Source organism: Tsukamurella soli (assembly GCF_039541155.1).
GTDB lineage: Bacteria > Actinomycetota > Actinomycetes > Mycobacteriales > Mycobacteriaceae > Tsukamurella > Tsukamurella soli.
On record NZ_BAABFR010000003.1, the window covers coordinates 1 to 54,697 of the forward strand.

Consider the following 54,697-nt stretch of genomic DNA (forward strand, 5'->3'; position numbering starts at 1 on the left):
CAGCGCCTTGCCGACCCCGGTCGCGTGCGCGGGCAGGCGGCCGCCGACGCCCGACGGCAGCCACGGACCGTCCCGCCCACGCAGGATCTCGACGTAGACGACTTCGGCGCCGTCGAGCACCGCGAGGTGCACCGTCTGGCCCGTCGCCGCCCGCAGATCCGCGAGGAACGGCAACGCCACCTCCCGCATCGAGCGTCGCCGCGACGCGCGCTCCCCCAGCTCGAACAGCCTCAGCCCCAACCCGACCCGGCCGCCGCTGCGCTCCAACAGCCCCTCCTCCACGAGTTCCGCCACCAGCCGCGACACCGACGCCTTGGGGATGCCGGTGCGCCGCGCCAGCTCGTTGACGCCCACCGCCACCTCGTCGGGCCGGAACGCGGCGAGTAGTGCCGAGACGCGGCGCACCACGGACGGGCCGTTGTTCCGCTCAGCGGGACACATGCGTTGAGTATCACCCCGAACAGGGGCACCGTTCAATTCCATGACCAGCTTCGACCCCGACACCGCAGCGAAGGCGCTCCTGCAGGCCTACCGGGATCGCGCGCCGATCGCCCCGCTCACCGCCGCGAATCCGGACATGACCGCGGTGGACGCCTACACCACCCAGCTCGCCCAGGTGCGCGTGTGGCGGGACGAGGGCCGGACGGTGCGCGGGCACAAGGTGGGTCTGACGTCGGCGGTGATGCAGCGCCAGATGGGCGTCGACCAGCCCGATTACGGACACCTGATGGACGACATGTTCCACATGGAGAACCTGCCGATCCCCGCCGACCGGTACATCAGCCCCAGGGTCGAGCCGGAGATCGCGTTCGTGCTGAAGCGCTCGCTGACCGGCCCGCGTGTGACGGTGGCGGACGCGATCTCGGCGATCGACTACGTGCTGCCGTCGCTCGAGGTGATCGACTCCCGGATCGCGGACTGGAAGATCACGCTGCCCGACACCATCGCGGACAACGCCTCCTCGGGCGGCGTGGTCCTGGGATCCACGCCGGTCACCGTCGACCAGCTGACCGCCGCCGGGCTGTCACTGCGCACGCTGGGCTGCGTGCTGTATGTCGACGGCCAGGTGGTGGGCACCGGCGCCGGCGGCGCCGCGCTGGGCTCGCCGGTCAACGCGCTGGTCTGGCTCGCCAACACCGTAGGGCCGCTGGGGATCACCCTCGAGGCGGGCAACGTGATCCTGCCCGGCTCGGTCACCGCCGCCGTGCCGGTGCGGCCGGGGTCCACGGTCACGGCGACGTTCGCCGGCCTCGGCTCGGTCACCGCGACATTCGCCAGGTAACACCAACACTTTTCGAGAAGGAGGACCGCCATGGCGACCGCCGCCATCGTCGGGCCCGGCAACATCGGGACCGACCTGCTGATCAAGCTGCAGCGCAGCGACGACTTCGACGTCCGGTATATGGTGGGCGTCGACCCCGAGTCCGACGGCCTGGCACGCGCCCGCGATCTCGGCGTCGAGGCGAGCGCTGGTGGTGTCGGCTGGCTGCTGGCCCGAGACGAGCTGCCGGACTTCGTGTTCGAGGCCACCTCCGCGAAAGCGCACATCGCCAACGCGCCCCGCTATGCGGAGGCGGGGATCACGGCCGTCGACCTCACCCCGGCCGCCGTCGGACCGTTCCTGTGCCCCGCCGTCAACGCCGACACCTACGTCGACGCGCCCAACGTCAACATGATCACCTGCGGCGGGCAGGCGACGATCCCGATCGTGCGCGCGGTCTCACGCGTCACCGAGGTGCCGTACGCCGAGATCGTCGCCTCCATCTCGTCGCGCTCCGCGGGGCCCGGCACGCGGGCCAACATCGACGAGTTCACCGTGACCACCAGCCGCGGCATCGAATCGGTGGGCGGCGCGCAGCACGGCAAGGCCATCATCATCCTCAATCCCGTGGAACCGCCGATGATCATGCGCGACACCGTCTTCTGCGCCATCTCCCCCGACGCCGACCGCGATGCGATCACCGACTCGATCCACCGCATGGTCGCCGACGTCCAGAGCTACGTGCCCGGCTACACGCTGCGCGCCGACCCCCAGTTCGATGAGCCGCAGCCGGCCTGGAACGGCAGCGCGCGCGTCGCCGTGTTCCTCGAGGTCCGCGGCAACGGCGACTACCTGCCTCCGTGGGCGGGCAACCTGGACATCATGACCGCGGCGGCCACCCGCTCCGCCGAACTACTCGCCCGTGCCCGTTCCGAAGCGAAGGTGTAACGTCATGTCCCCCATCGAGGTCCGCGTCACCGACACCACGCTGCGCGACGGTAGCCACGCCGTCTCGCACCAGTTCACCACCGCGCAGGTGCGCGACGTCGTGTCCGGGCTCGACGCCGCGGGCGTCCCCGTCATCGAGGTCACGCACGGCGACGGCCTGTCCGGATCGACGTTCAACTATGGATTCTCGGGCACACCTGAGCTCGAATTGATCACTACCGCCGCCGATGTGGCGAAGCGCGCGCGGATCGCCGTCCTCCTGCTCCCGGGGCTCGGCACTGTCGCCGATCTGAAGCGGGCGCACGACGCCGGCGCCTCCGTGGCCCGCGTCGCCACGCACTGCACCGAGGCCGACGTGTCCGTCCAACACTTCGGCGCAGCACGGGATCTCGGCATGGACACCGTCGGCTTCTTGATGCTGAGCCACCGCACCACGCCCGAGAACCTCGCGCAGCAGGCACGAATCATGGCCGACGCCGGGTGCAACTGCGTGTACGTGGTGGACTCCGCGGGCGCGCTGCTGCCCGACGGTGTCGCGGCGCGCGTGGCCGCGCTCGTCGCCGAGTTGGGCGACGACGCGCAGGTCGGCGTGCACGCGCACCAGAACCTCTCGATGGGCGTGGCGAATTCGATCGCCGGCCTCGAGGCGGGCGCCCGGCAGATCGACGGCACGCTGTGCGCGTTGGGCGCGGGTGCGGGCAACACCCCCACGGAGATCCTCACGGTGGTGTTGGACCGCCTGGGCGTCGACACCGGCATCGACTCCGACGCCGTGCTCGCGGTGGCAGAGGAGGTCGCGCGGCCATTCATCCCGAGACTGCCTATCGCCGACCGTAATTCGATCATCCAGGGCAGGTACGGGGTGTACAACTCGTTCCTGTTCCACGCGGAGCGCGCCGCGGCGCGGTACGGCGTGCCGGCGCACGAGATCCTCACGCGCGTAGGCCAGGCCGGGTACGTGGGCGGTCAGGAGGACATGATCATCGACGTGGCTCTGCAACTCGCCGCGGAGCGGAAGGCGGTGTCGGCGTGAGCGACTGGGACGTATCAAGAGCCGCCACCGCACTGCTCGACGCCGAGGCGACGCGCACCGACCGCCGCCCCGTCACCGACGACTGGCCGGAGTTGGACCTCGCGACCGCCTACCAGGTGCAGGACGAGCTGATCCGCCGCAAGGTCGCCGACGGCGAGCACATCGTCGGCGTGAAGCTGGGCCTGACGTCGCGGGCCAAGCAGCGACGGTTGGGCATCGACTCCCCGCTGGTCGCGTGGCTGACCGATGCGATGGTGCTTCAGGCCGGCGTGCCCGTGCCCACGGGCCGGCTGATCCACCCGCGCGTCGAGCCCGAGATCGTGTTCGTGCTGGGCGAGCGGCTGTCCGGTCCCGGCGTCACAGCGGCGACAGCGATGGCCGCCGTTCGCTCGGTGTCCGCGGGACTCGAGGTGATCGACAGTCGGTTCATCGACTTCCGGTTCACGCTGCCGGACGTGGTGGCGGACAACGCGTCGTCGGCGCGGTTCGTGGTCGGCGGCGCGGAGCGGGATCCACGGTCGCTGGACCTCGCGCTCGAGGCGTGCGTGCTGTCGGTGAACGGCACCGTCGTCGACTCGGCGACGGGAGCCGCCGTGCAGGGCCACCCCGCCGAGGCGCTGGCACTGGCGGCCAACGCCCTCGCCGAGCGCGGTATCGCCCTCGAGCCCGGGTGGGTCGTGCTGACCGGCGGGATGACGGACGCGGTGTTCATCGAGCCCGGCGACCAGATCGCCGCCGAGTTCACACATCTGGGGAACGTGGTGGTCGGCGGAGTGTGATGCGACAACCATGGCGACGCGAAGTGACAAGTGTGGCTTGTCGCTTGGTGTCACATGATTCGTAGTCCGTCGACGAGGACGGACACCATGCGCCGCCCGTACTCGGGTCCCTGGCCCGGGACAGGCTGGCAGAGTAGGGCGACGGCGTACAGCAGGTCCTGCGCGCCGACGTCAGGACGCACAGCACCGTCGGCGGCGGCCGCCGTGAGCAGGGTGCCCAGGGCGGGCCCGAGCCGTTCGCGGAAGTAATCGGGCAGCGGGTGCCGCACGGCGAGGTTCCCAGCGGCGGCGGCGCACGCGTCGATCTCGCGCTCGAGCAGCGCATCGAGGTGCGAACAGCGTCGGCGCGCTTCCGGCGCGGTGCTGCCTCTGCCACGGCGATCCTCCTCTTGCCATAACGGAACGGCTTTCCGAATCGTTTCGGAAAGACTTTTCCGCTTTGCGGTCAGCACAGGTCACGCCAGCGTCGTCAGGAGAATCCCATGCAGTACCGCACTCTCGGTCGCACCGGCATCCAGGTCAGCCCCTACGGCCGAAGTGCGCTGATGTTCGCCACGTCGGCGGGCAACCCCGACCCCGACGACTCGGCCCGCATCATCCACCGGGCACTCGACGCCGGGATCAATCTGATCGACACCGGCGGGCCCGCCGGGGCGCGCACGACCGGGGCGACGCGGGCGCATATCATGGGTGACGGCCACCCGGCCGCACCCACCCCCAGACATCCGGGAGGATCGATGACCGGCGGAACCTCCCGCACCCGGCCGAATCCGCTGCAGTACGTGGCGTACTGCTACGGCTACCGGCTCCCGCCGTCGATGCGCGAGTGGGTGCGTAACGACCTCACCGGTCGCGGCGCGGCCTGGCGCAGCGTGCTGCGCGTGACCATTCCGTGTGTGCTGCTGCTCGCGCCGTTCCTGCTGATCCACACGTCGGCGTATGTGCACCTGGGCATGACGATCCCCATCCTGATCCCGTTCATCTACTTCGCCATTGCACTCAACAAGGTGTACCGCCGCAGTCGGCTGGTCCGTCACGGCCTCGACCCCGAGCTGGTCGAGGAGCGTGCCCGCGTCCGCGACGCCGCGGTGCACCGCGCCTACGCCGCCAAGTACGGCCACAGCACCACCGACCGCGAGGACTGAGCGCAGCCCCTTCCCTTGGTTTGTCCTTATGTCCTATCATTTTGGCGACATGAGGAGGATCTGATGGGCATCCGGATCGGGTTGGTCGGATACGGCGTGGGCGGGAGATGGTTCCACGCCCCGTACATCGAGGCGTCGGACGCGTGCGATCTCGTGGGGGTGGTGACGCGGTCGCCGGCGCGCATCGAGTCGATCCGCGACGAGCTGCCGGGCGTGCCCGTCTTCGGGTCGCTGAGCGAGCTGATCGACGCCGGCGTGGATGCGGTGGTCATCTCGACTCCGCCCCAGACACGCCGCGAACTGGTGCTCGAGGCGATCGGCCGCGGCGTCGCTGTGGTGGCCGACAAGCCGTTCGCCCCGACCGCCGACGCCGGCGCGGAGCTCGCGGCCGCCGCGCAGCAGGCCGGCGTACTGCTCAACGTGTTCCACAACCGGCGCTGGGACACCGACGTGGTGACCGCGCGGGGCGTGCTGGCGAGCGGTGCGCTCGGCGACGTGCAGCGCCTCGACCTCCGGTTCGACCTGGACGAGCCCCAGACGCTCGAGGCGGGGCCCGACGGTGGCCTGCTGCGCGACCTGGGCAGTCACGTCGTCGACCAGGCCCTCGACCTGCTCGGCCCGGCACGTGCCGTCACCGCGCAGCTGGACTGGGTGGACCTGCCCGCGGGGCGCACCGACGCGAGCTTCACGATCACGCTCGACCACGTGTCCGGCGCGCACTCGCACGTCTCGGCCACCAAGCTGGCACGCATCGCCTCGCGCGAGCTCCGGCTGATCGGCACCGCGGGTTCGTACGTCTCCGACTTCCGCGACGTGCAGACCGCCTCGATCTTCGCCGGCGGCCGGCCCGCGGGCCGTCGGGAGACGTGGGGTTTCGAGGACGAGGTCCGGTGGGGCACGCTCGCGACGGCCGCCGGCCGGGTGGCCGTGCCGTCTGCGCAGGGTGACTACTCGCGGTTCTACGACGAGTTCGCCGAGGCGGTCGTGTCCGGCGGACCCGGTCCCGTCCCCGCCGTCGGCGGCATCGCGACGCTGCGGGTGCTGGACGCCGTACGCCGCAGCGCCGCCGAGGGGCGCACCGTCGAGGTCGGGGCCGCGCAGGTCTGAACCGCTCCACCACCGCGGCGCGCGTCCGGTCCGTTGACACGGGCCGGACACCGACCTAGCCTGACTGACAACGATGGTTGTCAGGATAGGACGGTGGACTCCGATGCCAGCAGCGACAGTCATCCCCGGGCGGCACCCGGCGCAGCCTCGCCCGGTGCCGCCCGGCGTCGGGGTCTTCAGCGCGCTACTCGGTCTCCGGGGACCCACGCCGGAGCAGTTCCGACGGATGGGCGAGGCACTCATGGCGGGCGACGAGCCGATGGATCGGTTGGTCGAGTGGATCCACGCGGTCGACACCGACGTGCGGCGCGCACAGTTCGAGCGCGCGCTGGCGTCCGGGATCGACAGCGTGGCGGACGCGCCCGAGCCGCTGCGCGAATTCTTCGAGCAGGTCGAGACCGTCCCCGACTGGGTCGACTGGGACACGCTGCGCACGGCGGCCGAGGTGATGCGCAGCGGCGGCGAGGACGGCCTGTATCTCGCACGAGACGTCTCGCTGCTGGGCGGCTACATGTACGCCGGGTTCAACCAGACCCTGCTCCGGACGGGCGCTCTGGAGAAGGGCTCCAATCGCCGCTTCGCCGAGACCACCCGGTGGGCACTGGACGTGATCGCCGAGGGCGGCCTGCTCCCAGGCGGCGTCGGCTACCGCTCGACGCTGCGGGTCAGGTTCATCCATTCGCTGGTGCGCCGGCACCTGCTGGCCCGGCCCGACTGGGACACCGCCGAGCTGGGACTACCGATCAACCAGACGGACATGGCGTCGACACTGGTCGGCGCGCTCATCGCCCCGTCCGCGAGCAGCGTGGGCCTGGGTCTGTTCTTCACGCCTCGCGAGTACGAGTCGGTGGCCCACCTGACCCGGTATGTCGGCACGCTGATGGGGGTCACCGACGAGTTCCTCCCGCGCAGCTTCCGAGACAGCGTGCGGGTGCTGCTGCACACGTCGTGCGCCTTGGCAACGCCCGACGAGACGAGCCGGCTGCTCGCGGCGCCGATCGCAGACGACCCGCTGACCTGGAACTACCCGTCACTACAGGTGATGCGCCGGCGGGTCGCCCGCTCGCAGCACCTGTCCATCGCGACCGCGTTTCTCGGTCGGGGCGCGATGCGCACGCTGGGTCTACCGACCACCGTCCTGCCCTGGTACCCGGTGGTGCGACTCCCCGTCAACGTCTGCCGCTCCATCCGCGGGATGCTTCCCGGCGGGCGCGCCGCAGCGGCGGCCGCGGGACTGCGGCGGCAGGAGATGTTCATACGCACGATGGTGCCCGACGAGGCGACCATCGGGCACTCCGCCGCTGCGCTCACCGGATAGGAACTACTCGAACGTGAAGCAGGAGGCGCAGAACTCGGCCCCGAAGGCGGTGACCTCGATGCTGCGCCGCACGATCTTCGCGTACCGACCCGCCCGCGACATCGCGTCGACGACGATCGGCTGCACCTGGACGAGCTCGTAGCGGTGCAGCTCGACCGGCTCCTTGGAGAACCAGATCAGCCCCAACCGATGGAGGTTCCCCAGGTAGGAGGTGATGCGCTCGGGGTGACGGCAGCCGGCGATCTCGGCGACCATCGACAGCCCCGCCGCGACACTCTCGGAGCCCACCCCGAACGGTCGGTTGGTGCGCACATCGACGCTCGGCTGCGAGCCGCTGCGGCTGAGCAGCCGAAGGATCCGCGCCTCGTCGGGCGTCAGCTGACGCAGGATGTGCGGGAAGGCGGGGTGCGCGCCCTCGAGCGGGCACGTCTCGGCCGACAGTGCGAGCAGCCGGTCGCCGGCGCGCCGAAGATCCTCCTCGGTCGGCAGCTCGGGCTCGAAGGGCGTCGTGTCGGCTGCCGGGTCGGCGTCCTCGACGATCTCGCCCTGCACCACGAGGCGCGGCGTACCCGGCGGCAGCGCCACGTCGATCAGGTGCTCGGCCTCGGAGACGAACTGCCGCGTGAGGCGCTGCGCGGATCCGCCGACCTCCCGGCCGAGCAGCATCGCCGTCGACGACGCCCAGTTCAGCCGGCCCAGCACCCCGCCGGGCCGCTCCGCCGCTTCGGGGAGCGCGAGGGCCTGCGCGGCCCGCTTCTCGAGGGCACGGTCGTCGCCCGCCACCGTCCCGTCGGCTAGGACCACATCGTTGGTCATCTCACACTCCGAAGATCGCTAGGTGAAGGAATCCGGCCGCGGATCCGAGGATCGCGCCGTGCAGGAACAGCAGCCATTCGTCCTGTTTGATCGCCGACCGCAGCAGTTCACTGAGGTCCTCGGGCCGCAGGATCGTCATCCGCGCGGTCACGAACGCACGGACCTTGCCGCGCTGCTGTGCGACGAAGGTCGGGTCGGCCACCGTCCGCTCCGCGACCTTGAGGGCCTCGACACCCGCCAGCTGCGGAACCCGGGCGTACGCCTCCTGCCCGACCGACATCTTGACCACGCCGCGTGCCCAACCGGCCGCGTTGTCGACGGACTCGCGCAGGACGAGCTCGACGGTGGCCCGGGTGCGGTCGGAACGGGGGCCGTGCAGCAGCTCGTCGCAGATGTTCTCGATGGTGACCACCTGGTCGGCCATGACGGCTGCGTACTGCTCGGCGATCTCGATGCGCCGCTTGAGGAACAGCCCCTGCTGCCACGGCACCCAGCGCTTCACGTTCATCGGCTCGAAGATCATCGTGATCCCTACGTAGTTGACCACGTAGCCGATGACGATCCCACCGAGCGGCAGCAGCCACCAGTGCGGGCAGAAGTGGATCAGGGCGACGAGGACGAATCCCATCGGGAAGCCGAAGTAGAAGCCGAAGTTCTGCATGAAGCGCAGTTCCTTGCGGCCGATGTTGTAGAAGATCTGCTTGAGGATCAGCGGGTTGGCGGAGAGGTGCCGGATCACCATGAGCTTGGCGTCGATGTAGTCGTCGATGTTCTCGCCGATCATCGCGGTCATGCGCGTGACGTCGTCCGGCAGGCTCGCGGCGACACGGCGGTAGACCAGCGCCTTGACGTCCTCAGGCAGCGAGTACCACAGGCGCGGGTTCTCGCGCTGCATGATGCCCTCCACGATGGCGGGTACCTCGGGCAGCGCGGAGCGCGTGAGATGCGCCGAGACGTACTCGGGGTCGAGGACCTCGTAGAACTGCGCGATGCTGCCGACCTTGGACAATGACTTGTCGACGGCGATGCTCGCCATCTTCTCGGCCCGGGAGGGGACGATGCCCTGCCAGCCCACCCGGCCGTCCGCCCGGATCGCCGGGATGACCTGCACGCGGCGGGGCAGCAGCGGATAGAGGAACCGCACGCCGGGCACCCGGACGCCGTAGAACCGCTTCGGCTCGAACAGCATGAGGATGCCGGTCCAGTTGGTGATGTACCCGATGACGCCGGTGAACAGCGGGATCGTGATGAGTTGCTCGATCAGGTGTGCGCTCACTGCTCGCTCCCTCTGTCCTGTCCGGCGGCACCCGCCCAGCTTGTAACGTAAACTTCATTACATTCGCTATTTACCAAAGCAGTTGTTGGGCTGCGCGGCTCCCCGTCCAGGAGCATCTCGAACTCCATGAGGAGCAGGTCGCAGTCGGCGACGGTCACAGGCCGGCGCCACTGCTGCAGGCCGATCACCATCGTCATCGCCACCACGGCGAGGCGGTGTGCCCGCTCGAGCCCGACGATCGGGGCCATGCGCTCGATCAGCACCGCCTTGCGGCGCGCGTCCATGCGCTCCTGCACCTGGGCGACCGCCTCGTTGATGTGCGCCCAACTGCGGATCGCGGCCTCCGCCTCGTGCGGCAACGCGTACAGCAGGGCTCCGAGTCCACGGATACCTCCGAGGTCGTCGCCCTCCGTCTCCGCCTGACGTGCGATGCGCTCGGCCTGGGCCGCCTCCCAGTCCAGGAGGAACTCGTCGATGAAGCCCTGGAGGCTGCCGAAGTACCCGTAGAACGACCCGCTCGTGACGTTCAGGGCACTGCACAGCGTCCCGATCTTCAGCTTCGAGACGCCCTCCGTAGCCAGCACGGTGCGGGCTGCAGCGAAGTAGTCTTCGCGGCTCACCACGATGTGCATGTCGTCCTCCCGCCAGCATTTCGATGTCCGTGACACCCACCGGACGAGTCGCCGAGGGTTGCTGATAGGAGTGTAGGGGCTGTCTATCACATGCTCAGAATCCTGTGACGAATCCGGCAGTGGCCCAGTGACGGCCGTCACCTGCGCCTATAGCGTGCGGGGCCGCGGCGGTCGCGGACGACGGTGCCGCAGCCCCGTTCCCGCATACCGGGGATCGCGGTTCTCGGGCCGTGCCGACGACCACCTCTTCGCCCCCCCGGGGCCCGCTATACACACACGCGTTCCGTGTCGAAGTTCCACGAAATTCGGGACGTGTCTGCACGCCCCTGGCTAGGTTCTTAGATGGCAATCATAGCCTGGCCCACTTCCGGTAAGAGGGACGCGCGTGGCCGAGCCCAATCCCTTCCGGCGTTCGGTACAGAGGTCTCACCTGCGCGGGAAGCCCCTCGGCCGGTGTGTGGGCCCCCCTGATCGACCACCTGGCTGCGGGCGCTCCAATTCGGAAGCGCTCGCAACAACACGGCTTCGCAGCCGCGCGCCCGGACCCGGAAGGAAGCGCCGTACATGCAAACGGTCACCATGGCGGCGTCGTTGATCGACTGGGAGAAACTCACCGGTCAGTCGAAATTCGTCATCGATATCGTCAGCATCCCGATCTTCAGCGCGATCGCCGGCCTCATCACCAACTGGACCGGCGTCATCATGCTGTTCTCGCCGACTCATTTCACCGGGTTCTACGTGCCCGGGCTCAGGACGATCTTCCCGCTGCTACCGCGGAAGGTACAGATCCTCCCGATCTTCGCGCCGGGCGGGATCCTCGGCTTCCAGGGCTTCATACCCTGTCGCGCCGAGAAGATGGCCAGCCTGATCGTCGACATGTCGATCGCCCGAATAGGCAGCATCGGCGACTTCTACAAGGAGCTCGACCCGGACCAGATGGCCGACATGATGGCCCGCGAGGCCCGGCCGCAGATCCGGCGGATCGCGACCGACGTCATCGACACCAACCATCGCTGGCTGTGGGACACCCTGCCGTCCCCGGTCCAGGAGGGCGTGCTCGCCACCATCGACCAGCGCCTGCCCCAGATCTCGCAGCGGGCGTTCAACAAGGTCGGCGACAACATCGACGACCTTCTCGACGTGAAGTTGATGACCGTCAACCACCTGCGCCAGAATCCCGGGACCCTGAGCGACATCTTCCAGGGGATGGGCGCCCCGGAACTGCGGTTCATGGTCAAGATCGGCGCCCTCGGCTTCGTCTTCGGGTTCCCGCTCGCGCTGTATCTCAGCTGGGTCGAGGGCTCCCATCCCCCGATCCTGAGCGCGATCCCGTCGTGGCTGATCGTGCTCGCCGGCGCGGCCATCATCGGTGTCGTCGTGAACATCCTGGCGATCAAGATCGTGTTCGAGCCCGGCGATCCGCAGCCTCGGTACAAATACCTCTGGAAGCAGGGCGTGTTCCCCAAGCGGCAGCACGAGGCCGCGGCACAGGTGGCCGAGATGATGTCGGAGAAGGTGCTCACCGTCACCAACTTCACACACGAATTGCTGTTCGGCGCCAGCGGCGACAAGACCGCCGCCTATCTCGCCGAGGTGGTCGCGGAGGAGGTGGACCAGATCTTCACACCGGTCGCCGCGAGCATCGGGAAGACTCTCGGCGTGGTCGACTGGGACGAGCTCGAGCGCAAGGTGAGTGCCGAGATCGTCGACCTGGCGCCGGAGGTCTTCTACTCCAAGGAGTTCAACGACGAGAAGGCTAAGAAGATCGCCGCCTTCGCCACCAAGAAGTTTCGCGAGCTCAAGCCCGCGGAGTTCAGCGAGATGCTCTACGCCGCCATCGAGCAGGACGCGTGGCTGCTGTACGTCCACGGCGGACTGCTCGGGATCCTGGTCGGCGGCGTCCACCTGCTCCTGTTCGGGACCTGACCGACACCGTCATCCCCCGCCACGTGCAGAACCCCGCCGCACCGCACGGCGGGGTTCTGCACGGATCGATCAGTGCGCGGCGGCCAACGGTCGGTCCGTCCGGGGGCCCTTACCGATGTACCTGTCCTGGCGCCCGTCGGTGGCCCAGCCGCCGCCGGCGTAGCCCTCGGTGTCGAAGCAGACGTCGATGAACTGCTTCCCGAACGGGGTCAGGTGGATGCTCCGGAAGACGGTGACCGCCTTGCGCACACTCTCGATCGCCTCGACCGCGATCGGCTGCACCTCCAGCAGCGCGTACCTGCGGTAGTCGTCCACCGGCTCGTCGGACAACTCGACCAGGCCCAGCCGGTGGAGGTTGGCGAAGTAGTTGCCGTCCCGGTCGGCCCAGTGGCACCCCGCCATCTGAGCGACCATCGACAGATCGCCGACCAACAGCACCGATCCCACCTGGAACAGCGTCTTGGTCCGCACGTCGATCATCGGCTGCGTGCCCGCCACGCCCAGGAAGCGGAGGATCCGTGCCTCGTCGGGAAGTAGTTCCTCGATGATGCGACCGAACGACGGATGCACGTCGCGCGGCTGGTACTTCGGGTCGTACGAGATGCGGATCAGCCGTGTCCCACGCCTGCGCAGAGAGTCGGACGAGTTCACCGACCGGGTCGGATCCAGCCCGAGCACCCCGGCGACACCGCGAAGCGGGGCGTTCACGAGGTCTGTGGCCTGACGGAGGCTCTCCCCCAGGGTGTCCACCACCGGTACCGGCGCGAGATTCGACACCGTGTCGAGCGCGTCGGCGATCGGGTTGCTCGGCAGGCCCAAGCCGGCAGCGAGCTGGTCGACGACGGGGACCGACAGCGGCCTCGCCGACTTCGATCCCGCTTTCGACTTCTTGGTCTTCGCATCCGCATCGCCGGCAGTGGAAGACTTGCCGGCATCGTCGTGCGCCGTGCGCGAGACCTGCCCGAGCGCGTCGGTCAGGCCGCGCACCGGACTACCCGTGCCCCCCAACAGCCCAGCCGCCTGATCGAGCACGCCGCCACCGAGCGACGGCGGCGCATCCGAGTCGCTCCGGCCGCCGAACGCTATCTGACCGAGAGACCCGAAGAGCCCCAACGGGTCTGCTACGGAGTCGCTTCGGCGACGCGCGGGCGCCGGACCCGGCTTTGCGGCGGGGGCTTCGCTGCCCGGCTCCGGGTCACCCTTCGACCCCGCCGTGTCGTGCTTCTTCTTCCCCTTATGCCCCATGGGTTCCCGCATCGCTCGCCCAGTGATACACGCCACATGCTAGTCGGAGACGACGTTGCGGTGTGCCGAAAGCGGTGTTCAGACGTCGAGCCCGCCCCACTACCCACCCGTGCCGTCGGCGGGGAAGTGCGCTTCGACGGCGCGCATGGTCCGCACGTTCTCACGGTCGAACCGGCTGACGATCACACGGCGAGCGGGTAGCAGGAGCACAGGCATGGTGATCGTCAGCAGCAGCCAACGACTCACGTCGGTCTGCTGATCCTCGGCGGCCTCGAAGGCGTAGTGGATGTTCACCTCCACCGTCGCGCGGGCCGCCGAGACGGTGATCGCGTGATGGAAATCCAGCGACCCGGGCCGCTGAAATCCCGTGACCGACCCCCACCAGTCCTTGCCCGGTTCTCCCGTGCGGCCGTCGTGGTACCGGCTACCCAGTCGCACCGGGTAGGGCTCGACGCCGGTGGTGCTCGCGTACTCACCGGAAGCAGGGAGCCAGGTCGGATAACGAGGCAGATCCGCGATCATCTCAGCGTCGCCCGGATTCCGGGCGATGTCGCACCGCCCGCACCTGGGACAGTGGGGTCACCGACGAGCCTCGACGGCGTGCGGTACCACCGGCTCGTCGAACCCAGCCAATCGTCGGGGGGCGAGCGCCGTGAACGACAATCCGGTCCCGTCTGCAGCCGCAGCAAGAGCGGGGTCGGCCAGGATCTGACCTGGCTGTGCCTGATGAACCAGGCGGGCGGCGAGGTTGACCACCGGGCCGTACAAGTCGCCGTCGAGCGCGACGACCCGGCCGTGTGCGAGCCCGACCCGCAGTTCGGGAAGATGTGCGCTGCGCAGTTCGGCGATCAGGTTGAGCGCCGTGTGGCAGGCCTCGTCGGGGGTGAGCGCCACGAACATCACCTCGTCGCCGATGGTCTTGACCAATCGGGCCTGCCCGGCGAGCGACGCCTGCGCGACGCGTTCGAACTCTCCCAGTGCGACGGCCAATTCGCGTGGCGTGCGGGTGCGCACCCACGCGGTGGATCCGACGAGATCACCGAAACCCACTGTCACGGTTATCGTCTCGTGCGAGGAGTCGGCGCCGTGCGCGATGGACGCCCGGCGCACAGCATCGAGCGCCTGACGAGCGAACAGCGCGGCGAACAACTCGGGAACCAGCCCCAGTGAGCCGAGTGCCCGATCGGCGGCCTCGGTGACCTCGGCGCCCGTGCCGCCCCGTTGCCGGAGCGGGTCTTCGACGCTGATTCCGAACATCGCCACTGCGGCATCGGCTATCCGGCCGACGGCCGAGCGCACGACCCGGCCGAACCTGAGCATCGTCTCCTCGCCGAAGAATCCGCTGACCTCCGCGAACACCTCCACCGCCCGAAGGTCTGCTGTCGACAAGGTCTCCTCACCCGCCGCGGGAACCGCGAGCCCGAGGGCTCGCAACACCTCGACGACGCCGGCGGGTGCCAGCCCCGCGCGCGCCGCGACGGCATCGAGGTCGTATCGGCGCCCGTCCCCGAGAAGACGGTGCTCGGCCAGCGCGACTTGGGGGTCACCCCCGGCGATGACGGCGCGTAGCTTGTCGATCGGCATACCGGCGTCGAGGAGAAACCGATACAACGCCACCTGGTCCTCGTCGACTCCGGAGCCGGCCCACACACCGAGCGAGCGCAGGCGGTCTGCGCGATCGTCCCGATCATCGACACCACCGGCCATTCTGCGATCATCCCGCGCGCCGGCCGCCGCGACAACGAGCGACGACCTACCGACTCCGATCGCGCGACGGTCTGGGCAGAACACCGCACCCTAGTCGCACGCCAGTAGTCCCTCGAGCACCAAGCTGAAGGACCGCCCGAGGGATCGGACGAATCCGTGCGGCAGGAACACGAGCGACGGGTCCGCCTTGTAGGCGTCCTGCACAGCCTGCGGCGGATGTGCATAGGCCCACAGCGCTCCGGTGAGCACGATCAGGGTGCGCACCGCCTCACCGGCGTCGTCTTCGCTGAGCTCGGGCAGAACTTGACGAAGTACCCCCATGAGGCCTGCCAGGCTCTGGTAGCCGCCTCGCTTGTACTTTGCGACCGCCTCCGCAGAGACGTTGTGCTCAAGCACACTCGCCTGTGCACTGATCAGCTCGCATAGCATCGGCTGCGCCGCAAGCCCCTCCGCCAGGATCGAACCGACCTGCGTAGCTCTGGCCCGAGCCGATTCGCGATCGTCGACGGCTACGGGCAACTGCTCGGAGATCTGCGCGTAGAAGTCGGCGGCGAGCTGGACGAGCAGCTCGAGCAGCACCGCTTCGCGGGACTCGAAATACCGCAACACGTTGGACTTCGCCAGGCCGACACGGCGACTGAGCGCGTTCAGACTCAGCTCCGAAACCGATATCTCGGTCAGCATCGTGGCCGCCGTCTCCACGATCGCCCGACGCCGAATCTCCCGCTGGTCCTCACTCCGGGCGCGCTGGAAGTCTCCCATGCGCACATTTTACAGACTGGTGGTCTATTGACAACAGACCACCGGTCTCCTAAATTAGAGACCAGTGGTGCGTTATCGCACCTGTCTCGAGCCCGGACTAGAGAGCAGGCAGGACATGGACACGAAGGTCGCACTCGTCACCGGCGGATCCTCCGGCATCGGGGAGGCCACGGCACTGCGGCTGCACAGCGCCGGCTTCATCGTGTACGCCGCTGCTCGGCGTACGGAGCGGATGACGGCGCTCGCAGCGGCGGGCGTGCACACGATCGCCCTCGACGTCACCGACGACGCCTCGGTGACCGACGCCGTCGACGCGATCCTCGCTGCGCACGGCCGGATCGACGTCCTGGTCAACAATGCGGGTTACGGCTCGTACGGCGCGCTCGAAGAGGTGCCCCTCACCGAGGCCCAGGCCCAGCTGGACGTCAACCTGCTCGGGCTGGCGCGACTCACGCAGTTGACGATTCCGATCATGCGCGCACGGCGCAGCGGGGTGATCATCAACATCAGCTCGGTCGGCGGCCGGTTCGCGACGCCGCTGGGTGCGTGGTACCACGCAAGCAAGCACGCCGTCGAGGGGCTCAGTGACGCGATACGGCTCGAATTGAAGCCCTTCGGCATCGATGTCGTGATCATCGAGCCCGGCTCCATCCAGACCGAGTGGGGCGCGATCGCCGCCGACAAGGTCCGCACCACCTCAGGTCATGGGCCGTACGCCGGGCAAGCCAACGCGGTCGCGAAGACCCTCGATGCCAGCTCGAGGCCCGGCTACCGGATGGCCTCGCAGCCCGAGGTCGTCGCCCAAGCCGTCGTCAAGGCGGCGACCGCACGCCGTCCCCGCACTCGCTACGCGGTCGGCATCGGCGCAAAACCACTGATCCGGCTCAGCCGAGTACTGCCCGATCGGCTCTTCGACGCACTGATCAAACGCGGCTTCGGCGTACCCGCCTGACATCTCATCCGTAGCGAACAGAACTGTAATAAGGAGAATCAACAATGACCGACGACGCGACCAGCATCGACCGCCCGAAGGCGCTCATCGTCATCTCATCGGCCGACCAGTTGCCGCTGTCCAAGCCCGCGGACGAGAGCATCGACATCGGCTGGTTCCTGGTCGAACTGGCCGCCGTGATGGCCCGCTTCGAGGAGACCCACGATTTCGTCCTCGCCACCCCGGACGGCAAGGTCCCGACGCTGGACATCAACGGAATGGCCCTGGCCATGCACGGCGGCGCCCACCTCGGCACCGACACGGCACGTCTGGCCATGCAGGCCGACGTCCTGGGTTTCGACTTCGAGAAGCTTCGTACCCACAACCCTCAGCTGGTCGCCCGGCGCGAGTCCGAACTCGCGCTGCTCCGCCGTCGCCTGGGCCGGATGCCGGTCTCGCAGAACCTACCCAAGACCGACAAGGAAGCCGCATCGATCCGCGACGAGATCATCGCGAGCCTGGCGGACCTGCCGGAGAAGAAATGGCAGTCGATCGGAGACCTGGTCGCCCGGCACCGCGACCCGGACGACGACTTCTCACTGGCCGACTTCGACTTCATGTACGCACCCGGCGGCCATGCACCGATGGTCGACTTCCACGACAACCCGATCGTCGGAGAACTGCTGAACGGCCTGAACGAGAACGGCGTCCTGATCGGACTGATCTGCCACGCCCCGATCGCGATGACCTCAGCCAGATACCGACTGGACGCCGCCGGCGATGTCGTAGTCGACGAAGACCACGCGTTCAAGGGCGCCCACGTCACCACGGTTCCCAAGTACGGCGAGCTGGGAATGCTCGAGGTCGGCTACCCGAAGATCCCCGGCGAGAAGACCCGGCTCACCTACTACGTCGACGTGGCCCTCGAGAAGGCCGGGTACGACGTTGCACTCACCCTGAATCCGTCTGCGGTCAAGGTCGTCTGGGACGCCGAGCACAATCTCCTCACCGGAAACGGGCCACAGTCCGTCGATGCGCAGGCCGACCGCCTCATCGACATCCTGCGCCGGCGCAGCACCCGGTAGTCGACAGGCGTCGGTACGGGTGGCCGTCTGCGTGCGCCCCGCCGAGCGCAGAGCGCTGTTCGCCTGCGGTGCTGGTCACCGAACAGGGGCCGGTGTATCGCGACTTCGGTCGGAATCTGCGCCGCGAACCCTACGATCCGGTACCCGTGATGATGCGCAGCACTCGAGCGCTCCGATCGCTCATCTCCGTCGCGGCACGATCGGGGTGCCTCAGCCACCAGTTGACGACCGCGGTCACGGAACTCATCCAGACCTCAGTGAGCACAGACAGGTCGTCGGCGTCGTGGACCAGGTCCAGATCGGTCAACCGGGACACTCCGCGCGAGGCCTGTCCGGCGATCGTGCGGCGTACACGATCCGCGGCGGCGGCCGCCGGGCCGCCCGCCGGTAGCCCTCGTTCGTTGATCACGTTCCACGCCTGCGGCCGCGACTCGAGGACCATGAAGATCGCCGCAAGTGTCGCCTCAGCCATCCGGACGGGTGGTTGCGGCGTCGTGATCACCCGTTCGATGGCCTCGATCATCGGGTCACCGACGCCGTTCACACACGCGACGAACAGCGACTCCTTGGAGCCGAAGTAGGTGAGCACCAGGGCCTTGCTGACCCCCGCCCGATCGGCGATGGCGGCGAGCGACGCAGCGGCGTACCCGACCGCTCCGAACTCCCTCACGGCCGCGTCCAGCAACTGCTCCTCGCGGACCGCGCGCGGCAGCTTGCTCGTGCCCGGCGTTCGGCGCGGGACCACCGAAGGGTTTGTCATGAGGTCGGCTCGGTCGCCATGGGGAGTACCTCGCTCGGCTGCTCGTCCGCCGGCTTCCAGCCCGGGGGGCCGACGATGTAGCCCAGCCGCGTCCGCAGGCCACGGGCGCGCCGCACGTCGCGCAGGATCTTGCCGTACTCGTGATACTGGAGGTACAGCACGTTGTAGGAGTTCACCGGCGAGGTCAGACCATAGGTCGGTGTGTGCAGTTCGGGCTGGAAGCTACCGAACATGCGGTCCCAGAGGATGAGGATCCCGCCGTAGTTGCGGTCCAGGTAGATCTGGTCGGAACCGTGGTGGACGCGGTGGTGACTGGGGGTGTTGAAGACGAACTCGATCGGTGCCCACAGCTTTCCGACCCGCTCGGTATGACTGAAGAACTGGTAGACGAGGTTCGCCCCGAAGACGACGTAGATCGCCTGCGGTTCGAAGCCGAGGAGGGGCAGCGGTAGCCAGAACGCCGCCTCCGACCACGGGTTCCACTTCTGCCGCAGCGCGGTACCGAAGTTGAAGTACTCGCTCGAGTGATGGGCCTGATGAGCCGCCCAGCCGATCCGCACCCGATGCGAGAAGCGATGATTGCAGTACCACGCCAGGTCGACGATCACCGCCAGCAGCACCCAGCTCCACCAGGTGTCCGCGGGGATGTGCCACGGCGCGACCTCGACCCACAGGTACACGAACAGCACCAGGGTGATCAGTTTGAACAGCGTCATCACGCTGAGCGCACCCACACCCATCGCGAGACTGGTGCGGGTGTCGATCCCGGAATAGCCCTGGTCGGCCGCGCGTGCCTCGTGACGTGCGTCGTACGCGTAGAACGCCGCCTCCAGGGCGATGCACACCGCGAACACGGGAAGGGCGTACAGGATCGGGTTCTGCATCGGGTGCCAGACGTCGGCGATCATGTGCGTCCTCTCAAGAGTGCTGTCCGATCGGTTAATTTACCGATCGGTCAGACTCCAGTCAAGCAGCCGGGTCGTGCGGACCGCGAGGCCGAATGCGAGATCCAGGATGATCTCCGAGATCCGTCGAGCCGGAACGGGTCCGTCGACGACCGCCGGTGCGACGCGCTCCAGGGAGCTCTCCAGGCTGAGGACGGCCTCGCGGTTGCGCGCCCCCTCCCGGTCGACGACGGTGGGGTCGTCGCGGTTCGCGAGCGCGAACTCCAACTCCAGGCGTGGCCGGCCCGACGCGAGGGCCTCGTCGACCCAGGTACGCAACGTATCGATGCGCTCGGCGGTACCCCCGAGGGCGAACGTCTTCCCGGGCGAGGTGGAGAACGCGCTCGCGACGCATCCCGGCGTCGACGACGTGGCCGTGGTGGGCGTCGACGACGCCGAGTTCGGGCAAGTGCTGCGGGCATTCATCGTCCCGGCCGAGCACGCGGCCGTCGACCATGACGCGCTCGCCGCGCACCTGCGCTGGATCGTCGAGCGGTACAAGATTCCCAAGCGGTTCGTCGCACTGACCCGAATCCCCCGCAACCCCAGCGGAAAGGTGCTGCGGCAGAAGCTGATCGAACACTCCGCCGGCGAGGACATCTCCGAATGAACCTGCTCCGTTCACGCGGCGACTCGCGAGGCGAGATAGCGATCGGGACCGGCATACCGTGCGGGATCGGCGACGAGACCGCCCACCGGCGGCGCTGCGGGGGAAGGCACATCGTGCAGGTGTTCCCCAAGACATGGCGGTAACCCTCGGTTTCGCCTGTCGATAGGCCCCAAGCGTGCCTCGTGGATGAACCTCGTGGCCGACCCACTGCTCCGCCAGGAACCGATCACGTCGTCCAGAGCGGAATCGAGGTCGTCCTCGGTCGCGGCACGTGCAGCCGCGCCAGCCAGAAGGTGTGCGTCACATCGACCGCATCCAGGTGCCGTAGCGAGGCGTTCGCAGCCCTGTCCAAGAGACACAGAAAAACCCCAGACCACGAGCCTTACCTGAGTCCGTGATCTGGGGCTTCGGAGTTTATCGAACTCCTCGTGGTGGGCGAAGGGGGACTTGAACCCCCACGTCCCGAAGGACACTGGCACCTGAAGCCAGCGCGTCTGCCATTCCGCCACTCGCCCGAGCGACTGGAAAACCCTAGCACGCACGCATCGGCGAAGTGAAATCGCCCCGCTACCTGCACCTTCAGCGCCAGAGGGCGCACCGGCACCGTCGGGCCCGACGGTGCCGTGGCCCGCACCCGGAACCCGGCCGCCGCCACAACGCCGAAGAACATTCGCGACGGCTGAGAAAATTGTGCGCTTGTGGGATCTCCGACCACGCACGTGACAGGATCGCCGCTATCATCGTTGCACGGATCGCGCACCGCGACACGCCGATGGAGAAGGGAGGAGTTCGTCTTGGGGATCCTGCAACGGTTCGAGCGAAAGCTCGAGGGCGCTGTCGGTGACGGATTCGCTCGCGTCTTCGGAGGCAAGGTCGTCCCGCAGGAGGTAGAGGCCGCGCTGCAACGCGAGGCTGAGAACCAACTCCAGGAGCTCGGTGACGGCGCGTTCCTCGTCCCCAACAAGTACGTCATCGCGGTGTCTCCGACGGATCGAGACACCTTCGAAGCCGACCGCGAGTTCGCCATCCGATCGTTCTCCAAACACTTGGAGGACTACATTCGGGACAACGCCTGGCAGACTTACGGTGACGTGGTTGTACATTTCGAGCAGTCGCCGCACCTGCACACGGGGCAGTTCAGGGCACGCGGCACCGTAGACCCCGACGCAGTATCGCCCTCCGGACACACACCGGTAGAGCAGCACAGACCGCCGTATGTGGCAGAACCAGGAGCCGATCCGATGACTCAGAACTCCGGACACGACCAGTCGCGCCAGCCGGCCGGCCAGGACTATCAGCAGGGCTACGACCAGCGCTACGAGCAGCCGGGCTACCAGCAGCCCGGCTACGGTCAGCAGGGCTATGACCAGCCGGGCTACCAGCAGCCCGGCTACGGTCAGCAGGGCTACGGCCAACAGGGTTACGACCAGCAGGGCGGCTACCAGCAGGGATACGACCAGGGCTACGGCCAACAGGGCTATGACCAGCAGGGCGGCTACCAGCAGGGATACGACCAGGGCTACGGCCAACAGGGTTACGACCAGCAGGGCGGCTACCAGCAGGGATACGACCAGGGCTACGGCCAGCCCGGCTACCAGCAGTACACCCCGCAGTCAGTGACGCTGTACCTCGAGGACGGCTCGAACCGCACCTTCCAGCTCCGCGAGGGCGCCAACGTGATCGGCCGCGGCCAGGATGCGCAGTTCCGCCTACCGGACACCGGCGTCTCCCGTCGGCACGTCGAGGTCCGCTGGGACGGCTACGCCGCGGTGCTCAACGACCTGGGCTCCACCAACGGGACGTCCGTCAACGATGTACCGGTCACCAACTGGGAACTCGCCGACGGTGACCGCATCCGCGTCGGCCACTCCGATATCGTGGTGCGCTTCCAGTAGATTCTCCGAGAGGACTGCCGCGTCCGGCGAGGATCTCACTGCCCGGGCGCGGCTCCGGGATGCGTACGCCACGACAGGAGGGAGACAAGCGTGCAGGGGCTCGTACTCCAGCTGACCCGTGCGGGTTTCCTGTTGCTGTTGTGGCTCGCCGTGTGGCTCGTGGTCAACACGCTGCGTGCCGACGCTCGCCTGGCCAGCGGGCTGCGGCCCCGGCAGCGGGCGCCGCGTGCCGAACGCCGGGTCTTCTCCCGCCGCGGCGACCGGGTGGCCAAGTATCTCGTGGTGACCCACGGGCCGCTCGCCAACACGCGGATCACCCTCGGTAACCAGCCCGTCCTCATCGGCCGCGCCGACGACTCCACGCTCGTCCTCACCGACGACTACGCGTCGACCCGGCACGCACGGCTGTCGCGCGACGGTGACGAGTGGTACGTCGAGGACCTCGGCTCCACCAACGGCACCTACCTCGACCGCAACAAGGTCACCGCTCCCACTCGGGTCCCCCTCGGCACCTCGGTGCGGGTGGGCAAGACCGTGATCGAGTTGCGCCCGTGAGCCTGGTCCTGAGATACGCCGCCCGCAGCGATCGCGGCCTCGTGCGCAGTAACAACGAGGACTCTGTGTACGCCGGCGCCCGGCTGCTGGCGCTCGCCGACGGCATGGGTGGGCACGCCGCAGGCGAGGTCGCCTCGCAGCTCATCATCACGGCCCTCGCGCCCCTCGACGACGACGAGCCCGGCGGCGACCTGCTGGGCGAGCTCGAGGAGGCGATGCGCTCGGGCAACGAGGCGATCGCGGACCAGGTCGACGAGGATCCCGATCTGGACGGCATGGGCACCACGCTCACCGCGATCCTGTTCGCCGGCTCCAAGCTGGGTCTGATCCACGTGGGCGACTCCCGCGGCTACCTGCTGCGCGACGGCCAGATCACCCGCATAACCCGCGACGACACCTTCGTCCAGACTCTGGTCGACGAGGGCCGCATCACCGCCGAACAGGCGCACGTCCATCCCCAGCGCTCCCTCATCATGAAGGCCCTCACCGGCCACGAGGTCGAGCCCACCCTGACGCTGCGCGAGGTCCGCGCCGGCGACGTGTACCTGCTCTGCTCGGACGGCTTGTCGGACGTGGTCAGCGACGAGACCATCGGCGAGGCCCTGGCCAACGAGGACGTGGCCAAGGCTGCCGACCGGCTGATCGAGCTCGCCCTCAAGGCGGGCGGCCCGGACAACGTCACCGTCGTGGTCGCGCGGGTCGACGACACCAGCTTCGGGCAGTCGCGGCCCATCGTCGGCGGCGCCGTCGACGACGACGACACCGACTACGTCCCGCCCGCCAACACCGCCGCCGGCCGTGCCGCCGCGCTCCGCCCGCCGCGCCAGGCACCTCGCCGCGTGATCGCGCAGGAGCCCCCCGAGCCGGAGCGCCGGCGGCCCCGCGTCAAGTGGATAGCCCTCGCGGTACTGCTCGTGCTGATCATAGGCGGCGCCGTGGGCATCATGGTCACACGCTCGGTGATCCGCTCCAACTATTACCTCGGCACCACATCGGACGGCACCATCGTGATCTCCCGGGGCGTGCGCGCCAGCCTGTTCGGCCACGGGCTGAACACCGTCGAGGAGGTCGTGTGTGTCGCCGACACCCAACGGCGCGACCTGACCTTCAAGAACAGGCCCAGCGGTTGCTCGCCGATGCGTGTCACGGATCTCACGCCCAGTGGCCGCAACAGCCTGCAGTCGCTGCCCGATGCCAGCTCCCTCGACGACGCCCGCCAGCAGGCCGACAACCTGGCCCGCAACCTCATCCCGGTCTGCGCGGTGAACACCGTGATCCGGCCCGCGCCGCATCCGGGACCGCCCGCGCAGCCCGGTTCGACGGTGGCCGCCGGTTCCGCCGCCGCGACCCCCACCGGCACACCGGCCGAATCGGCCGCCGCGACACCGTCGGACACCGCGGGCGAGCCGAGCGAGACCCTCACCCCCGACACGAGCAGCTCGTCCGCCGCGCCGATCACGACGGTGACCACGCAGACCTCCACCCCCGAGGTCCCGTGCCGGGACGGTGCGTCGTGACCGCGCCCGCGCTCACGACACCCGGCAGCGGCTTCACCCTCACGACGACGCGCCGCGCCCGCATGTGGGAGCTGGCCCTGCTGGGCCTCGCCACGCTGATCACCGCCGCCTCGCTGGCGATCGTCGAGTGGGCGCAGGAGCAGACCCTCACGCTGGACCTGCTCAAGTACATCGGCGCGTTCGTCGTGCTGTACCTCGTGGCGCACGTGGCCGTGCGCCGCCTCGCGCCGCACTCCGACCCCGTGATCCTGCCGATCGTCGCGCTGCTCAACGGGCTGGGCCTGGTGATCATCCACCGCCTCGACCTGGGCAGCGCCCACGGCGAGAACGGGGTCGTGACGCACCCCGAGGAGGCCAACCAGCAGGTCCTGTGGACGCTGCTGGGCGTGGTGGTGCTGGTGGCCGTGCTGGCGCTGCTACGTGACCACCGGACGCTGTCGAGCTACGCGTACACGATCGGGCTGGCCGGCCTGGTGTTCCTGGCGCTGCCCGCGCTGCTGCCTGCGAGCCTGTCCGAGGTGAACGGCTCGAAGAACTGGATCAAGACCGGCTTCTTCAACATCCAGCCGAACGAGGTCTCGAAGGTCCTGCTGATCATCTTCACCGCGGCGTTCCTGGTGCAGAAGCGCGACCTGTTCACCACCGCCGGCCGGCGCGTCTTCGGTATCGACCTGCCGCGCGCCCGCGACCTCGCCCCGCTGCTGCTGGTGTGGGCCGTCGCCATCGCGGTGCTGGGCCTGGAGAACGACCTCGGCACCCCGATGCTGATCTTCTTCACCGTCCTGATCATGGTGTACATCGCAACCGAGCGGGTCGGCTGGGTCGTGGTGGGCCTGCTGCTCGCGATCGTCGGCGCGATCGCCGCGTACTACATGTTCGCCCATCTGCGCGTGCGCGTGCAGGTGTGGAACGACCCGTTCAAGGACTTCTACGGCGTGGGCAACCAGCCCGCGCAGGCGCTGTTCTCGTTCGCCACCGGCGGCCTCGCCGGGACCGGGCTCGGCTCCGGCCGCCCCACGATGGTGCCGTTCGCCAGCACCGACTTCGTGGTGGCCGCGATCGGCGAGGAGCTGGGCCTGATCGGGCTCACCGCGCTGCTGCTGCTGTACCTGGTCCTCGTGTTCCGCGGCTTCCGCGCCGCCCTGATGGTGCGCGACAGCTTCGGCAAGCTGCTGGCCGCCGGGCTGGCGTCGACGATGGCGATCCAGCTGTTCGTGGTGGTGGGCGGCGTCACCGATCTCATCCCTCTCACCGGTCTGACCACTCCCTTCATCAGTTACGGCGGCTCCTCTCTGCTCACCAACTACGCGCTCGTCGCGATCCTGCTGCGAATCTCGAACGCCGCCCGCGAGCCCAAGGTCACCCGCAAGCCCGGCCAGCCGATCCCCGACCGGCAGACCGAGATCGTGCGGCGCGCATGAATACACCGCTGCGCCGCGTGACGCTGGTGGTGGTGCTGATGGTGGTGGCGCTGCTCGCCAACGCCACCTACATCCAGGTGTTCCGCGCCGACTCCCTGCGCGCCGACCCCCGCAACGAGCGGGTACTCCTCGACGAGTACTCGCGCCAGCGCGGCTCGATCCTGGCCGGGCCCGCCGTGATGGCCAGCTCGATCAAGACGGCCGACCGATACAAGTACCTGCGCGTGTACCCCGAGGATCTTGCGCGGGCGTACTCGCCGATCACCGGCTACTACTCGATGGTGTACGCGTCGAGCGGCCTCGAGCACGCCGAGGAGCCGCTGCTCAACGGCAGCGACAACCGGCTGTTCGGCCGCCGCATCATCGACCTGGTGCAGGGCCGCGACCCCCGCGGCGGCAACGTGATCACCACCATCAACCCGACGCTCCAGAGGGTGGCCTACCAGGGCCTCACCACGGCATGCGGCGCGTCGCCGTGCCACGGCGCCGCCGTCGCGATCGAGCCGCAGACCGGGAAGATCCTGGCGATGGTCTCGACGCCCGGCTACGACCCCAATCCGCTGGCCTCCCACGACCCGCAGGTCGCCGCCGACGCGTGGAAGCGACTGCAGGCGGACAGCACCGACCCGATGCTCAACCGGGCCATCTCGGCCACCTACCCGCCCGGATCGACGTTCAAGGTGATCACCACGGCCGCAGCCCTGACCCAGGGTTCCGCCGACCTCGACACCCGGCTGACGTCCTCGTCGGTGATCACGCTGCCCGGCACCACGACGACCCTGTCCAACTACGCCGGCGAGACCTGCCCCGATGCGACAGGCGGCACCGTCAGCCTCCTGCAGGCCTTCCAGTACTCGTGCAACACCGCATTCGTGATGCTCGCGACGCAGAAGCTGCGGAACGGCATCGACGCGCTCAAGCAGATGGCGGCGAACTTCGGCATCGACCAGCCCGTCGCGCCGATCCCGCTGGCGGTGGCGCAGTCGACCGTGGGCACGATCCCCGACACGGCCGCCCTCGGTCAGTCGGCGATCGGGCAGCGCGACGTGGCGCTGACGCCGCTCGAGAACGCGGAGATCGCGGCGACCCTGGCGAACGGCGGCATCCGCATGCAGCCGTACCTGGTGGACAGCCTGCAGGCACCCGACTTGACCACGCTCGCCACGACCCAGCCACACCAGCTCGGACAGGCGATCACGCCGCAGGTCGCGCTCACGATGCGGCAGCTGATGATCGCGTCGGAGCAGCACACGACGGGCGCGAGCAGCGACACGGTGGCGATCGCATCGAAGACGGGCACTGCGGAGCACTCGACGGGGCGCAGCGACGAGGCGCCGCACGCGTGGTACATCGCGTACGGTCCCGTGAACGACCCGAAGGTGGCGGTTGCCGTCATCATCGAGAACGGTGGAAATGAAGGCGAGGCGGCGACCGGAGGGTCGATCGCCGCGCCGATCGGACGTGCGGTGATAGACGCCGCGGTGAACGGGCAGGGGAACTGATGAGTCTGCAGACGGGCTCCACGATCGCCGACCGGTACGAGCTGCTGCGGCTGATCGCCACCGGCGGCATGGGCCAGGTATGGGAGGCGATGGACACTCGGCTGGATCGCCGCGTGGCCATCAAGGTGCTCAAGGCGGAGTTCTCCGACGACCGGGAGTTCCTCGCCCGGTTCCGGAACGAGGCACGCACCACCGCGGCCCTCAACCACCCCGGCATCGCCGGCGTCTACGACTACGGCGAGACCCCCGACAAGTCCGGCGGCGCGCCGCTCGCCTACCTCGTCATGGAGCTGGTGAACGGCGAGCCGCTCAACGCGGTGCTGTCCCGGCTCGGCAAGCTCAGCCAGGCCCAGGCCCTGGACCTGCTGGAGCAGACCGGCCGCGCGCTGCAGGTAGCGCACAGCGCCGGCCTGGTGCACCGCGACGTCAAGCCCGGCAACATCCTGATCACCCCGACCGGCCAGGTCAAGATCACCGACTTCGGCATCGCCAAGGCGGTCGACGCGGCACCCGTGACCAAGACCGGCATGGTGATGGGGACGGCGCAGTACATCTCGCCCGAACAGGCCTCGGGCGAGGACGCCACCGCCGCATCGGACGTGTACTCGCTGGGCGTCGTGGGATACGAGTGCCTCGCGGGCAAGCGCCCGTTCTCCGGCGACGGGGCCATCACCGTCGCGATGAAGCACATCCGTGACCAGCCTGAGCCGCTGTCGTCCGACCTGCCCGCCAACGTCCGCGAGCTGATCACCCTGACGCTGGTCAAGGACCCGCGACAGCGGTACGCCAACGGCGGCGAGTTCGCCGACGCCGTGGCCGCGGTGAAGGCCGGGCAGCGCCCGCCGATGCCCCGCGGCTGGGCCGGCGGCACGGCCCCCGTCGACAACCGCCCGACCGGCTACACCACGGCTGCGACCACGGCGCTGCCGCCCAACCGCCCCGCGCCCCGCAGCGTGTCCCGGCCCTCCACCGGCGCCTCCCGCCCCGTGTACCCGGAGGACACCGGGTGGTCGCGCGCGCAGAAGACGGTGCTGGCGGTGTCGGTGCTGATCCTGCTGCTGGCCGCCGCCATCATCGGCGGCTACTTCGTCCTGAGCTCCAATTCCAGTGACCAGTCGCCGGCCGCGTCGACGTCCGCCGTGACGCCGACACCGCCACCGTCGGGCCAGGCCACCGTGGTGCCCACGCCGGAGCAGACCACGGAGGCGCCCCAGCCGATCGAGACGACGGAGGCCCCGCCCGTCCGCACGACGACGGTGACGTCGCCCCCGCCCCCGCCGCCGACGCGTACGCGCACCACCACGCAGGCCCCGCCGACCACTACGGAGGCGCCGGAGCCGACGGACACGGAGCCGCCGATCACCGGCGATGCGCCCACGACGACCGAGCCGGCACGCGGCATCCTCGGCATCCCGCTGCCCGGTCTGTTCGGCGGAGGGAGTCGAGGTCAGTGACACCGCCACGCCGCATATCCGACCGTTACGAGCTGGGCGACACGCTCGGCTTCGGCGGCATGTCCGAGGTGCACCTCGCTCGTGACACGCGGCTGTCGCGGGACGTCGCGATCAAGATCCTGCGCGCCGATCTCGCCCGCGACCCCAGCTTCTACCTGCGGTTCCGCCGCGAGGCGCAGAATGCGGCGTCCTTGAACCACCCGACCATCGTGCAGGTCTACGACACCGGCGAGGCGGAGACGCCCACCGGGCCGCTCCCGTACATCGTCATGGAGTACGTGGACGGCGAGACTCTGCGGGACGTGTTGCGCCGCGACGGCACCATCGCGCCGCGGACCGCCATGACGTGGATGGCGGACGTGTGCGCGGCCCTCGACTTCTCGCACAAGAACGGCATCGTCCACCGGGACATGAAGCCCGCCAACGTGATGCTCAGCAAGGCCGGCGAGATCAAGGTGATGGACTTCGGCATCGCGCGTGCGATGAGCGATCCGTCTGCGTCCATGACCCAGACCGCGGCCGTGATCGGCACGGCCCAGTACCTGTCGCCCGAGCAGGCCCGCGGCGAGTCGGTCGACGCGCGATCCGACGTGTACGCGGCGGGTTGCGTGCTGTTCGAGCTGCTCACCGGCGAGCCCCCGTTCACCGGTGACTCCCCCGTGGCCGTCGCCTACCAGCACGTGCGGGAGGACCCGCGGACACCGTCGGCGGTGCTGTCGTCGGTGCCCCCCGAGCTGGACTCGATCGTGCTCAAGGCGATCAGCAAGAACCCCGCCAACCGCTACCAGAGCGCGGGCGAGATGCGGCAGGACCTGATCCGGGTGCTCGCGGGCCGCAAGCCCGAGGCGCCGACGATCATGACCGACGCCGACCGCCAGTCGCTCCTGGGCGACGGCCGCTCCCGCGGCGGGCGCGCGACGCCTGCGCGCATCGCCGCCGGGTCGGGCGGAGCGGGCGCCGGCGCCGGCGCGACAGCCGCCGAGCAGGACGACGGTGACGGTGGCGACGGCGGTAGTACCGAGCCCGCACCGCGGACCCGCGTAGAACGCCGACGCGCCGAGACCCGCGAACGCCGGGTCAACCGCTGGGTCCTAGGCGTGGCCGCCGCGGTGATCGCGGTGCTCCTGGTGATCGGCATCGGCGTGTACCTCACCCGCCCCGACAACGCGGCCGTGCAGGTGGCGGTGCCCACGGAGATCGGTAAGCCGGTGGCCGACGCCCAGGTGGCCCTCACCCGCCTCGGCTTCCAGGTGCAGATCCAGCGGGTCAACGACAACACCGTGCCGGTGGACCAGGTCATCTCCACCACGCCGAGCGCGGGCGCCCAGACCGACAAGGGCCATACGGTGATCCTGCAGGTCTCGGCGGGACCCAAGATCAGCCCGGTGGTGGACGTGACGGGTAAGACGCAGCAGGTCGCCACCGAGATGCTGACCAAGGCGGGATTCACCGTGTCCAAGACGGTCACCAAGGTCCCGTCGGACAAGGTGCCGGCGGGCAGCGTGATCTCCACCAACCCGACCGCCAACACGAACGTGCCGGTCAACCAGCCCGTCACGCTCACCGTGAGCTCGGGCCCCCAGAAGGTGCGCGTCCCGGACGTCACCAACCAGCAGGTCGCGCAGGCACAGGCCAATCTCATCGGCCTCGGCTTCGCGGTGACCGTCACGCAGGTCGACAGCATGCAGCCGGCCGGCACCGTCGTCGCCCAGACGCCGACCGGCGGGTCCAACGCCGCGAAGGGCTCGACCGTGACGCTGCAGGTCGCACGCGTGAACCGGATCTCCATGCCCAACGTGACCAACCTGGACCTCAATGCCGCCAAGGCCGCGCTGATCAGCGCCGGGTTCACCGGGACGATCAACGTGGACGGGTCGGTGAAGTCCAACCTGCCGTGGACCGATAACAAGGTGTACCGGCAGAGCCCCGCGCCGGGCGACCAGGTCGACTCCAACGGCACCATCCAGCTCTGGTACTGGTCGCCGCGTAGCTGACCCGCGCCGCCGACCCCGCCCGGGCTGCGCGGAGCCGACCCCGCACGCCCGCCCTACCCTCAGGCCAGGGCGGCGGCGACCTCGTGCTCGAGCTGGCCGACCAGCGCCTCGTCGAGCGGTGCGCCGCAGACCGCCAGCCAGTTGGCGAGCATCCGGTGGCCGCCCTGCGTAAGCACCGACTCGGGGTGGAACTGCACCCCGTGGATCGGCAGCTCGCGGTGCGCGAAGGCCATCACCACGCCGGACTCGGTGCGGCCGGTGATCTCGAGTTCGTCCGGGATCGTCGGCTCGAGCACCGTGAGGGAGTGGTAGCGGGTCGCCGTGAAGGGGTCGGGCAGCCCGGCGAGCACGCCGTGGTCGTTGTGGTGCACCAGCGACGTCTTGCCGTGCAGCAGCTCGGGGGCGCGGTCGACGGTGGCGCCGAACACCGCACCGATGGCCTGGTGGCCCAGGCACACGCCTAACAGCGGCTGGCCGGTCTCCCGCGCGGCCGCGACCATCGGCATCGTCTGGCCTGCGCGCTGCGGCGTGCCGGGGCCCGGGCTCAGCAGCACACCGTCGTAGTCCGCCGCAGCCGCCACGGGATCCGCGAGACGCGCGTCGTCGTTGCGCCAGACGTCCGCGTCCACACCCAACTGGCCCAGGTACTGGACCAGGTTGAAGACGAAGCTGTCATAGTTGTCGACGACCAGGATTCGCATTGGATCAGGGTACGTGGCGGTGATCCGGGACCTGGCCCGACGGGTCGCTGCGTTACGCTGGCTGACGACCGGATTACCCGCGCGAAGGAAATCATGCCCAAGTCCAAGGTCCGCAAGAAGACCGACTACACCATCAACGCGTCGTCCACGTCGCGCACGCCCGTCAAGGTGAGCGCCCCGTCGGGCCGATGGTTCGTCGCACTCTTCCTGGGATTCATGCTCGCCGGCCTGGCCTGGCTGCTCGTGTACTACCTCGGTGCCGACGAGAACGGCCTCGGTGCGCCGGGCCGCGCGCTGGCGTTCATGGTGAATCTCGGCGCGTGGAACTTCGTCATCGGTTTCGGCCTCATGGTGGTGGGCCTACTGATGACCATGTGGTGGAAGTAGCGCTCTGACCTGCAGAATCACACGGGTGTAAGAGTTATACCCAATGTGGATAGAGCCTGTGGACAACCACTGGGCGACTCCGGTCGCCACCTGCGTGGCCGCGCTGATCGGCGCCGCAGCCCTCGGCGTCGGGGCCGTATGGTCCGGCGTCTCGGACGGTGGCGCGCTGGGCGTCCTCCTGCTGAGCCTCGCGGCACTCGGCGCCCTCTGGGCCGGTCTCACCGGGCTGGTCCTGCGCCCGCGCCTGCGCGCCGACGGCGACGGCGTCACCTTCCGGGGGCTCGCCGGCACCGTCGACCTGCCGTGGGCGGGCCTGTCCGTACAGGCGCGACGCACGCGGCGGCTGGGCCGCGACTCCGTGTCCCTCGAGCTGGACGACGGTGACCGGCTGCTCCTGCTCGGTCGGTGGGAGCTGGGTGCGCCGCCCGCCGCCGTGGCGGAGGCCCTCGACGCCCTCCGCCCCGGCGGCCCGCGATAGGTCGTCCGCTCCTCGACGCCCCTAGTCGATCGTGATCGAGTTGATCTTCACCTCGGTGACCGGACGATCGCCGCGATCGGTCGCAGCGCCGGCGATCTTGTCGACGACCGCCTTCGAATCGGCGTCCTCGACCTCACCGAAGATCGTGTGCCGGTTGTTGAGATGCGGCGTCTTGCCCACGGTGATGAAGAACTGCGAGCCGTTCGTGCCCGGCCGGCCGATGTTGGCCATCGCCAGCAGGTACGGGCGGTCGAACTTGAGCTCGGGGTGGAACTCGTCCTTGAAGTTGTAGCCCGGGCCGCCGGTACCGGTGCCGGTGGGGTCGCCGCCCTGGATCATGAAGCCGTCGATGACGCGGTGGAACACCGAGCCGTCGTAGAACGGGCCCGAGGCACCGCCGGCGGCGTTGGCAGGCTTGTAATCCTTGGTGCCCTGGGCGAGACCGACGAAGTTGGCGACCGTCTCCGGGGCGTGGTTGCCGAACAGCGCGATCTTGATGTCGCCTTCGGAGGTGTGGAGGGTTGCGTGAGCTGTAGCGTTGGAGTTAGTCACGCGGTCATTGTGCCAAAGACCGTCGACGGCGATCCGCGTTCCCACCCCAGTGCCCCGCCGCACGAAAGGACTCGAGGAAGACGATGACCAGGACCATCACCCCGCCCGACCAGGACGTCCCCGCCGCCGTTGCCGGTTCCGGCACGGATGCCGCCCCCGGTCGACCCACCCACCTGCAGCGCATCGGTGCAGGTGTCCGCCAGTCCGTGGCCGGCCCGACCAACATCGCGCGCGGTGCCATCGGGCTGGGCCTCAGCAGCGCGGGCGGTGGACTCGGTGTGCTGCGCCTACTCATCCTCGCGTTGTTCCGCCGGATCGTCGCGGCGCGCCGCGCCGGAGCCGAGGCAACCGCACTCGCGCCGGATACGTCGGACACCTCCGTCGCCCAGGCCTCCAGCGGGTCGCGTGGCCGCCTCGCGCTGGTCCTCCTCGGCCTGTTCGCGCTCGTCGGTATCGGCGGCGTCGCGTTCAAGCTGCTGCGCACCCCGGCCGCCCCGCCTGTCGCGCCCGCGCCGCCGCGGGTCCGCGCAGTCCCCGAGACGAACGGGGGCGCGACGACCGACAGCGCGCCGGTCACCGTCGACGGCGACGTCACTGAGGCCGTCGACGTGACGGAGGCGGAGGACGAGCGCAAGGTGGGCGAGTAGCGCCGAGCGCTCGGAGCCCGGTCACCTCAGCGGCGGAACTCCGTCCGATGCAGCTGGATGGCGACCAGCACGCACGCGAGTGCGATCACCACGAAGAGGCCGTCGAGGCCGGTGGCGCCGTGGAAGTAGAAGGTCCCCGCACCGACGAACGCCAGGAATGCACAGACCCAGGCGACGGCGCAGCGGCGGTTCACCCTGCTCAGGGTAGTCGCTTTCGACATCCGCAGGATCGACACCAGCACGACTACAGCCGTGGGAGGTACTCCCAGGGCACGTCTCGCCAGGGTCTCCCTGACGCACGTCGACGGTGATTACATCTCCGACGTGGACCCATTCGAGCCGACCCCGTGAGCGACACGACGCTCAGCGCCGCGCCTGCCCGTCGCGATTCGCCCACGCCCGCCCTGATCGCCGGTGTGCTGGGCTTCTTCGTCATCACCCTCGACGCCGTGGTCGTCAACATCGCCCTCCCTCGAATCCGCCACGACCTGGGTGGCGGCATGACGGGCCTGCAGTGGGTGATCGACGGGTACACGCTGATGTTCGCGGCACTGCTGCTCTCGTCCGGCTCCCTCAGCGACCGCGTCGGCGCCCGCCGCGCCCTGGCCGGCGGCGTCACCGTCTTCGCCCTGGCCTCACTGGCATGCGGGCTGGCACCCAGTCTCGACGTCCTCGTCACGGCGCGGTTCGTGCAGGGCGCCGCGGCGGCCGTCACGACGCCGTCGACCGTGGCGCTGATCGGGCAGGCGTACTCCGAACCGCGCCGGCGGGCCTGGGCGCTGGCGATGTGGTCGATGGGTGGGGCGGTCGCCTCGTCGACGGGGCCGGTGCTCGGCGGCCTGCTGACGACGCTCAGCTGGCGGCTGATCTTTCTGTTGAACCTGCCCGTCGCGGCGGTCGCCCTCGTCCTGCTCGCACGCACGGCACCGTCGCCGAAGCGGCCCGCACCATTCGACTGGTGGGGACAGGCGACCGCGATCGGCGCAATGGGCGGCCTCACGTACGGGGCCATCGAGGCAGGAGCGATCGGGCCGGGCGCCTCGCGGGTGACCGTCGCCTTCGCCGTGGCGGTCGTCTGCGCCGCCGCGTTCGTGGTGATCGAGCGCCGCACCCCGCACCCGATGGTCCCGCCGGACATGTTCCGATCCGCCGTGGTGCCGGTGTCGATCGGGATCGGATTCGCGTACATGGTCGGCTACTGGGGGCTGCCGTTCGTCATGAGCCTGTACTTCCAGGAGCAGCGGGGGTTGTCCGCGGTCGCCGCCGGCGGGGCGTTCCTGCCGATGATGCTGTCCGGCGCGATCCTCACGCCGTTCACCGCCCGCCTGCTCGACCTCGTCCCGGCACGGGTGTGCGTCGCCTCGGGGATGGGCTCGATGGCGTTGGGCCTGGTGGGGTTGGCACTGCTGCCGGCGTCCGTCCCGATCTGGGTGCCGATGCTGCTCATGGTCCTGGTGGGCGTCGCCGGACCGCTGGTGATGCCGCCGATGAACGGCGTGCTGCTGGGCGCGGTGCCCAACAGTCGCGCCGGGACTGTGAACGGGGTGTTCAACGCGGGTCGGCAGGTGGGCGGCGCCCTGTCGGTGGCGGTGTTCGGCGCGCTGCTGGCCACGCCCGCGACGCTGCCGGCCGGGGTCCGGGCCAGCGTCCTCATCGCCGCGGTGATCGCGCTCACCGCCGTCGCGAGTACCCGCGCGCTCCCCGGCCGACGGTGACCTCGACCGCTGAATCGAGCCGCGCACAGGTCCACCCGACGGGCTACCGTCGATCGTATGAGCCCCGCTCACCACCGGGCCGGCGCCGCCCGTGCGGCCCTGCGGCGCGCCCCGGCGCTGCTCGCGGTCCTGCTCATCGTCACCGGAGTGTCCGGGTGCGGCCTCGTGCCGTGGCCGCACCGTACCGACGGCGCTGCCGACGGCCCTTCCGTCACGGTGGTCGACCCGCCGGTTCCCACAACCACCGCCCGGCCCCTCGCGCCCTACCCCGTGGATCCGGACAGTCCGGAGGCGACGGCCGACCGTCCTACCACCGGCGCCGGCTTCGTGACCTTCACCGACCAGCTCGGCCTGCTGTCCAGCGCGTGCACGCTGGGATTCTTCGCGAGGTATCCGGACGGAACCGTGGTGGCGTTCACGGCCGGGCACTGCGCCGAGGACGCGCAGGCCGTGGACGGGAACCGCCTCATCGTGGCACGCTACCTCGACGAGTCCGGCGGAAGTGTGCCGTTCGGGGGATACATCAAGATCGCGCACCGCGCGGCGATGTTCGGGCAGGACATCGCGATGATCGAGGTCGCAGGGACCCGCGTGCAGCCCGTGGCCCGCGCCGTGGGCCCCGTCACCGGGTACACGACAGCCGACCGACTCGTCTCCGAGCGACCCGGGATCTGCATAGTCGGGGGCCGGACGGGGCTGCACTGCGGGACGTTCGGCGGCCTGGTCGGGACCCGCGTGACGTGGGGCGGCATCCCCGCCGTCGAGGGCGACTCGGGTGGGCCGGTGTACGCCCGCTGGCCCGACGGCACCTACACGGCCGTCGGCGTCGTGAACGGGGTGGAGACCGACCGGAACGGGCTCGGGACGGGTGTCGGCTTCGCGACCCTGATCGCCGACGACATCGAGGCCAACAACCTCACGCTGCTGGGCACTCGCTGACACCTCGCTCACCCGCGGCGGAACACCCTCGGGTCGATCGTCACGGTGAAGCCGCCGTCACCGGGTAACGGGACCTCCGCCCGGACCGGCGACTCGACGGTCCGCCGGAACCCGCGGGGCAGATACTGCTGGCTCCGGCCGCCACCGACGAACAGGCAGTGGCCGTTCGGATTGATCTCCACCCGTCCGGAGGTTCCGGGGACGGCGAGGTGGATCGCTCCGGCGATCTCGAACGCGGTGTCGGGCGGGAACCGGGACACGATCCCGTTGTGCAGCCACGGCGGCAGATAGGGGAAGACGCGGACATCGGTGGTACCGGCGCGATCGTGGGTGACCACGGGTGTGGGGATCTGCAGCGGGCTGTCCGGCGGCACCAGCGACGGCAGGTATCCGATCCGCGGCCACACGCCGTTGCGGGGCACGGCCGGGTCGATACCGTGCGCGGCGTCGGCGAGCAGGCCGGGCGGTGCGGTACCCACGACCGGGCCCGACGGTGCCGGTGCGGCCGACGCCGGCCCGCCGCCGAGCAGGGCCGCCGCGAACGAACCCGCCGCGACCGCACCTGCGCCGAGTACCAGCCGGCGGATACCACGTCTCATCACCGCACCGTACGGCCGGACCAGCGAAAGGACGATTGTTGCGGTCGCCGTGATTCGGCGGCCCCACCGGGCGGAATCGCCCACCCGGCGCACGCGTTGCACGGGCCATGAGCACACTCGCCGATCCGTTGCTGCAGTTGTTCGCCGACACGTCGGACTCGATCCTCATCACGATCAAACGCGACGGCCGACCGCAGTCGTCGAACGTGACCCACGCCTGGGACGCCGCGGAGAGCACCGCGCGGATCTCGGTGACCGACGACCGCGCGAAGACCCGCAACATCCTCCGCGACCCGCGGGTGTCGCTGCACGTGAACGCCGCGAACTTCTACGGCGGCTACGCCGTGGGCGAGGGGCGCGGGACGCTCACGCCGGTCGCCGAGTCGCCCGACGACGAGACCGTGGCGGCGCTCATCGACTACTACCGCGCGATCCGCGGCGAACATCCCGACTGGAACGAGTACGCCGCGGCCATGATCGAGCAGAAGCGACGGTTGCTGGCGGTGCCGATCGAGCGCGTCTACGGCTTCGTGCGGTGACGCGGCGTTAGAGGCGTCAGAGGTCGAGCGCCTCGATCGTGGCCCCAGGGTCGGGTCCGAGCACGGCGGAGAGTCGGGGCGCGAGATCGCGGCACGCCGCGAGCAGCGGTCCCAGCACACGCGTGAAGTCCCCGGCGCCCAGCCGCGCGGACGGCCCCGCCACGGTGATCGCGCCCAGCACCGTCGGCTGCTCGTCGCCGTCCACGCCCCCCGGGTATGCGAGCAGCGGCGCCGAGATCCCTGCGATGCCGGGGTGGTTCTCGCCGAACGACGTCTCGTAGCCGCGCTCACGGGTCACCCGGAGCTGGTCCGTCGTGATGCCGCCGAGGTCCATTCCCGCGAGTTCGGCCGCCGGGAGGTAGGCGAGGATGATCCGCCCGCTCGCGCCGGAGACCAGCGGCGACCGCTCCCCCAGCACCCCCGCGGGATCGACCGTCGGCCGCGCCGGGGCGGGAACGCCGAGCACCAGCACCCGGTAGCCGCCGGAGCGCAGGTGCAGCACCGCGGCCTCCCGGGTGACCTGCGCGAGCCGAGTGACCACCGGGTAGACGGCCCGCAGCAGCGCCGGGCGCGGTCCGATCAGCGCAGCGAGTGCGACCGACCTGCTGGCGACGCGATACCCGTTGCGACCCAGATGATCCAGGTAGCCGCCCTGCTCCAGATCGCGGAGCACCCGGAAGGTCTGCGACTCCGAGAGACCCACCCGCGCGGCCACCGCCGACAGGCCCGCCGGCTGCCGCATCCCGGCGAGTGCCTCGAGCACCTGGAGACCCCGTAGCGCGGTACCCACGACGCCATACTTGCAGATTCCGCAAGTCGAGTGGAGACAACGGCACCGGTAGAGCGCCAATGGTGGCATGACCGCTTCATCGACCGGCCCTTCCGCCCCGGATGGCGTCACCGGGCGCCTCGCCACCTGGATCCACGACCTCACCTGGGACGACATCCCCGCCCACGTCCGCACCCGTGCGGCACACCTCGTGCTCGACGGGCTCGGCTGCGCGCTCGTCGGCGCGCAGCTGCCGTGGTCGCGGCTCGCGACCGAGGCCGTGCTCAGCATCGAGGGCGACGGTGCCGCCACCGTCATCGGCACGGGCCGCACCACCACGCCGTCCGGCGCCGCACTGCTGAACAGCACCTTCATCCAGGGCTTCGAGCTCGACGACTTCCACCCGTTCGCGCCGCTGCACAGCGCGTCGCTGCTGGTGCCCTCCCTGCTGGCCACCGCGGCCCATCTCGGCCGCGCGGTGAGCGGTCGCGAGCTGCTCACCGCCGCCGTCGTCGGGTTCGAGGTGGGTCCGCGCGTCGGCTACTCCATCGGCGGCACCGGGATGCTCTCGCGCGGATGGCACTCGGGCCCGGTGTTCGGCGGCCCCTCGGCCGCCGCGGCGTGCGCGAAGCTGCGCGGCCTGGAGCCCGCACAGATCGAGGACACACTCGGCTTCGCTGCCACGCAGTCGGCGGGGCTGATGTCGGCGCAGTACGAAGCGATGGGCAAGCGTATGCAGCACGGCTTCGCCGCCCGCAACGGCTTCTACTCCGCAGCCCTCGCCGCGACCGGCTACACCGGGATCGACCAGGTCTTCGAGCGCGAGTACGGCGGCTACGTCGCCGTCTACGGCGAGGGCCACCCGACCGACGCAGGCGCCATCGTCCGCGGGCTCGGCGAGCACTGGGAGACGACGATGGCGATGGTCAAGTCGTGGGCGGTGATGGGCGGCCTGCACGGTGCCGTGCAGGCCGCCCAGGCGCTACGGACCCGGCTCGCCGACCGGACGATCGACGCGATCGACATCCGGGTGGGGGACGTCGTCTACCACCACGGCTGGTGGCGGCCGGAACGCCCGCTGGCGGCGATCGGCGGCCAGATGAACATCGGCTACGTCACCGCGGTCACCCTGCTCGACGGGACCGCCCTGCCCGAGCAGTTCACCCAGGCCCGCCTCGACGCCGACGACGTGTGGCGGCTGCTGGACCGCACCCACGTCGCGCTCGACCGCTCGATCGACGAGCTGCCGCTCGGCGAGCGGTTCCAGACCCACATCACGCTCACCTTCACCGACGGGTCGACCGACAGCGAGTCCGTGATCGCGCCCCACGGCAACCCGCAGGACCCCATCACCGACGACGAGGTGGTGACCAAGTTCCGCGCCCTCACCGACCGCGTGATGGAGCCGGACCGGGCCGGGGGCATCGTCGATATCGTCCGCGGCCTGGCCGACGCCCCGTCGGTGGCCCCGCTCGTCGCGCTGCTCGCGCAGCCGGTCGGACGGGCGCTGGACCGATGACCACCGGATCGACCACCACCCCGGCCCGCGCCCGCCTGCGCGAACTCCTCGACGCCGGCCGGCTGATCGCGGCGCCCGGCGTCTTCGACGGCATCAGCGCACACCTGGCCCGGCGCACCGGCCACACCGCCGCGTACCTCACCGGGGCGGGCGTCGCGGCCGCGGGATTCGGGCTACCCGATATCGGCCTGCTCACCCAGACCGAGATGGTCGAACGCGCACGGATGACGGTGCGCGTCCTCGGTGACGTACCGCTGCTCGCGGACGCGGATACCGGGTACGGCGCCCCGATCAACGTCGTGCGCACCGTCCGTGAGTACGAGGACGCCGGCGTTGCGGCCATCCAGCTCGAGGACCAGGCATTCCCCAAGCGGTGCGGCCACCTGCCCGACAAGGAGCTCGTGAGCGCCGACGACTTCGTCCGCAGCCTCGGCGCCGCGCTCGCGGCCCGGGAGGACCACGCGATGCTGGTCATCGCCCGCACCGACGCCCGCGGCCCGCTGGGCCTCGACGAGGCGATCCGGCGGGCCTGCAGGTACGCCGCCGAGGGCGCTGACATCGTCTTCGTCGAGGCGCCGCGCGACGATGCCGAGATCGAACGGATCGCCACCGAGGTCGATGCTCCGCTGCTGATCAACCTCGTCATCGGCGGTCTGACCCCCGAGCAGTCGGCCGACCGGTTGCAGCAGCTCGGGTATGCGATCGCCATCCACCCCTCCGCCGCCCTGGCCCAGGCGACGTTCGGGACGCTCAGCGCGATGTGCGCACTCCGCGGGGTCGACATCGCGCAGTTCCTGCCCACCGGCCCGGAGGGCTTCTTCGACCTGGTCGGATTGGCCGAGTGGTTCGAACTCGGCGAGCGGTTCCGGCCCGCGCCGACCGCCGCGATCGGAAGGGATGCCTGACATGGGCGCGACGATCATCGAGAGGATCCTGGCCCGCAAGGCCGGAGTCGACAGGGTCACCGTCGGCGACACCGTGACGGTCGACGTGGACATGACCGTGCTGATCGACCTGCAGTTCGCCACGATGTGGCTGCCGCCGCTGAGGATCGCCGACCCGGACCGGGTCGCGATCGTCATGGACCACGCCGTGCCGGCCCCGACGATCAAAGACGCCGCCGGCGGACCCCGGGCCCGGGCGTTCGCGGCGGACTTCGGGATCACGCGGTTCTACGACGTCGGGCGGCACGGGATCTGCCATCAGGTGATCGCGGAGAACGGTCTGGCCCGTCCCGGCGAGATCCTGGCCTGTACCGACAGCCACACGTGCGCGGGCGGCGCCTACAACACCGCCGCTCGCGGCCTCGGACCCGCCGAGGTGTACTCCATCCTGTGCACCGGCCGCACCTGGTTCCAGGTGAGCCCCACCATCAGGTACGAGCTGGTCGGCGAGCTGCCCGACGGGGTCGGCGGCAAGGACGTGTTCCTGTACCTCGCGGATCGCTGGGGCGACGCCACCAACCGCAGCCTGGAGTACGGCGGCCCCGGCCTGGCGTCGATCCCGCTGCACGACCGGCGGACGATCGCGACCCAGGGCGCGGAGGTGTCCGCGGACTTCTCCACCTTCGAGTACGACGACACACTGGCCGCCCACTTCGAGGCGCTGGGCGTCGGCGGGTACGAGCCTGCCCGGCCCGACATCGACGCCGGATACGAGGAGGTCCGCACGATCGACCTGTCGACTCTGGTGCCGTACGTCGCCCGACCCGGCACCGTCTCCCGCAACGGGCTGCCCGTGTCGCAGATCGAGCCCCGCCGGATCGACCAGGCGTTCATCGGCTCCTGCGCCAACGGCCAGCTCGACGACCTCCGGATCGCCGCGGCGATCCTGCGCGGCCGCACCGTCGCCGCCGGCGTGCGACTGATCGTGACGCCGGCCAGCCAGCAGGTGTACCGCGACGCGATGCGGCTGGGGTACCTGCAGGACATCGCGGACGCCGGCGGGGTGGTCACCAATGCCACGTGCGGTGCGTGCTTCGGGTACCACATGGGGGTGGTCGGCCCCGGCGAGGTGTGCCTGACCTCGAGCACCCGCAACTTCACCGGCCGGATGGGATCCCCCGAGGCCGAGATCTACATGGCCTCCCCGGCCACCGTCGCCGCCTCGGCTGTGGCAGGACACATCGTCGACGCGCGAGAGGCGGCCCACCGATGAGCGAGGTGTCCACCGCGGCCCGGCTGCGGGTGACAGGACGGGTCTGGGTGTTCGGCGACGGCCTGACCACCGACGACATGTATCCGCCCGACGCGATGAAGCTCGACCTTCCCGAGGCTGCGAAGCAGGTGTTCTACGCCGTGCGTCCCGGCTGGACCGAGGAGGTCCGGCCCGGCGACGTGGTCGTGGCAGGTCGGAACTTCGGCCTCGGTTCGTCCCGGCCGGTCGCAGCACTCTTCAACCACCTCGGCGTCGCCGCCCTGATCGCCGAGGAGTTCAACTCGCTGTTCTTCCGGAACGCGGTGAACGCGGGGCTGCCGGCGATGACGGTGCCCGGCGCGACGAGCCGGTTCACCGACGGGGACATCGCCGCGCTGCACCTGGCGACGGGACGGTGGCGCAATCTCACGACGGACGCCGGCGGGACCGTGCCCGTGCTGCCCGACCTCGTGCTGCAGATCATCGCCAGCGGCGGCGTGCTGCCCAGGCTCGCCGAGCAGGGCTACCTACCTGCGGAGCTCGCCGACGTGCTCCGATCGCCCGCCGCCACCGCCGCAGGGCAGGGCAGTGGGGCGTGACCACCCGGGGAGTCCTCCGGATCCCCACCCGCGGCGGCAGCGACTGCTTCGTGATCACCGCGACTCGCCGGGCAGCGAGGGATGGGTCACGCCCCCCGGTCCGGAGCCGAGGACGCGCAGCAGGTTACCGGTGATCCGCCCGATGACCGGCGCGGGGCACACGGTACCGGCGGCGCACAGGGCCAGGTCGGGGATCCAGTTGTTGGTCCCCGAGTCCCACACCGCGGCATGCCCCTCCGGATCGGTGTAGTAGGTCATATCGGAGTAGAAGGTGTCCCCGATCCGGGTACGCGGCTGCGCCTGAGCCGCGTCGAGCGGCGAATGCGCGAACACCTGGACGTCGGCCGGGTCACTCAGCCCGGGTTCGAGGCTGTCGACGTCGGACCGGATCACCCCGGGTACCTGTTGCCCGTCACGCAGTCCCGTGCCGGCGAATATCCACGCCCGGCTGTCGGAGACGGTGAGGGCGGCGGCAGGCGCGGACGGCTCGAGGAACCCGTTGTAGGACTCGCCGACGAACTGGTCCTCAGGCCAGCTCGCGGGGGGCGATGCCCAGGTGTTGCCGGTCACGCGCAGCGGGTCGCCGCGGCCGTCGAGCGGATCCGCGGACGAGTCGCGGTAGTCGACCTCCTCACGATCGGGGCCGAGAGCGGACGGTGCGAGGCGCACATGCCGCAGCATGGCGCTGGCGCCGAAGAACGCCAGGTTCACCCCCGCCCGGTGAGCGGCCACCGCCGCGCGGCGCTCGCGGAGGGACCAGCACTCGTCGTGGCCGAGCGAGAACACGGCCCGATGGTCGGTGAGGATCTCCGGGTGATCGACCACGGTCAGATCGGTGGCGTAGGCGACGTCGAGGGAGTGCTGCTCGGCCCACTGCACCAACGGCAGTTCCAACGACAGGAAGTCGCCGGTGCCCTTACCGCCGTTGTAGCCGAAGGCGTACGGCCGATCGAAGGACACGACCCGGGCCCGTGAGCACAGCGGGTACACGTCCTGCGGGCAGCCGCCGCTGCCGACGTAGTAGTCGTATCCGCCGTATGGATTCCACGCCTGCCAGGTCAGCACGTCGTTCTTGATCAGGTACGTGGCACGGCTGCCTGGATCCCACACGGTCACGGGGATGTAGGACCGCTGGCCGCCGCTGCCGACAAGCTTGAACAGGTAGTCGCCCTGCACGAAGGCACGGGTGATCGGCACGCGTAGCGACACCGCCCAGTCGCTGCAGGACACCATGTTGGTGTCGGATGTGCGCGGGCACGGCTGCTGAACCCTGCCCGGCACCGTCGTGGACGTCCACACCAGTCGGGCGCCGGTGCCACGGTAGTAGCCGACGCGGTAGGCCTCGACGTGGAACCGAGCGGCATCGGTGGAGACGTACAGACTCAGGGTGTCTCCGGCCGCGGCGTACGTGCGGCTGGCGTAGCCGGCGATCATGCCGGGCGGTACGCCCCGGATCCGCCATGCTGTGGTTCCCGGGCGAGCGTTCTCCGCGGCCACCCATCGTGCGGTCACGCCCGCCGGACCCGGCTCGGTCGGGGCAGGCGTGTCCGCCCGGCTCGCGGTCGACGAATGTCCGGATCTATCAGCAGACGGGGCACAGCCGACCGCCGCCAGCGCTGTCACCACGACCAGCGCCGACGCAGACAACACCCGCCACCAGGGACGGCCACTCGGCATGACATCTATCGAAGCACCGTCCGGCCCGGTATTCCAGGTCGCCGGGACGGTCACGGACGTGCGGGTCGGACGCGGCGGCCGTAGCGTCGATGTATGAGCACGTCATGGCAGGATCCCGGCGCGGTATCGCTGATGCTCGACGAGTGCACGACATGGGCTGTCGTGGGCCTCTCGGGCGACCCGGCGAAGACCGCGTACCGGATCGCCGCACTGTTGCAGTCCCGCGGCAAGACGATCGTTCCCATCCACCCCAGCGCCCCCACCGTGCTCGGTGAACGCGGCTACGCGACGCTCGCCGAGGTGCCGTTCACAGTCGACGTCGTGGACGTGTTCCGCCGCTCCGAGTCGGCCGGACCGTTCGTGGACGACGCGATCGCCGTCGGAGCCCGCGGGATCTGGTTCCAGCTCGGGGTGATCGACCAGGCAGCCTTCGCCCGCGCGGCCGCGGCCGGCGTCCCGATGGTGATGGACACGTGTCCGGCAATCGAGTGGCGCCAGCGGAGCGGATGACGTCCGTCCCACGGCCCGCACATGACCGGCTGGTGACCGATATCGCGATCGCTGCGCCGTCGACGGGCGCCAGGGACCGGGCTATGCACCGTCGCCGACATCGCGCAGTGAACCGATCATGCCCTGCAGGATCCGGAACGCTTCCGACTGCTCGGCCTCGGTCATGCCCGCCAGCATTCTCACCTCGACGGACCGCACCGCCACGGTCGCCTTCGCGAGGCTCCGGCGGCCGCGAGGGGTGAGCCGCGTGGGAAGAACCTTTCCAACGGGCGCCTCCGCAGGCCGGCTCACGTAGCCCTCCCGTTCCAGCGCCTGGAGCAGCACGTTCATCGACTGCCGTGTCACGAACGCGCCCCGCGCCAGCTCGGAGTTCGACAGGCCCGGTCGTTGCGCCAGCAGCTCGAGGCAGGAGTAGCGCGTCACGCTCATCCCGAGCGGCCGCAGCACCTCCTCCATGGCCGCGCGCAGCGCGCTCGACGCCTCCTTCAACAGGTAGCCCAGAGACGTCTGGAGATCGACGCCGGTGCCGTCTTGACTCATGTCAGTATTCTGACATAAATTGGGTGTGTCAGGAAGCTGACACGAATCGAAGGAGCATCATCATGCCAGTCACCGGCCCCGACTTCATCTCCCTCCAGGCGCACGATCTCGCCGCTTCGCAGGCGTTCTACGAGCACTACCTGGGCCTCGTCCGCTCACCGGCCGGACCTCCGCACGCCGTCGTCTTCGAGACGAAGCCGATCGCGTTCGCACTCCGCGACGTCGTTCCCGGCACCGATCTCGCGTCCGTCGCCCAGCCCGGCATCGGCGCCGCGATCTGGCTGCACGCCACGGACGTCCAGGCCATTCACGATGCCCTCGTCGCGGACGGTCACACCATCGTCTCCGCACCGATCGACGGCCCCTTCGGGCGGACATTCACCTTCGCCGACCCCGACGGCTACCAGGTCACCCTCCACGACCGCGCCTGACCAGCCGGACGCCACCGGTTCGTCAGGAGTGAACAGTATCGCCGCGTGCGCCCGTCGACGCATCGAGTGGAGCCTAGGAGATTCGATATCTCTAGGAGCCTCCTGACTGTCCACGACGTGGCTGACGGGGGTCATCGTGGCTGTTGTGGCCCTGTGGCGGTCGGTTTATCTGCAGGTTCTCCTCGACGGATTTCTTGCGCGGCCGGTGGCCGGGTCCCCAGCTCGAGGAGTCGGCTGCGGAGCGCCTCGTTCTCGGTGCGTAGTTGCTCGAGCAGTTCGGTCAGCTGGCGGTTGCGGTCGATCGCGGTTGCGAGCTTGGTGCGGAGAGATTCCACGCTTGCCGCGGTCGAGCGTTCGGTTCCGGCGGTGGCAGTGCCGCGTTTCGCGTCGATTTCCTGGCGGAGCTGGAGATGTTTGTAGAGAAAGCTGGTTGAGACGTCGGCGGCTTGGGCGACGGCGACGAAGGTCACGGGTTGTCCGGTGTTGTGCAGCCGGGTGATGGCTCGCCGTGCGCGGGCGGTCGCGCTGGTTGTGCGGGCGGCGGCGGCCGCGGTGAGGCGGGCTGTGCGGTGATCGCGGTCGCCTTCACTCACCTGGGTTCCTGCGCGTCTGGGCTGATTTCGTCGATGAGCTTGGTGACCTTGTCGAGCATGCTCTTGTTCAGTTCCGCTGCCTGACTGTCGCCGTTTTCCTGTGCTTGGGCGGCGAGTTGTTTGAGCTGGTCGCGGTGGGTGATGTGCGCGCCGAGGAAGGTACGGCCGCCAGGGTCGTGGAAGGAGCAGTCGATGCAGGGGTTCGGGCGGAATTCGCAGCGTTGCGTCGCGGGGAGCGTGCAGAACCCGTTCGGCAGTGCGGTCGTGAAGCGGGCTCGCAGTCGCTCGACGGTGGCGTCAGCGCCGTTGTCGGGGTTAGTGTCCCAGAACTCTCGGGCTTTCCGGGCGAGGGTGTCGTCGGTGATGCGGGCGTACGTCGCGGTCATGGTGTCGCTGTGGTGGCCGAGGAAGTCGCGAACTTCCGGTTGGGTCCATCCGTTATTGAGCAGGTTCATCCCGATGGTGTGCCGGAAGCGGTGGACGTCGCCGCCGGAGATCTTCTCGCCGGTGGTGACGGAGGTGGTGATGTCGTGCTCGCGGAACAGTGCGGCGAGGCGGTGCCGCAGGCCGCTGGTGGACCAGGGCTGGGTGCGGCCGGCGACGGCGCTGGATCGGGCGCCGGGGAAGAGGTGTTCGGCGTCGGGCCCGTAGGTGTCGCGGACGCGGGTCTGCTGGTCGCGGATGATCGTAGCGAGGCCATCGGGGACGGGAAACCGGCGCCAGGCACTGGTTTTGGTCATCCAGTATTCGATCCAGTACCCCTGGTCGCTGTGTTGGAGGCAGTCGATCGGGAGGCTGACGAGTTCGGAGATGCGGCACCCTGCCCACCGTGTGGTGGCGATCATCGCTCGGAGGGTGGGATCGGTGTCCGGGTTGTCGACGATCAGGGTGTCGATGCGTTCGATGACGTCGGGAGGGAAGGGCCTCGGCCGGCGGGTCTTGCGGTGGACGTTCTCGCCGCGGCGCAGGAAGACCGCCGATCCCAGGTCGTCGACGAGTCCGCAGTCGCGGAGTGTTTCCAGCAGGTAGGCGGCGGTGTTCGCGAGCTGGGGGTTCGCCTTGGTGTCGGGGCGGCGGGTCCATTCGAGGTAGTCGAGGAACACCGTCCGGGTGACCGCCGGCGGTTCGGGGACGGTTCCGTCGAGGGTGAGGAACTGGGCGAATTGACGGGTGGCGCGCAGCCACTGGGTGAGCGTTCCCCAGGACATGCTGGAGGTGGACAGCTGTTGGCGGGCGAGGCGTTTGACGGCGTCCTTGAGCCAGGGCACCGGGACGGTGGCCCAGTCGACGGCGGTCCGTGTCGCCCCGGTTTGGGTGGTGTCGAGGACGAACTCGAACCCGTCGCGCCAGTGCCAGTGGTCCGCGGCCCACGGGTCGGGGTCGGTGGCCCCGTGCAGGAGCCGGAAGAACCTGCGGATATAGGGGGCGCAGAGGGAGTCGAAGTTGGTGTAGGGCCAGTGCTGCCGGCACAGCATTAGCCAGTCGTCGACGGGTCGTTCGGTCAGGGAGCTGGTGATGCGCCCGGCGGCGACCTCGATGAGGACGATCAGGACGCGGCGCAGTCCGGCGTTGGGGGTCCAGTCGCCGCGGCCGATCTTGGTGGCGGCGACGAACCGGATTTCGTCGGCGGCGGCCGCGGGGATGCGGCGGAAGTCGACGACCTGGGTGATAGTGGGCCTGCCCCGTGGCACGCCGACGGGCAGGGCGCTGATGGTGGCCCAAGCGTCGAAGTCGGCGGGCTGTCCGGCGCGGAACCACTGGAAGTAGTGGGCGTAGCACAGGCCCGACGTGGCGGCTGCGCGTCCGCCGGGGCCGCCGAGCCAGTACCGTTCGCCGTCGCAGTCGGTGACGGCGCAGGGGTCGGTGGCGGCGCGGCGGCGGTCGCCGGCGACGTCGACGACCGGCCACGTCGGCGCGCACCAGGGCCCGTCCGGCACTTGCAGAGCGGGGATGTCGCTAAGCCCTGACCGGGCGCGCTCGCCGTTACCGCGTGCCATAGCCGTCTCCCTTCACTCGGTGCTGCTGCGGTTCTCGCCAGACCAGATGCTCGGTGTGGCGGAGCTTTTCGGCGAGGTCGTCGCTGGCGAGGTGGATGTACACGTCGGCGCTAGCTGAGTGGGATTGGCCGAGGCGGGCGGCGATTTCGGCGGCGGTCCATCCGGCTTTGGCCAGGGCGGTGGCGTGGGTGTGGCGGAGCATGTGCGGGTTGAGGTCATCGATCCCGGCGGCGGCGCCGATCCGTTCGATGAGCTGGTAGGCATTGGAGTAGGTCATCGGGCCGCCGACGGGTGGGCGGGAGAGGTTGACGAAGACGTAATCACTGTCGACGTGGGCGATCTCACCGAGCAGGTACGCGGCGTACAGGTCGAAGAACCGCCGTGGTGCGTCAACGATGAACTGGGTCTTCTGCTTCGACAGGGCGCCGTTGGCGTTGTCGTCGCGGCGGCAGATCATCACCTGCCTTCGCATCGGGTTCAGGTCGCCGTGGCGCAGGCCGAGCGCTTGGCCGACCCGCAGGCCCAGGTCGTACTGCGCGGACAGCAGCAACCGATCACGGGTGGTCGACGCCGCGGCGAGGAGCTTGGCGAAGTCGGTTTCGAAGTCGATCACCTGCACGGTCTCGGCCGGCTGCCGGTCGGGCCGGGCCAGGCGGGAGACCTCGCGGGGGCGGCGCTGTTCGAGGTGTGCGAGGAAGCTGTGCGCGCGCCGCGGCAGCTTCGACGGGTTGCGGGTCACGACCAGATCCTGCGGTCCGCGGCCCTCGACGCGGTGGTACTCGTAGAACTCACGGACCGCGGCACTGACCGCTTTCACGGTGCCGGGTGCGCGGCCTCCGCACCGTGACGGCAGCGGCGGCAGTCCTGCGGTGAGGACCGCGACGAAGTCACACAGCTGCTGGAAATCCAGGTCGTCCCAGGAGATTCCCCGGGCGGCGAGCCAGCGGTAGAACTGGCTCAGGTGCCGCGCGTACGAGCGGACGGTGTTCCGGGAACGCCCGATCGCCCGCTGCCAGTGCAGGAACTGCTCGATCTCGGGCACCGGCAGCCCGTTCTCGTCGATGACCGTCCACGACCGGACCCCGTGAACCGTGACCTGGGCGGCCCTCATCGCTGGTCCTCGAGGCCGTCGTCGCGGCGCGGCCGGCGGGTCTTGATGTCGGTGCGCCGCCGATGCTGCTCATCGCGTACGACATCCTCGGTGCCGACGAGGTCGTCGGCGGGTAGCCGCCCGGGCAGCCACCGTACGTCCCGTTTGCGCCACGCGGCGTACCGCTGTTGCACCCGATCCATCGGGACCTCGAACCGTTCCCAGTGCACGCCGGGGGCGCTGACCCAGATCCGCCGCACGTGCGAATCGGTGGCCGCGTCGTAGTCCCAGGTCAGTTCGCAGTGCGTGGGATCGCCCACCAGCTGCAGGGTCTGTGAGTCCTGCTTGATGAACGCCTTACGCCGGGTGTTGGTGCCCTCCATCTCCTTGTGATGGATCGCCAGGTAGGTGCGGCCGTGGCTGCTCACCTCCGACCACTGGTAGGGCCGTTTAACCAGGTGTCCGGGCGGATGCATCCCCTGGGTGCTCAGCCAGACGTTGGTGCCGGCGGAGACGAACGCCGCGACGTGGCTGCCCCGCAGCAGCGGTTGCAGCACCGTCCGTAGGTGCGCCGGCTGCTCCGCGGTCAGTGCGTTCCAGTGATCGACCGCGGCCAGCAGCAGCGCGCCGACTCCGATCGTCACCGGGCGCAGGATCCGCTGCGCCTCCTTTCGGGACACCGTTCCCTGCAGCGGGTTGAGGTCGTCCATGAGTGTCGTCACGATCTGTCTCCTCTCGATGTAATTACTTGCGTGGAATTTTGCCTAACGTGGTATGGTTCTCAGGTAGGCAACACGCCGTGACCTGCAGAATTAGCCACACCGGCTCGCCTCGATCTCGCGCACGAGACGGGCGTCACACCAGTCACTTACGTTTCAGGTGGAGATAACCGGGTCGGCAGGAAAATCGCAGTTCACACGGTGTTTCTGCACGGATTTGCGGTGGTGCCGCGATAGCGTGGAGCGCAGGGATCGATCGAGGGATTTGGAGGCGATCTGGGTGACGGCACTCTTCTCGCAGGCCGAGGCGAACCCAGTGATGGTTGCGCTGACGCGACTAGCTCACGGCTGGTCGAAGAAGCGGCTCGCTGAGGAGGCCGGGGTCTCCGGATCGCACGTCACCCGGGTCGAGGCCGGTGCTCTGCCGCTGGCCGGTAAGGCGCTCGATGACTACGCGAAGGCGCTGCACTGCCCGGTCGAGGCGCTGTGCGTCGCGTTCGAGCGATCCCCTGCGCAGGGCACGCACTTCCGCGCCAACGCCACCACCGCGGAGTGGAAGCGTGACCGCGTCTGGGCGCGCGCCAACCTGGTTGCGATGCGCCTCGGCCGGGTCGTCGCCCACACCGACCTGGACCCGGAGCTGGCGCTGCCCGATCTCGACCCCGGGGACTACGCCGCCGAGCTCGGTGAGATCACCGTCGCGCAGGTCCTACGCCGGCTCTGGCGGATCGCTGGGCCCATCCGGTCGATGGTCGAACTACTGGAAGCGGCGGGGGTTTTCGTCGTCGTCGAGGACTTCCACGACCGCGAGATCGACGCCGTCACCCTGCGCGCCACCGCGCATCACCCGCACCTGGTGTACGTCAACGCAGCGCTATCGCCGGACCGGATGCGCATGACCCTCGCGCACGAACTCGGGCACCTGGTGATGGATGCGATGACCCTGGTCAGCCCAGCCGAAACCGAACGTCGGGCGGATGTTTTCGCCGCTGAGTTCCTCGCCCCGGTCGACGACATCGGCCCGGCGCTGGACCGGGTCTCGACCCGAACCGTCCACGAGCTCGACGAACTGCGCCTGGACTGGGGGGTGAGCGAGTCCTCGCTCGTCGTCCGTGCACGTGAGCGCGGCGTGCTCTCCGACCGGCAGTACCGGGCGATGTTCCGTCTGCTCAACGAGACCGGCCGGATGTACGGCGCCCGGCCCGGTGTCCTGGCCGAGACCCCCGAGCTCGCGCGGGATGTCCTCGCTCAGCTCGCCACCGACGGGTACAGCACCACCGAGCTCGACGCCCTGACACTGCTGAGCTCCGACCGCCGCACCAGCCTGTTCGGTGCACCCGAGGGTGCTAGCGCCGGCAGCCGGCACCTGACCGTCGTCTAACACCGCGGGCCGCCGGGATGTCGCGATGGGGCTGGAACCGCAAGGACGCGGTCAAAGACCACCACTGGCGAGTCCCGCGCGGTTCGAACAAGGCGGTGCAGGCCAAAGAGCAGGACGACGCCGCAGGCGGCCGCCACAACCGCGTCATCCGCACCGCGCCCGACGCTCTCGGGCGGGTGGTCCTCCGGTGCCAATACCGGCGCCTGTACGCGGAGCTGCGGTGGACCGATGCGACGAAGAAACACGCCGAGTACCTCGGCGAGATGACCTGGCATAGCCGCGCCGACAACCTCGCCGCCGCCTGGCGCGCAGCACACGCCCGCGGTCTCACGGCCAAGGTCCTCGCGGAAGAGTCCGCCGAAACCGGTAGCAACCAACCGCTCTGATGCCGCGCCCTACTGCATCCAGCGGGCGCAGTCTTCGGATGCCCGTGCCAGGACGGTGTCCAGGCGGCGGGGATCACGCGGGCCGCGGGTGAGGTAGGCGATCGCCGTCTGGTCGTCGAGGTCCGCTGACGGCGCGCACATCCAGCAGGCCGCCGTCCACGGCTCGGCGGCGCGCCGCAGGGCCTGCCAGATGGTCAGCAGCCGCTCATCCACCCAGCGGCCGTCCGGGAACTGCCACGCAGGGAACACCGGTGTGCCGCCGGCCAGCGGGACCCAGATCACCTGCTCCGCGGCGACCATCCGCGCCAGGTCATCGCCATCCAGATCGAGGTACCCGGTGACACCATCGACGTCGTAGAAGGGCCCGACGAGCTCGTCGAGTATCGCTCCCGCATCGGCGCCGGTTGTCGTCTCGTCCACGGAGGCGATGATCCGCGCGGCCCGGTGCACTTGTCCACCCGGATAAACGTCGCGCCGAGAGTGGATACTGACGACCATGACGGAAAGCGGCGACGAGGTGCGGTTCGTGTCCGGCAATGAGCGGCTGGCGCGGATTCTCGCCGACCCGGACTGGCGGACCCGGGTGGACGCCATCACCGCCGAGATGGACCTGATCGATCAGCGGTACCGCACGGCCGCACTCCTACTCGACGAAGCGGTGGCCACGACATCCGCAGAAGTCGGCGCCGGCACGACCGCCGAGGTTCTCACCGCACTCCAGCGTCATCTCACCGCCGCTGGCGTCCGCGAGCTCGGCATCACGCTCACATTCGACGATCACGACGCGACGGTGCCGTGGAACCGGATCGCCGACCATCCGCGGCGCGACACCCGCGACTGACCGCATGCACCGGACCCGCACCGATCTTCTAGTTGGGTGCGGCCTCGTCGGGGACGAATCCGCTCGCCGCGGCGTCCGCGGCACACAGGGTCCGGACCCAGCTTCCGCGGCGCGTGAGGCCGCCACCGCGGCCGCACTGCTCGCAGGTCCGCTCCGACCGTCGTTCCGCCGCCCGGATCAGTTCATCGAAGCCCGGCCGGGGCCGGTCCGGTTCGAGCTCCACGTAGTACCGCAGCCCACCGAACTTCTCCTTGACCTGCACCAGCTGGTAATCGGGGTCGATCGCGCCCAGCTCCCGGTCGAGATTGACGATCAGCCGGTACCAGCCCGGCCCGACATCCAGGCACCCGTACCACCCGGGAAGGAACCGTGCGCGGATCCCCGCCAGGTCATCCTCACTCACCTCGTCGGACATGCGGACCAGCCTGCCAGGACGCCTACACCGCGGTATGAGCGGCCCGGCATGGTCTGTTCGTTTGGGTTCGACGGGATGCCCCTGGTATTTCGCGCGCGCACGTCGCACACCGCTCCTACCAAGCAGTGCGTCACCGTCGAGCAACCTCCGAACTGATTACTGGCACGCTTGTACCAATGTCACGAAGATCAGATCGCAACCGCACCCCGCGCCACAAGCCCGAACCCGCACCGCTGGATCACACACCGCTGATGACGGCATTGCGGCAGGTGGAGATCGCCGTCAACGGCTTCAACCGCGAGGCCGCACGGATCGAGACCGAGTACGGCATCGCGATCTATCCCGAGCGGGTGGGCAACATGCACACCGATCTGGCGCGCTACATCGAGGTCGCGATCGGCATCGTCGCACGTAAGTTGCCGGTCGCCGTGTACGGGGCGGACAGCCGGCGCTGGACAGGCCCGCAGTCCCCGCGGCAGGTGTTCGCCCTGTACGAGGCGGCCGGCGACAACACCGCCGACTACCTGACGCAGATGGCTCTCAACACCGAGCGGATCAAGGCCAAGAAGGACGACCTCGACCGCAGCCTCAAGCAGAAGTGCCTGCGGCCGAAGACGAAAACGGGTGAGCCGTGCCAGATGAGGCCGCTGTACCAGGCCGGGGTCGGTCACCAGGAAGGGTTCGGCTGCTGGCGCCACGCCACCGACAAGGAGAAGCTCGAGCTCGAGAAGTCGCGCATCTCCATTGAGGTCAAGACCGGTTGCCCCGGCTGCAAGGCCGGACCCGGGGAGGCGTGCCTGATCCCCACCGAGGACGGCCTGACCCCCGCCCAGGCCGGCCTGACGATGGTCGACGGCGAGTGGCCGCGAGTGCGGGTTCTCGGCGGCGTCGAAATCCACGTCCCGCGGATCGAACTGATCCATCCTCGCGTCCTCGAACCGGCCGAGTAGGTCTGCCTCTGGCAGCAGCGCCAACCCCAGGGCCTGAAAACAGGCCGCCCCGGTAGCGGAGCCCTAGATGAACACCGCATAGCGTTCGGGACAGCGAGCCCGACCCCGATACGAGGAGTCCCCATGACGGATGAGTCGGATGTCCAGCAGGCCCCTGACGTCAACGATCCACCGTCGGAGACGGTGGACGAGCTCGCGGACGGTATGGGTGGCCGGTGGGTGGTCGCGTCCCAGGGATCTACGCACCTGTGGGATCTGGACGCGTTGACCTACACGCGCCGTCCCGGCCCCGCCAGCGCCTCGGGGGCGTTCGACTACGACGGCATCGCGCAACCGGATCACCCGGGTGACCCGGTGGCCGCGTGTCGGTGATCAGTCGCTGGTCTGGTTCCACGATCCCGCGAGCCCCTTCGACACCGAGCAGTTCCGCCGCGCGTCGGTGATCGTGTCGATCACCAGCGCCCCCGCGGCGACGGACGACGAATCGACCACCTGCGCCGGGCCCGGAGAAGGTCGCTGAGATAGGCATGCGGGGTAGGGCAGCCGTCGACGCAACGAGCCCCCGGGCCGGAAGGGGCTCGGGGACTCTTCGCTGAAAGCACTGTCAGCAAGGCCAGACAACAAGGTGCATCGCTGGCGCCTGTCTCCCCTGCGGCAGGTGTCTAAGCGAGCGCGTCGCGCAGGAAGTCGATCGCCAGCTTGCGAGCGACGTTGGCGGCCTTGGTGTCGCGAAGGCTATCGAGGAGCAAGAAGTCGTGCACCATCCCGGCGACTCGGACGGAGGTCACATCGACTCCCGCCTCACGCAGCTTGTTCGCGTACTGCTCGCCCTCGTCGCGGAGGACATCTGCTTCATCAGTGATGACGAGCGTAGGCGGAAGTCCCTTGAGTTCATCGAGAGTGGCCTGCAGTGGCGCCGCGTACTTTTCCGCGCGCTGAGCCGGATCGGTGGTGTACGCGTCCC

General features: G+C 69.5%; 60 protein-coding genes, 1 tRNA gene and 1 pseudogene (1 of these 62 cut by a window edge). 35 read left to right on the forward strand and 27 right to left on the reverse strand.

Annotated features, from left to right (window positions below):
* A partial coding sequence (locus ABD908_RS01410) for an IclR family transcriptional regulator (protein WP_344989837.1) occupies positions 1-441 on the reverse strand: 441 nt, incomplete at its 3' end.
* Between the two features lie 40 nt (positions 442-481).
* Here ABD908_RS01410 and ABD908_RS01415 point away from each other — a divergent pair.
* From ABD908_RS01415 to ABD908_RS01430, 4 genes are read left to right on the forward strand one after another with little or no spacing between them, the layout of a single operon-like run.
* The gene (locus ABD908_RS01415) at positions 482-1,282 is read left to right on the forward strand and encodes a 2-keto-4-pentenoate hydratase (protein WP_344989840.1); all 801 of its coding nucleotides are present in this window, start codon (positions 482-484) and stop codon (positions 1,280-1,282) included.
* Between the two features lie 30 nt (positions 1,283-1,312).
* Positions 1,313-2,209 carry an acetaldehyde dehydrogenase (acetylating) gene (locus tag ABD908_RS01420; protein WP_344989843.1) on the forward strand — a complete coding sequence of 299 codons (897 nt, stop codon included), beginning with the start codon at positions 1,313-1,315 and terminating at the stop codon, positions 2,207-2,209.
* A gap of 4 nt (positions 2,210-2,213) precedes the next feature.
* Positions 2,214-3,242 (forward strand): 4-hydroxy-2-oxovalerate aldolase, encoded by a 1,029-nt coding sequence (gene dmpG / locus ABD908_RS01425; RefSeq protein ID WP_344989846.1) that lies wholly within the window; start codon positions 2,214-2,216, stop codon positions 3,240-3,242.
* Positions 3,239-4,021: a 2-keto-4-pentenoate hydratase gene (locus ABD908_RS01430; RefSeq protein ID WP_344989849.1), complete on the forward strand. Its 783-nt coding sequence runs from the start codon at positions 3,239-3,241 to the stop codon at positions 4,019-4,021. The genes dmpG and ABD908_RS01430 overlap by 4 nt, the downstream gene beginning before the upstream one ends.
* Positions 4,022-4,071: 50 nt before the next feature.
* Here ABD908_RS01430 and ABD908_RS01435 read toward each other — a convergent pair whose 3' ends face one another.
* Positions 4,072-4,290, reverse strand: a complete 219-nt coding sequence (locus ABD908_RS01435) for an SbtR family transcriptional regulator (RefSeq protein WP_344989852.1) — start codon at positions 4,288-4,290, stop codon at positions 4,072-4,074.
* Between the two features lie 468 nt (positions 4,291-4,758).
* Here ABD908_RS01435 and ABD908_RS01440 point away from each other — a divergent pair, with 468 nt between their 5' ends.
* From ABD908_RS01440 to ABD908_RS01450, 3 genes are all read left to right on the forward strand, one after another.
* On the forward strand, positions 4,759-5,166 hold the full coding sequence (locus ABD908_RS01440; protein ID WP_344990111.1) for a DUF5313 domain-containing protein: 408 nt from the start codon (positions 4,759-4,761) through the stop codon (positions 5,164-5,166).
* Positions 5,167-5,229: 63 nt separating this feature from the next.
* A complete protein-coding gene (locus tag ABD908_RS01445) occupies positions 5,230-6,273 on the forward strand; it encodes a Gfo/Idh/MocA family oxidoreductase (protein WP_344989854.1) in 1,044 nt (347 codons plus the stop codon).
* A 103-nt stretch (positions 6,274-6,376) separates the two neighbouring features.
* Positions 6,377-7,591, forward strand: a complete 1,215-nt coding sequence (locus ABD908_RS01450) for an oxygenase MpaB family protein (RefSeq protein WP_344989857.1) — start codon at positions 6,377-6,379, stop codon at positions 7,589-7,591.
* Positions 7,592-7,594: 3 nt separating this feature from the next.
* Here ABD908_RS01450 and ABD908_RS01455 read toward each other — a convergent pair whose 3' ends face one another.
* From ABD908_RS01455 to ABD908_RS01465, 3 genes are read right to left on the reverse strand one after another with little or no spacing between them, the layout of a single operon-like run.
* Positions 7,595-8,407, reverse strand: a complete 813-nt coding sequence (locus tag ABD908_RS01455) for an Abi-alpha family protein (protein WP_344989860.1) — start codon at positions 8,405-8,407, stop codon at positions 7,595-7,597.
* A 1-nt stretch (position 8,408) separates the two neighbouring features.
* Positions 8,409-9,683 carry a DUF445 domain-containing protein gene (locus ABD908_RS01460; protein ID WP_344989862.1) on the reverse strand — a complete coding sequence of 425 codons (1,275 nt, stop codon included), beginning with the start codon at positions 9,681-9,683 and terminating at the stop codon, positions 8,409-8,411.
* Positions 9,680-10,315, reverse strand: coding sequence for a TetR/AcrR family transcriptional regulator (locus ABD908_RS01465; RefSeq protein WP_344989865.1), 636 nt, complete (start codon positions 10,313-10,315; stop codon positions 9,680-9,682). The genes ABD908_RS01460 and ABD908_RS01465 overlap by 4 nt, the downstream gene beginning before the upstream one ends.
* Before the next feature lie 564 nt (positions 10,316-10,879).
* Here ABD908_RS01465 and ABD908_RS01470 point away from each other — a divergent pair.
* Positions 10,880-12,241: a DUF445 domain-containing protein gene (locus ABD908_RS01470; protein WP_344989868.1), complete on the forward strand. Its 1,362-nt coding sequence runs from the start codon at positions 10,880-10,882 to the stop codon at positions 12,239-12,241.
* 69 nt (positions 12,242-12,310) lie between these two features.
* Here ABD908_RS01470 and ABD908_RS01475 read toward each other — a convergent pair whose 3' ends face one another.
* The 4 genes from ABD908_RS01475 to ABD908_RS01490 form a co-directional block, all read right to left on the reverse strand.
* Positions 12,311-13,498, reverse strand: coding sequence for an Abi-alpha family protein (locus ABD908_RS01475; protein WP_344989871.1), 1,188 nt, complete (start codon positions 13,496-13,498; stop codon positions 12,311-12,313).
* An 87-nt stretch (positions 13,499-13,585) separates the two neighbouring features.
* Positions 13,586-14,008: an SRPBCC family protein gene (locus ABD908_RS01480; RefSeq protein WP_344989873.1), complete on the reverse strand. Its 423-nt coding sequence runs from the start codon at positions 14,006-14,008 to the stop codon at positions 13,586-13,588.
* Between the two features lie 57 nt (positions 14,009-14,065).
* Complete coding sequence (locus tag ABD908_RS01485) at positions 14,066-15,193, reverse strand: adenylate/guanylate cyclase domain-containing protein (RefSeq protein ID WP_344989876.1); 1,128 nt, start codon at positions 15,191-15,193, stop codon at positions 14,066-14,068.
* A gap of 90 nt (positions 15,194-15,283) precedes the next feature.
* On the reverse strand, positions 15,284-15,955 hold the full coding sequence (locus tag ABD908_RS01490) for a TetR/AcrR family transcriptional regulator (RefSeq protein WP_344989879.1): 672 nt from the start codon (positions 15,953-15,955) through the stop codon (positions 15,284-15,286).
* A gap of 115 nt (positions 15,956-16,070) precedes the next feature.
* Between ABD908_RS01490 and ABD908_RS01495 the strand changes: the two genes are divergently transcribed.
* Both ABD908_RS01495 and ABD908_RS01500 read left to right on the forward strand, forming a co-directional pair.
* Positions 16,071-16,907 carry an oxidoreductase gene (locus ABD908_RS01495; RefSeq protein WP_344989882.1) on the forward strand — a complete coding sequence of 279 codons (837 nt, stop codon included), beginning with the start codon at positions 16,071-16,073 and terminating at the stop codon, positions 16,905-16,907.
* A 44-nt stretch (positions 16,908-16,951) separates the two neighbouring features.
* A complete protein-coding gene (locus ABD908_RS01500; RefSeq protein WP_344989885.1) occupies positions 16,952-17,971 on the forward strand; it encodes a type 1 glutamine amidotransferase family protein in 1,020 nt (339 codons plus the stop codon).
* Between the two features lie 130 nt (positions 17,972-18,101).
* On the opposite strand, the gene ABD908_RS01505 is transcribed toward ABD908_RS01500, so the two are convergent.
* From ABD908_RS01505 to ABD908_RS01515, 3 genes are read right to left on the reverse strand one after another with little or no spacing between them, the layout of a single operon-like run.
* Positions 18,102-18,731 carry a TetR/AcrR family transcriptional regulator gene (locus ABD908_RS01505; protein WP_344989887.1) on the reverse strand — a complete coding sequence of 210 codons (630 nt, stop codon included), beginning with the start codon at positions 18,729-18,731 and terminating at the stop codon, positions 18,102-18,104.
* Positions 18,728-19,639, reverse strand: a complete 912-nt coding sequence (locus tag ABD908_RS01510) for a sterol desaturase family protein (RefSeq protein WP_344989890.1) — start codon at positions 19,637-19,639, stop codon at positions 18,728-18,730. The genes ABD908_RS01505 and ABD908_RS01510 overlap by 4 nt, the downstream gene beginning before the upstream one ends.
* Before the next feature lie 36 nt (positions 19,640-19,675).
* Positions 19,676-19,954, reverse strand: a complete 279-nt coding sequence (locus ABD908_RS01515) for a hypothetical protein (RefSeq protein WP_344989892.1) — start codon at positions 19,952-19,954, stop codon at positions 19,676-19,678.
* 34 nt (positions 19,955-19,988) lie between these two features.
* Between ABD908_RS01515 and ABD908_RS01520 the strand changes: the two are divergent.
* Positions 19,989-20,285: pseudogene (locus tag ABD908_RS01520) on the forward strand (AMP-binding enzyme); the annotation flags it as partial.
* A gap of 429 nt (positions 20,286-20,714) precedes the next feature.
* Here the strand turns inward: ABD908_RS01520 and ABD908_RS01525 are convergent.
* A tRNA-Leu gene (locus ABD908_RS01525) sits at positions 20,715-20,800 on the reverse strand.
* A gap of 279 nt (positions 20,801-21,079) precedes the next feature.
* Between ABD908_RS01525 and ABD908_RS01530 the strand changes: the two genes are divergently transcribed.
* The 7 genes from ABD908_RS01530 (at position 21,080) to pknB (ending at position 30,623) form a co-directional block, all read left to right on the forward strand.
* On the forward strand, positions 21,080-22,180 hold the full coding sequence (locus ABD908_RS01530) for an FHA domain-containing protein (RefSeq protein WP_344989894.1): 1,101 nt from the start codon (positions 21,080-21,082) through the stop codon (positions 22,178-22,180).
* 90 nt (positions 22,181-22,270) lie between these two features.
* Complete coding sequence (locus tag ABD908_RS01535; RefSeq protein ID WP_344989898.1) at positions 22,271-22,735, forward strand: FHA domain-containing protein FhaB/FipA; 465 nt, start codon at positions 22,271-22,273, stop codon at positions 22,733-22,735.
* Complete coding sequence (locus tag ABD908_RS01540) at positions 22,732-24,252, forward strand: PP2C family protein-serine/threonine phosphatase (protein ID WP_344989901.1); 1,521 nt, start codon at positions 22,732-22,734, stop codon at positions 24,250-24,252. Before ABD908_RS01535 ends, ABD908_RS01540 begins: the two co-directional genes overlap by 4 nt.
* 62 nt (positions 24,253-24,314) lie before the next feature.
* Positions 24,315-25,673, forward strand: coding sequence for an FtsW/RodA/SpoVE family cell cycle protein (locus tag ABD908_RS01545; RefSeq protein WP_344990114.1), 1,359 nt, complete (start codon positions 24,315-24,317; stop codon positions 25,671-25,673).
* Positions 25,670-27,175, forward strand: a complete 1,506-nt coding sequence (locus ABD908_RS01550; protein ID WP_344989903.1) for a peptidoglycan D,D-transpeptidase FtsI family protein — start codon at positions 25,670-25,672, stop codon at positions 27,173-27,175. The genes ABD908_RS01545 and ABD908_RS01550 overlap by 4 nt, the downstream gene beginning before the upstream one ends.
* A complete protein-coding gene (locus ABD908_RS01555; protein WP_344989906.1) occupies positions 27,175-28,629 on the forward strand; it encodes a serine/threonine-protein kinase in 1,455 nt (484 codons plus the stop codon). Before ABD908_RS01550 ends, ABD908_RS01555 begins: the two co-directional genes overlap by 1 nt.
* The gene (pknB, locus tag ABD908_RS01560; RefSeq protein ID WP_344989909.1) at positions 28,626-30,623 is read left to right on the forward strand and encodes a Stk1 family PASTA domain-containing Ser/Thr kinase; all 1,998 of its coding nucleotides are present in this window, start codon (positions 28,626-28,628) and stop codon (positions 30,621-30,623) included. The genes ABD908_RS01555 and pknB overlap by 4 nt, the downstream gene beginning before the upstream one ends.
* Before the next feature lie 59 nt (positions 30,624-30,682).
* Here pknB and ABD908_RS01565 read toward each other — a convergent pair whose 3' ends face one another.
* Positions 30,683-31,324: an aminodeoxychorismate/anthranilate synthase component II gene (locus tag ABD908_RS01565; protein WP_344989911.1), complete on the reverse strand. Its 642-nt coding sequence runs from the start codon at positions 31,322-31,324 to the stop codon at positions 30,683-30,685.
* A gap of 93 nt (positions 31,325-31,417) precedes the next feature.
* Between ABD908_RS01565 and crgA the strand changes: the two genes are divergently transcribed.
* Positions 31,418-31,711: a cell division protein CrgA gene (crgA, locus tag ABD908_RS01570; protein WP_344989914.1), complete on the forward strand. Its 294-nt coding sequence runs from the start codon at positions 31,418-31,420 to the stop codon at positions 31,709-31,711.
* A gap of 58 nt (positions 31,712-31,769) precedes the next feature.
* Positions 31,770-32,189 carry a PH domain-containing protein gene (locus tag ABD908_RS01575; protein ID WP_344989916.1) on the forward strand — a complete coding sequence of 140 codons (420 nt, stop codon included), beginning with the start codon at positions 31,770-31,772 and terminating at the stop codon, positions 32,187-32,189.
* Between the two features lie 21 nt (positions 32,190-32,210).
* Here ABD908_RS01575 and ABD908_RS01580 read toward each other — a convergent pair whose 3' ends face one another.
* The gene (locus ABD908_RS01580; protein ID WP_344989919.1) at positions 32,211-32,741 is read right to left on the reverse strand and encodes a peptidylprolyl isomerase; all 531 of its coding nucleotides are present in this window, start codon (positions 32,739-32,741) and stop codon (positions 32,211-32,213) included.
* An 83-nt stretch (positions 32,742-32,824) separates the two neighbouring features.
* Here ABD908_RS01580 and ABD908_RS01585 point away from each other — a divergent pair, with 83 nt between their 5' ends.
* Positions 32,825-33,388, forward strand: a complete 564-nt coding sequence (locus tag ABD908_RS01585; RefSeq protein WP_344989921.1) for a cell wall synthesis protein CwsA — start codon at positions 32,825-32,827, stop codon at positions 33,386-33,388.
* A 26-nt stretch (positions 33,389-33,414) separates the two neighbouring features.
* On the opposite strand, the gene ABD908_RS01590 is transcribed toward ABD908_RS01585, so the two are convergent.
* Entirely contained in the window at positions 33,415-33,582 is a 168-nt protein-coding gene (locus ABD908_RS01590) for a hypothetical protein (protein ID WP_344989924.1), read from the reverse strand.
* A 153-nt stretch (positions 33,583-33,735) separates the two neighbouring features.
* Here ABD908_RS01590 and ABD908_RS01595 point away from each other — a divergent pair, with 153 nt between their 5' ends.
* On the forward strand, positions 33,736-35,103 hold the full coding sequence (locus ABD908_RS01595) for an MFS transporter (RefSeq protein WP_344989926.1): 1,368 nt from the start codon (positions 33,736-33,738) through the stop codon (positions 35,101-35,103).
* A gap of 57 nt (positions 35,104-35,160) precedes the next feature.
* A complete protein-coding gene (locus tag ABD908_RS01600) occupies positions 35,161-36,042 on the forward strand; it encodes a chymotrypsin family serine protease (protein WP_344989929.1) in 882 nt (293 codons plus the stop codon).
* A gap of 8 nt (positions 36,043-36,050) precedes the next feature.
* Here ABD908_RS01600 and ABD908_RS01605 read toward each other — a convergent pair whose 3' ends face one another.
* A complete protein-coding gene (locus ABD908_RS01605) occupies positions 36,051-36,641 on the reverse strand; it encodes a hypothetical protein (RefSeq protein WP_344989931.1) in 591 nt (196 codons plus the stop codon).
* A 107-nt stretch (positions 36,642-36,748) separates the two neighbouring features.
* On the opposite strand from ABD908_RS01605, the gene ABD908_RS01610 reads away from it, so the two are divergent.
* Positions 36,749-37,180 carry a PPOX class F420-dependent oxidoreductase gene (locus tag ABD908_RS01610; protein ID WP_344989935.1) on the forward strand — a complete coding sequence of 144 codons (432 nt, stop codon included), beginning with the start codon at positions 36,749-36,751 and terminating at the stop codon, positions 37,178-37,180.
* Between the two features lie 16 nt (positions 37,181-37,196).
* Here the strand turns inward: ABD908_RS01610 and ABD908_RS01615 are convergent, their stop codons facing one another.
* Positions 37,197-37,970, reverse strand: coding sequence for an IclR family transcriptional regulator (locus ABD908_RS01615; RefSeq protein WP_344989937.1), 774 nt, complete (start codon positions 37,968-37,970; stop codon positions 37,197-37,199).
* A 67-nt stretch (positions 37,971-38,037) separates the two neighbouring features.
* On the opposite strand from ABD908_RS01615, the gene ABD908_RS01620 reads away from it, so the two are divergent.
* From ABD908_RS01620 to ABD908_RS01635, 4 genes are read left to right on the forward strand one after another with little or no spacing between them, the layout of a single operon-like run.
* Positions 38,038-39,468, forward strand: coding sequence for an MmgE/PrpD family protein (locus ABD908_RS01620; protein WP_344989940.1), 1,431 nt, complete (start codon positions 38,038-38,040; stop codon positions 39,466-39,468).
* Positions 39,465-40,373, forward strand: a complete 909-nt coding sequence (locus ABD908_RS01625) for an isocitrate lyase/PEP mutase family protein (protein ID WP_344989943.1) — start codon at positions 39,465-39,467, stop codon at positions 40,371-40,373. Before ABD908_RS01620 ends, ABD908_RS01625 begins: the two co-directional genes overlap by 4 nt.
* Before the next feature lies 1 nt (position 40,374).
* On the forward strand, positions 40,375-41,625 hold the full coding sequence (locus ABD908_RS01630; protein ID WP_344989946.1) for a 3-isopropylmalate dehydratase large subunit: 1,251 nt from the start codon (positions 40,375-40,377) through the stop codon (positions 41,623-41,625).
* Between the two features lie 29 nt (positions 41,626-41,654).
* Positions 41,655-42,203: a LeuD/DmdB family oxidoreductase small subunit gene (locus ABD908_RS01635; protein WP_344990118.1), complete on the forward strand. Its 549-nt coding sequence runs from the start codon at positions 41,655-41,657 to the stop codon at positions 42,201-42,203.
* Positions 42,204-42,257: 54 nt separating this feature from the next.
* Here the strand turns inward: ABD908_RS01635 and ABD908_RS01640 are convergent, their stop codons facing one another.
* Complete coding sequence (locus tag ABD908_RS01640; RefSeq protein ID WP_344989949.1) at positions 42,258-43,715, reverse strand: N,N-dimethylformamidase beta subunit family domain-containing protein; 1,458 nt, start codon at positions 43,713-43,715, stop codon at positions 42,258-42,260.
* A 258-nt stretch (positions 43,716-43,973) separates the two neighbouring features.
* Here ABD908_RS01640 and ABD908_RS01645 point away from each other — a divergent pair, with 258 nt between their 5' ends.
* Positions 43,974-44,390 carry a CoA-binding protein gene (locus ABD908_RS01645; protein WP_344989951.1) on the forward strand — a complete coding sequence of 139 codons (417 nt, stop codon included), beginning with the start codon at positions 43,974-43,976 and terminating at the stop codon, positions 44,388-44,390.
* Positions 44,391-44,471: 81 nt separating this feature from the next.
* Here the strand turns inward: ABD908_RS01645 and ABD908_RS01650 are convergent, their stop codons facing one another.
* On the reverse strand, positions 44,472-44,930 hold the full coding sequence (locus ABD908_RS01650) for a MarR family winged helix-turn-helix transcriptional regulator (protein WP_344989953.1): 459 nt from the start codon (positions 44,928-44,930) through the stop codon (positions 44,472-44,474).
* A gap of 62 nt (positions 44,931-44,992) precedes the next feature.
* Here ABD908_RS01650 and ABD908_RS01655 point away from each other — a divergent pair, with 62 nt between their 5' ends.
* Entirely contained in the window at positions 44,993-45,361 is a 369-nt protein-coding gene (locus ABD908_RS01655) for a VOC family protein (RefSeq protein WP_344989955.1), read from the forward strand.
* A 131-nt stretch (positions 45,362-45,492) separates the two neighbouring features.
* On the opposite strand, the gene ABD908_RS01660 is transcribed toward ABD908_RS01655, so the two are convergent.
* The 4 genes from ABD908_RS01660 to ABD908_RS01675 are packed head-to-tail and all read right to left on the reverse strand — an operon-like array spanning position 45,493 to position 49,763.
* Complete coding sequence (locus tag ABD908_RS01660; RefSeq protein WP_344989958.1) at positions 45,493-45,954, reverse strand: DUF6262 family protein; 462 nt, start codon at positions 45,952-45,954, stop codon at positions 45,493-45,495.
* Positions 45,951-47,951: a tyrosine-type recombinase/integrase gene (locus ABD908_RS01665; protein WP_344989960.1), complete on the reverse strand. Its 2,001-nt coding sequence runs from the start codon at positions 47,949-47,951 to the stop codon at positions 45,951-45,953. The genes ABD908_RS01660 and ABD908_RS01665 overlap by 4 nt, the downstream gene beginning before the upstream one ends.
* The gene (locus ABD908_RS01670) at positions 47,938-49,062 is read right to left on the reverse strand and encodes a tyrosine-type recombinase/integrase (RefSeq protein ID WP_344989963.1); all 1,125 of its coding nucleotides are present in this window, start codon (positions 49,060-49,062) and stop codon (positions 47,938-47,940) included. Before ABD908_RS01670 ends, ABD908_RS01665 begins: the two co-directional genes overlap by 14 nt.
* Positions 49,059-49,763 carry a hypothetical protein gene (locus tag ABD908_RS01675; protein WP_344989966.1) on the reverse strand — a complete coding sequence of 235 codons (705 nt, stop codon included), beginning with the start codon at positions 49,761-49,763 and terminating at the stop codon, positions 49,059-49,061. The genes ABD908_RS01670 and ABD908_RS01675 overlap by 4 nt, the downstream gene beginning before the upstream one ends.
* Before the next feature lie 277 nt (positions 49,764-50,040).
* Between ABD908_RS01675 and ABD908_RS01680 the strand changes: the two genes are divergently transcribed.
* Both ABD908_RS01680 and ABD908_RS01685 read left to right on the forward strand, forming a co-directional pair.
* Positions 50,041-51,141, forward strand: a complete 1,101-nt coding sequence (locus ABD908_RS01680; protein ID WP_344989968.1) for an ImmA/IrrE family metallo-endopeptidase — start codon at positions 50,041-50,043, stop codon at positions 51,139-51,141.
* 17 nt (positions 51,142-51,158) lie between these two features.
* Positions 51,159-51,527 carry a hypothetical protein gene (locus tag ABD908_RS01685; protein WP_344989971.1) on the forward strand — a complete coding sequence of 123 codons (369 nt, stop codon included), beginning with the start codon at positions 51,159-51,161 and terminating at the stop codon, positions 51,525-51,527.
* 9 nt (positions 51,528-51,536) lie between these two features.
* Here the strand turns inward: ABD908_RS01685 and ABD908_RS01690 are convergent, their stop codons facing one another.
* Entirely contained in the window at positions 51,537-51,947 is a 411-nt protein-coding gene (locus ABD908_RS01690; RefSeq protein ID WP_344989974.1) for a hypothetical protein, read from the reverse strand.
* A gap of 76 nt (positions 51,948-52,023) precedes the next feature.
* Between ABD908_RS01690 and ABD908_RS01695 the strand changes: the two genes are divergently transcribed.
* Positions 52,024-52,368: a hypothetical protein gene (locus ABD908_RS01695; RefSeq protein WP_344989977.1), complete on the forward strand. Its 345-nt coding sequence runs from the start codon at positions 52,024-52,026 to the stop codon at positions 52,366-52,368.
* A 28-nt stretch (positions 52,369-52,396) separates the two neighbouring features.
* On the opposite strand, the gene ABD908_RS01700 is transcribed toward ABD908_RS01695, so the two are convergent.
* A complete protein-coding gene (locus ABD908_RS01700; RefSeq protein WP_344989980.1) occupies positions 52,397-52,783 on the reverse strand; it encodes a hypothetical protein in 387 nt (128 codons plus the stop codon).
* A 251-nt stretch (positions 52,784-53,034) separates the two neighbouring features.
* Here ABD908_RS01700 and ABD908_RS01705 point away from each other — a divergent pair, with 251 nt between their 5' ends.
* Positions 53,035-53,733 carry a hypothetical protein gene (locus ABD908_RS01705; protein ID WP_344989983.1) on the forward strand — a complete coding sequence of 233 codons (699 nt, stop codon included), beginning with the start codon at positions 53,035-53,037 and terminating at the stop codon, positions 53,731-53,733.
* Positions 53,734-53,856: 123 nt separating this feature from the next.
* Positions 53,857-54,105 carry a hypothetical protein gene (locus tag ABD908_RS01710; RefSeq protein ID WP_344989986.1) on the forward strand — a complete coding sequence of 83 codons (249 nt, stop codon included), beginning with the start codon at positions 53,857-53,859 and terminating at the stop codon, positions 54,103-54,105.
* Positions 54,106-54,395: 290 nt separating this feature from the next.
* Here the strand turns inward: ABD908_RS01710 and ABD908_RS01715 are convergent, their stop codons facing one another.
* Positions 54,396-54,697 carry the 3' end of an alpha/beta hydrolase gene (locus ABD908_RS01715; protein WP_344989989.1) on the reverse strand. The gene runs 667 nt beyond the window's last position, so 302 of the gene's 969 nt are visible here — the last part of the coding sequence; the start codon falls outside the window, past its right edge; it ends in the stop codon at positions 54,396-54,398.

What these genes read in the sequence shown, in the direction of transcription:
- ABD908_RS01415 (WP_344989840.1), top strand. Translation starts at nt 482, where the DNA reads ATGACCAGCTTCGACCCCGACACCGCAGCGAAGGCGCTCCTGCAGGCC.
- ABD908_RS01420 (WP_344989843.1), top strand. Translation starts at nt 1,313, where the DNA reads ATGGCGACCGCCGCCATCGTCGGGCCCGGCAACATCGGGACCGACCTG.
- dmpG (WP_344989846.1), top strand. Translation starts at nt 2,214, where the DNA reads ATGTCCCCCATCGAGGTCCGCGTCACCGACACCACGCTGCGCGACGGT.
- ABD908_RS01440 (WP_344990111.1), top strand. Translation starts at nt 4,759, where the DNA reads ATGACCGGCGGAACCTCCCGCACCCGGCCGAATCCGCTGCAGTACGTG.
- ABD908_RS01445 (WP_344989854.1), top strand. Translation starts at nt 5,230, where the DNA reads ATGGGCATCCGGATCGGGTTGGTCGGATACGGCGTGGGCGGGAGATGG.
- ABD908_RS01450 (WP_344989857.1), top strand. Translation starts at nt 6,377, where the DNA reads ATGCCAGCAGCGACAGTCATCCCCGGGCGGCACCCGGCGCAGCCTCGC.
- ABD908_RS01455 (WP_344989860.1), bottom strand. Translation starts at nt 8,407, where the DNA reads ATGACCAACGATGTGGTCCTAGCCGACGGGACGGTGGCGGGCGACGAC.
- ABD908_RS01465 (WP_344989865.1), bottom strand. Translation starts at nt 10,315, where the DNA reads ATGCACATCGTGGTGAGCCGCGAAGACTACTTCGCTGCAGCCCGCACC.
- ABD908_RS01470 (WP_344989868.1), top strand. Translation starts at nt 10,880, where the DNA reads ATGCAAACGGTCACCATGGCGGCGTCGTTGATCGACTGGGAGAAACTC.
- ABD908_RS01475 (WP_344989871.1), bottom strand. Translation starts at nt 13,498, where the DNA reads ATGCGGGAACCCATGGGGCATAAGGGGAAGAAGAAGCACGACACGGCG.
- ABD908_RS01480 (WP_344989873.1), bottom strand. Translation starts at nt 14,008, where the DNA reads ATGATCGCGGATCTGCCTCGTTATCCGACCTGGCTCCCTGCTTCCGGT.
- ABD908_RS01485 (WP_344989876.1), bottom strand. Translation starts at nt 15,193, where the DNA reads ATGGCCGGTGGTGTCGATGATCGGGACGATCGCGCAGACCGCCTGCGC.
- ABD908_RS01490 (WP_344989879.1), bottom strand. Translation starts at nt 15,955, where the DNA reads ATGGGAGACTTCCAGCGCGCCCGGAGTGAGGACCAGCGGGAGATTCGG.
- ABD908_RS01495 (WP_344989882.1), top strand. Translation starts at nt 16,071, where the DNA reads ATGGACACGAAGGTCGCACTCGTCACCGGCGGATCCTCCGGCATCGGG.
- ABD908_RS01500 (WP_344989885.1), top strand. Translation starts at nt 16,952, where the DNA reads ATGACCGACGACGCGACCAGCATCGACCGCCCGAAGGCGCTCATCGTC.
- ABD908_RS01505 (WP_344989887.1), bottom strand. Translation starts at nt 18,731, where the DNA reads ATGACAAACCCTTCGGTGGTCCCGCGCCGAACGCCGGGCACGAGCAAG.
- ABD908_RS01510 (WP_344989890.1), bottom strand. Translation starts at nt 19,639, where the DNA reads ATGATCGCCGACGTCTGGCACCCGATGCAGAACCCGATCCTGTACGCC.
- ABD908_RS01545 (WP_344990114.1), top strand. Translation starts at nt 24,315, where the DNA reads ATGTGGGAGCTGGCCCTGCTGGGCCTCGCCACGCTGATCACCGCCGCC.
- ABD908_RS01550 (WP_344989903.1), top strand. Translation starts at nt 25,670, where the DNA reads ATGAATACACCGCTGCGCCGCGTGACGCTGGTGGTGGTGCTGATGGTG.
- ABD908_RS01555 (WP_344989906.1), top strand. Translation starts at nt 27,175, where the DNA reads ATGAGTCTGCAGACGGGCTCCACGATCGCCGACCGGTACGAGCTGCTG.
- ABD908_RS01565 (WP_344989911.1), bottom strand. Translation starts at nt 31,324, where the DNA reads ATGCGAATCCTGGTCGTCGACAACTATGACAGCTTCGTCTTCAACCTG.
- crgA (WP_344989914.1), top strand. Translation starts at nt 31,418, where the DNA reads ATGCCCAAGTCCAAGGTCCGCAAGAAGACCGACTACACCATCAACGCG.
- ABD908_RS01585 (WP_344989921.1), top strand. Translation starts at nt 32,825, where the DNA reads ATGACCAGGACCATCACCCCGCCCGACCAGGACGTCCCCGCCGCCGTT.
- ABD908_RS01600 (WP_344989929.1), top strand. Translation starts at nt 35,161, where the DNA reads ATGAGCCCCGCTCACCACCGGGCCGGCGCCGCCCGTGCGGCCCTGCGG.
- ABD908_RS01605 (WP_344989931.1), bottom strand. Translation starts at nt 36,641, where the DNA reads ATGAGACGTGGTATCCGCCGGCTGGTACTCGGCGCAGGTGCGGTCGCG.
- ABD908_RS01610 (WP_344989935.1), top strand. Translation starts at nt 36,749, where the DNA reads ATGAGCACACTCGCCGATCCGTTGCTGCAGTTGTTCGCCGACACGTCG.
- ABD908_RS01620 (WP_344989940.1), top strand. Translation starts at nt 38,038, where the DNA reads ATGACCGCTTCATCGACCGGCCCTTCCGCCCCGGATGGCGTCACCGGG.
- ABD908_RS01625 (WP_344989943.1), top strand. Translation starts at nt 39,465, where the DNA reads ATGACCACCGGATCGACCACCACCCCGGCCCGCGCCCGCCTGCGCGAA.
- ABD908_RS01630 (WP_344989946.1), top strand. Translation starts at nt 40,375, where the DNA reads ATGGGCGCGACGATCATCGAGAGGATCCTGGCCCGCAAGGCCGGAGTC.
- ABD908_RS01645 (WP_344989951.1), top strand. Translation starts at nt 43,974, where the DNA reads ATGAGCACGTCATGGCAGGATCCCGGCGCGGTATCGCTGATGCTCGAC.
- ABD908_RS01650 (WP_344989953.1), bottom strand. Translation starts at nt 44,930, where the DNA reads ATGAGTCAAGACGGCACCGGCGTCGATCTCCAGACGTCTCTGGGCTAC.
- ABD908_RS01655 (WP_344989955.1), top strand. Translation starts at nt 44,993, where the DNA reads ATGCCAGTCACCGGCCCCGACTTCATCTCCCTCCAGGCGCACGATCTC.
- ABD908_RS01665 (WP_344989960.1), bottom strand. Translation starts at nt 47,951, where the DNA reads ATGGCACGCGGTAACGGCGAGCGCGCCCGGTCAGGGCTTAGCGACATC.
- ABD908_RS01670 (WP_344989963.1), bottom strand. Translation starts at nt 49,062, where the DNA reads ATGAGGGCCGCCCAGGTCACGGTTCACGGGGTCCGGTCGTGGACGGTC.
- ABD908_RS01685 (WP_344989971.1), top strand. Translation starts at nt 51,159, where the DNA reads ATGTCGCGATGGGGCTGGAACCGCAAGGACGCGGTCAAAGACCACCAC.
- ABD908_RS01695 (WP_344989977.1), top strand. Translation starts at nt 52,024, where the DNA reads ATGACGGAAAGCGGCGACGAGGTGCGGTTCGTGTCCGGCAATGAGCGG.
- ABD908_RS01700 (WP_344989980.1), bottom strand. Translation starts at nt 52,783, where the DNA reads ATGTCCGACGAGGTGAGTGAGGATGACCTGGCGGGGATCCGCGCACGG.
- ABD908_RS01705 (WP_344989983.1), top strand. Translation starts at nt 53,035, where the DNA reads ATGACGGCATTGCGGCAGGTGGAGATCGCCGTCAACGGCTTCAACCGC.
- ABD908_RS01710 (WP_344989986.1), top strand. Translation starts at nt 53,857, where the DNA reads ATGACGGATGAGTCGGATGTCCAGCAGGCCCCTGACGTCAACGATCCA.